The 57388-nt window shown below is 62.5% G+C and carries 51 protein-coding genes, 1 tRNA gene and 1 riboswitch (1 of these 53 cut by a window edge); of the genes, 25 read left to right on the forward strand and 27 right to left on the reverse strand.

What is annotated here, in order from left to right:
* Positions 1 to 151: 151 nt before the first annotated feature.
* Genes NKI20_RS10375 through NKI20_RS10395 form a run of 5 tightly spaced genes read left to right on the forward strand, consistent with a single transcriptional unit; the run spans position 152 to position 5352 of the window.
* Entirely contained in the window at positions 152 to 1693 is a 1542-nt protein-coding gene (locus NKI20_RS10375) for a sugar ABC transporter ATP-binding protein (RefSeq protein ID WP_352830298.1), read from the forward strand.
* Positions 1690 to 2670, forward strand: a complete 981-nt coding sequence (locus NKI20_RS10380) for an ABC transporter permease (protein ID WP_352830301.1) — start codon at positions 1690 to 1692, stop codon at positions 2668 to 2670. Before NKI20_RS10375 ends, NKI20_RS10380 begins: the two co-directional genes overlap by 4 nt.
* Entirely contained in the window at positions 2667 to 3662 is a 996-nt protein-coding gene (locus NKI20_RS10385) for an ABC transporter permease (RefSeq protein WP_352830304.1), read from the forward strand. Before NKI20_RS10380 ends, NKI20_RS10385 begins: the two co-directional genes overlap by 4 nt.
* Positions 3662 to 3979: an L-rhamnose mutarotase gene (rhaM, locus tag NKI20_RS10390; protein WP_352830306.1), complete on the forward strand. Its 318-nt coding sequence runs from the start codon at positions 3662 to 3664 to the stop codon at positions 3977 to 3979. Before NKI20_RS10385 ends, rhaM begins: the two co-directional genes overlap by 1 nt.
* Entirely contained in the window at positions 3976 to 5352 is a 1377-nt protein-coding gene (locus NKI20_RS10395; protein ID WP_352830309.1) for an FGGY-family carbohydrate kinase, read from the forward strand. The genes rhaM and NKI20_RS10395 overlap by 4 nt, the downstream gene beginning before the upstream one ends.
* Here NKI20_RS10395 and NKI20_RS10400 read toward each other — a convergent pair whose 3' ends face one another.
* From NKI20_RS10400 to galE, 3 genes are all read right to left on the reverse strand, one after another.
* A complete protein-coding gene (locus NKI20_RS10400; protein ID WP_352830311.1) occupies positions 5353 to 7179 on the reverse strand; it encodes an alanine racemase in 1827 nt (608 codons plus the stop codon). It lies immediately after the preceding gene.
* 1 nt (position 7180) lies between these two features.
* The gene (locus NKI20_RS10405; RefSeq protein ID WP_352830314.1) at positions 7181 to 8431 is read right to left on the reverse strand and encodes a D-amino acid dehydrogenase; all 1251 of its coding nucleotides are present in this window, start codon (positions 8429 to 8431) and stop codon (positions 7181 to 7183) included.
* A 104-nt stretch (positions 8432 to 8535) separates the two neighbouring features.
* Positions 8536 to 9531 carry a UDP-glucose 4-epimerase GalE gene (gene galE / locus NKI20_RS10410; protein ID WP_352601293.1) on the reverse strand — a complete coding sequence of 332 codons (996 nt, stop codon included), beginning with the start codon at positions 9529 to 9531 and terminating at the stop codon, positions 8536 to 8538.
* 267 nt (positions 9532 to 9798) lie between these two features.
* On the opposite strand from galE, the gene hemA reads away from it, so the two are divergent.
* Positions 9799 to 11076 (forward strand): 5-aminolevulinate synthase, encoded by a 1278-nt coding sequence (gene hemA / locus NKI20_RS10415; protein WP_023758017.1) that lies wholly within the window; start codon positions 9799 to 9801, stop codon positions 11074 to 11076.
* A 48-nt stretch (positions 11077 to 11124) separates the two neighbouring features.
* Here the strand turns inward: hemA and NKI20_RS10420 are convergent, their stop codons facing one another.
* Positions 11125 to 12291, reverse strand: coding sequence for a pyridoxal phosphate-dependent aminotransferase (locus NKI20_RS10420; RefSeq protein WP_352830318.1), 1167 nt, complete (start codon positions 12289 to 12291; stop codon positions 11125 to 11127).
* Between the two features lie 110 nt (positions 12292 to 12401).
* Positions 12402 to 12824 (reverse strand): large conductance mechanosensitive channel protein MscL, encoded by a 423-nt coding sequence (mscL, locus tag NKI20_RS10425; RefSeq protein WP_013533610.1) that lies wholly within the window; start codon positions 12822 to 12824, stop codon positions 12402 to 12404.
* Between the two features lie 338 nt (positions 12825 to 13162).
* Here mscL and NKI20_RS10430 point away from each other — a divergent pair, with 338 nt between their 5' ends.
* Positions 13163 to 16651, forward strand: a complete 3489-nt coding sequence (locus NKI20_RS10430; protein WP_352830321.1) for a PAS domain-containing hybrid sensor histidine kinase/response regulator — start codon at positions 13163 to 13165, stop codon at positions 16649 to 16651.
* 115 nt (positions 16652 to 16766) lie between these two features.
* Here NKI20_RS10430 and NKI20_RS10435 read toward each other — a convergent pair whose 3' ends face one another.
* Together NKI20_RS10435 and NKI20_RS10440 are read right to left on the reverse strand one after the other, a co-directional pair.
* Positions 16767 to 17426, reverse strand: a complete 660-nt coding sequence (locus NKI20_RS10435; protein ID WP_352830324.1) for a response regulator transcription factor — start codon at positions 17424 to 17426, stop codon at positions 16767 to 16769.
* A 140-nt stretch (positions 17427 to 17566) separates the two neighbouring features.
* A complete protein-coding gene (locus tag NKI20_RS10440; RefSeq protein WP_352830327.1) occupies positions 17567 to 17995 on the reverse strand; it encodes a hypothetical protein in 429 nt (142 codons plus the stop codon).
* A 107-nt stretch (positions 17996 to 18102) separates the two neighbouring features.
* Between NKI20_RS10440 and NKI20_RS10445 the strand changes: the two genes are divergently transcribed.
* Positions 18103 to 18453: a DUF952 domain-containing protein gene (locus NKI20_RS10445; RefSeq protein ID WP_352830330.1), complete on the forward strand. Its 351-nt coding sequence runs from the start codon at positions 18103 to 18105 to the stop codon at positions 18451 to 18453.
* A complete protein-coding gene (locus NKI20_RS10450) occupies positions 18450 to 19526 on the forward strand; it encodes a quinone-dependent dihydroorotate dehydrogenase (RefSeq protein WP_352830332.1) in 1077 nt (358 codons plus the stop codon). The genes NKI20_RS10445 and NKI20_RS10450 overlap by 4 nt, the downstream gene beginning before the upstream one ends.
* A gap of 87 nt (positions 19527 to 19613) precedes the next feature.
* Here the strand turns inward: NKI20_RS10450 and NKI20_RS10455 are convergent, their stop codons facing one another.
* Positions 19614 to 20129, reverse strand: coding sequence for an STM3941 family protein (locus NKI20_RS10455; protein WP_352830335.1), 516 nt, complete (start codon positions 20127 to 20129; stop codon positions 19614 to 19616).
* 84 nt (positions 20130 to 20213) lie between these two features.
* Positions 20214 to 21551 (reverse strand): MATE family efflux transporter, encoded by a 1338-nt coding sequence (locus NKI20_RS10460; protein WP_352830485.1) that lies wholly within the window; start codon positions 21549 to 21551, stop codon positions 20214 to 20216.
* Positions 21552 to 21683: 132 nt separating this feature from the next.
* Here NKI20_RS10460 and NKI20_RS10465 point away from each other — a divergent pair, with 132 nt between their 5' ends.
* On the forward strand, positions 21684 to 22589 hold the full coding sequence (locus NKI20_RS10465) for a histone deacetylase family protein (protein WP_352830337.1): 906 nt from the start codon (positions 21684 to 21686) through the stop codon (positions 22587 to 22589).
* Here NKI20_RS10465 and NKI20_RS10470 read toward each other — a convergent pair whose 3' ends face one another.
* Positions 22590 to 22853 carry a DUF6460 domain-containing protein gene (locus NKI20_RS10470; RefSeq protein WP_352601310.1) on the reverse strand — a complete coding sequence of 88 codons (264 nt, stop codon included), beginning with the start codon at positions 22851 to 22853 and terminating at the stop codon, positions 22590 to 22592.
* Between the two features lie 276 nt (positions 22854 to 23129).
* On the opposite strand from NKI20_RS10470, the gene NKI20_RS10475 reads away from it, so the two are divergent.
* The 5 genes from NKI20_RS10475 to NKI20_RS10495 all read left to right on the forward strand — a co-directional run bounded on the left by NKI20_RS10475 (position 23130) and on the right by NKI20_RS10495 (position 27436).
* The gene (locus NKI20_RS10475) at positions 23130 to 24119 is read left to right on the forward strand and encodes a glycosyltransferase family 2 protein (RefSeq protein ID WP_352601513.1); all 990 of its coding nucleotides are present in this window, start codon (positions 23130 to 23132) and stop codon (positions 24117 to 24119) included.
* A gap of 74 nt (positions 24120 to 24193) precedes the next feature.
* Entirely contained in the window at positions 24194 to 24613 is a 420-nt protein-coding gene (locus NKI20_RS10480) for a GtrA family protein (RefSeq protein WP_352830340.1), read from the forward strand.
* Positions 24610 to 26100 (forward strand): hypothetical protein, encoded by a 1491-nt coding sequence (locus tag NKI20_RS10485; RefSeq protein ID WP_352830343.1) that lies wholly within the window; start codon positions 24610 to 24612, stop codon positions 26098 to 26100. The genes NKI20_RS10480 and NKI20_RS10485 overlap by 4 nt, the downstream gene beginning before the upstream one ends.
* A 194-nt stretch (positions 26101 to 26294) precedes the next feature.
* A complete protein-coding gene (locus NKI20_RS10490) occupies positions 26295 to 27179 on the forward strand; it encodes a PDZ domain-containing protein (RefSeq protein WP_352830345.1) in 885 nt (294 codons plus the stop codon).
* Positions 27180 to 27362: 183 nt separating this feature from the next.
* Positions 27363 to 27436: transfer RNA gene (locus NKI20_RS10495), tRNA-Gly, on the forward strand.
* Between the two features lie 4 nt (positions 27437 to 27440).
* Here the strand turns inward: NKI20_RS10495 and NKI20_RS10500 are convergent.
* Entirely contained in the window at positions 27441 to 28430 is a 990-nt protein-coding gene (locus NKI20_RS10500; protein ID WP_352830348.1) for a LysR family transcriptional regulator, read from the reverse strand.
* 312 nt (positions 28431 to 28742) lie between these two features.
* Between NKI20_RS10500 and chvE the strand changes: the two genes are divergently transcribed.
* The 4 genes from chvE (at position 28743) to araD1 (ending at position 33954) form a co-directional block, all read left to right on the forward strand.
* Positions 28743 to 29813 (forward strand): multiple monosaccharide ABC transporter substrate-binding protein, encoded by a 1071-nt coding sequence (gene chvE, locus NKI20_RS10505; protein ID WP_352601320.1) that lies wholly within the window; start codon positions 28743 to 28745, stop codon positions 29811 to 29813.
* Positions 29814 to 29936: 123 nt separating this feature from the next.
* A complete protein-coding gene (gene mmsA, locus NKI20_RS10510) occupies positions 29937 to 31469 on the forward strand; it encodes a multiple monosaccharide ABC transporter ATP-binding protein (protein ID WP_352830352.1) in 1533 nt (510 codons plus the stop codon).
* Complete coding sequence (gene mmsB, locus NKI20_RS10515) at positions 31466 to 32758, forward strand: multiple monosaccharide ABC transporter permease (protein ID WP_023758038.1); 1293 nt, start codon at positions 31466 to 31468, stop codon at positions 32756 to 32758. Before mmsA ends, mmsB begins: the two co-directional genes overlap by 4 nt.
* Positions 32759 to 32961: 203 nt before the next feature.
* A complete protein-coding gene (gene araD1, locus NKI20_RS10520; protein WP_352601324.1) occupies positions 32962 to 33954 on the forward strand; it encodes an AraD1 family protein in 993 nt (330 codons plus the stop codon).
* Between the two features lie 162 nt (positions 33955 to 34116).
* On the opposite strand, the gene NKI20_RS10525 is transcribed toward araD1, so the two are convergent.
* Both NKI20_RS10525 and NKI20_RS10530 read right to left on the reverse strand, forming a co-directional pair.
* Entirely contained in the window at positions 34117 to 34890 is a 774-nt protein-coding gene (locus NKI20_RS10525) for an ABC transporter substrate-binding protein (protein ID WP_352601326.1), read from the reverse strand.
* 99 nt (positions 34891 to 34989) lie between these two features.
* Positions 34990 to 36084: a 2'-deoxycytidine 5'-triphosphate deaminase gene (locus NKI20_RS10530; protein WP_352830356.1), complete on the reverse strand. Its 1095-nt coding sequence runs from the start codon at positions 36082 to 36084 to the stop codon at positions 34990 to 34992.
* Positions 36085 to 36166: 82 nt separating this feature from the next.
* A riboswitch (SAM riboswitch) is annotated at positions 36167 to 36244 on the forward strand.
* Positions 36245 to 36301: 57 nt separating this feature from the next.
* Between NKI20_RS10530 and NKI20_RS10535 the strand changes: the two genes are divergently transcribed.
* Positions 36302 to 37489, forward strand: coding sequence for an O-succinylhomoserine sulfhydrylase (locus NKI20_RS10535; RefSeq protein WP_352830359.1), 1188 nt, complete (start codon positions 36302 to 36304; stop codon positions 37487 to 37489).
* A 14-nt stretch (positions 37490 to 37503) separates the two neighbouring features.
* Here NKI20_RS10535 and NKI20_RS10540 read toward each other — a convergent pair whose 3' ends face one another.
* On the reverse strand, positions 37504 to 38655 hold the full coding sequence (locus NKI20_RS10540; RefSeq protein ID WP_352830362.1) for a ceramide glucosyltransferase: 1152 nt from the start codon (positions 38653 to 38655) through the stop codon (positions 37504 to 37506).
* A 251-nt stretch (positions 38656 to 38906) separates the two neighbouring features.
* Between NKI20_RS10540 and apaG the strand changes: the two genes are divergently transcribed.
* A complete protein-coding gene (gene apaG / locus NKI20_RS10545; protein ID WP_352830364.1) occupies positions 38907 to 39299 on the forward strand; it encodes a Co2+/Mg2+ efflux facilitator ApaG/CorD in 393 nt (130 codons plus the stop codon).
* Positions 39300 to 39343: 44 nt separating this feature from the next.
* Here the strand turns inward: apaG and NKI20_RS10550 are convergent, their stop codons facing one another.
* From NKI20_RS10550 to NKI20_RS10560, 3 genes are all read right to left on the reverse strand, one after another.
* Positions 39344 to 40375 (reverse strand): Hsp33 family molecular chaperone, encoded by a 1032-nt coding sequence (locus NKI20_RS10550; protein ID WP_352830366.1) that lies wholly within the window; start codon positions 40373 to 40375, stop codon positions 39344 to 39346.
* A 93-nt stretch (positions 40376 to 40468) separates the two neighbouring features.
* Positions 40469 to 41380, reverse strand: a complete 912-nt coding sequence (gene argF / locus NKI20_RS10555) for an ornithine carbamoyltransferase (protein ID WP_031259776.1) — start codon at positions 41378 to 41380, stop codon at positions 40469 to 40471.
* A gap of 17 nt (positions 41381 to 41397) precedes the next feature.
* Positions 41398 to 42597: an aspartate aminotransferase family protein gene (locus NKI20_RS10560; RefSeq protein ID WP_352830369.1), complete on the reverse strand. Its 1200-nt coding sequence runs from the start codon at positions 42595 to 42597 to the stop codon at positions 41398 to 41400.
* Positions 42598 to 42955: 358 nt separating this feature from the next.
* Between NKI20_RS10560 and NKI20_RS10565 the strand changes: the two genes are divergently transcribed.
* The gene (locus NKI20_RS10565) at positions 42956 to 43474 is read left to right on the forward strand and encodes a GcrA family cell cycle regulator (RefSeq protein ID WP_023758048.1); all 519 of its coding nucleotides are present in this window, start codon (positions 42956 to 42958) and stop codon (positions 43472 to 43474) included.
* Between the two features lie 127 nt (positions 43475 to 43601).
* Here NKI20_RS10565 and NKI20_RS10570 read toward each other — a convergent pair whose 3' ends face one another.
* The 3 genes from NKI20_RS10570 to NKI20_RS10580 form a co-directional block, all read right to left on the reverse strand.
* Positions 43602 to 44612 (reverse strand): magnesium and cobalt transport protein CorA, encoded by a 1011-nt coding sequence (locus NKI20_RS10570; protein WP_023758049.1) that lies wholly within the window; start codon positions 44610 to 44612, stop codon positions 43602 to 43604.
* 91 nt (positions 44613 to 44703) lie between these two features.
* Positions 44704 to 45429 (reverse strand): phosphate signaling complex protein PhoU, encoded by a 726-nt coding sequence (gene phoU, locus NKI20_RS10575; RefSeq protein WP_023758050.1) that lies wholly within the window; start codon positions 45427 to 45429, stop codon positions 44704 to 44706.
* 111 nt (positions 45430 to 45540) lie between these two features.
* On the reverse strand, positions 45541 to 46806 hold the full coding sequence (locus NKI20_RS10580; RefSeq protein ID WP_352830373.1) for an ATP-binding protein: 1266 nt from the start codon (positions 46804 to 46806) through the stop codon (positions 45541 to 45543).
* A 220-nt stretch (positions 46807 to 47026) separates the two neighbouring features.
* Here NKI20_RS10580 and ppk2 point away from each other — a divergent pair, with 220 nt between their 5' ends.
* Positions 47027 to 47935 carry a polyphosphate kinase 2 gene (gene ppk2 / locus NKI20_RS10585; RefSeq protein ID WP_352830376.1) on the forward strand — a complete coding sequence of 303 codons (909 nt, stop codon included), beginning with the start codon at positions 47027 to 47029 and terminating at the stop codon, positions 47933 to 47935.
* Between the two features lie 154 nt (positions 47936 to 48089).
* Here ppk2 and NKI20_RS10590 read toward each other — a convergent pair whose 3' ends face one another.
* The 3 genes from NKI20_RS10590 to NKI20_RS10600 all read right to left on the reverse strand — a co-directional run bounded on the left by NKI20_RS10590 (position 48090) and on the right by NKI20_RS10600 (position 50322).
* A complete protein-coding gene (locus NKI20_RS10590) occupies positions 48090 to 48857 on the reverse strand; it encodes an enoyl-CoA hydratase-related protein (protein WP_352830378.1) in 768 nt (255 codons plus the stop codon).
* Positions 48854 to 49492 carry an acyl-homoserine-lactone synthase gene (locus NKI20_RS10595; protein ID WP_352601343.1) on the reverse strand — a complete coding sequence of 213 codons (639 nt, stop codon included), beginning with the start codon at positions 49490 to 49492 and terminating at the stop codon, positions 48854 to 48856. The genes NKI20_RS10590 and NKI20_RS10595 overlap by 4 nt, the downstream gene beginning before the upstream one ends.
* A gap of 98 nt (positions 49493 to 49590) precedes the next feature.
* A complete protein-coding gene (locus NKI20_RS10600; protein ID WP_352830381.1) occupies positions 49591 to 50322 on the reverse strand; it encodes a helix-turn-helix transcriptional regulator in 732 nt (243 codons plus the stop codon).
* Positions 50323 to 50580: 258 nt separating this feature from the next.
* Here NKI20_RS10600 and NKI20_RS10605 point away from each other — a divergent pair, with 258 nt between their 5' ends.
* The gene (locus NKI20_RS10605; protein WP_352830384.1) at positions 50581 to 51429 is read left to right on the forward strand and encodes an ABC transporter substrate-binding protein; all 849 of its coding nucleotides are present in this window, start codon (positions 50581 to 50583) and stop codon (positions 51427 to 51429) included.
* A 39-nt stretch (positions 51430 to 51468) separates the two neighbouring features.
* Here the strand turns inward: NKI20_RS10605 and NKI20_RS10610 are convergent, their stop codons facing one another.
* Complete coding sequence (locus NKI20_RS10610) at positions 51469 to 51876, reverse strand: tellurite resistance TerB family protein (RefSeq protein ID WP_023758057.1); 408 nt, start codon at positions 51874 to 51876, stop codon at positions 51469 to 51471.
* Positions 51877 to 52051: 175 nt separating this feature from the next.
* On the opposite strand from NKI20_RS10610, the gene NKI20_RS10615 reads away from it, so the two are divergent.
* Complete coding sequence (locus tag NKI20_RS10615; protein ID WP_352830388.1) at positions 52052 to 53698, forward strand: lysine--tRNA ligase; 1647 nt, start codon at positions 52052 to 52054, stop codon at positions 53696 to 53698.
* Here the strand turns inward: NKI20_RS10615 and NKI20_RS10620 are convergent.
* From NKI20_RS10620 to NKI20_RS10630, 3 genes are all read right to left on the reverse strand, one after another.
* Positions 53664 to 54515 (reverse strand): thermonuclease family protein, encoded by an 852-nt coding sequence (locus NKI20_RS10620; RefSeq protein WP_352830487.1) that lies wholly within the window; start codon positions 54513 to 54515, stop codon positions 53664 to 53666. The two genes, NKI20_RS10615 and NKI20_RS10620, sit on opposite strands and share 35 nt — an antisense overlap.
* Before the next feature lie 8 nt (positions 54516 to 54523).
* Positions 54524 to 55174, reverse strand: a complete 651-nt coding sequence (locus NKI20_RS10625; protein WP_023758060.1) for a S24 family peptidase — start codon at positions 55172 to 55174, stop codon at positions 54524 to 54526.
* 82 nt (positions 55175 to 55256) lie between these two features.
* A protein-coding gene (locus NKI20_RS10630) for a 3-hydroxyacyl-CoA dehydrogenase NAD-binding domain-containing protein (RefSeq protein WP_352830390.1) crosses the window boundary here: on the reverse strand, positions 55257 to 57388 show its 3' portion. It continues 88 nt past the right edge of the window; 2132 of the gene's 2220 nt are visible here — the last part of the coding sequence; the start codon falls outside the window, past its right edge; the stop codon is at positions 55257 to 55259.

Below are 57388 nucleotides of genomic sequence, written 5' to 3' on the forward strand. Positions count from 1 at the left end.
GGGCTTGGGCCCCCCCCTACCTTTTCAAATAGAAAAAAATCTTTATTTTCACAATAATATTTTGACCGGGGGCGCTATACAACTGGGGGGGGGGCCCACAAACCCCCCCCCGCGACTTCAAACGGACCTTGTTTCAGGGCTTGATACGACTATGGACGCGACAGCCCAACACAGCGCGGCAACCGAGCGGCCTCCGGCCTTGGCTCCACGCCTGACGCTGTCCGGCATCTCCAAGAGCTTTCCCGGCGTGCGCGCGCTGCACAATGTCAGCCTGTCGCTCTATCCGGGGCAGGTGACCGCGCTGATCGGTGAGAACGGCGCCGGCAAGTCGACCCTGGTCAAGATCATGACCGGCATCTACCAGCCCGACACGGGCACAATCAGCATCGACGGCGAGGCCGTCACCCTGCCCAGCGCGCATGCCGCCTTCGGCTATGGCGTCACGGCCATCCACCAGGAAACCGTGCTGTTCGACGATTTGACCGTTGCCGAAAACATCTTTCTCGGCCACGCGCCACGCACGCGTTTCGGCACCATCGACTGGCGCACGATGCGCAAGAATGCGCGCGAAGTGCTCGACATCATGCATGCCGGCCATATCGACGCCGACGCGCGATTGAAGGATCTCGGCATTGCCAACAAGCATCTGGTTGCCGTGGCGCGGGCCATGTCGATCGATGCGCAGATCGTCATCATGGACGAGCCGACCGCCGCCCTTTCGATGAAGGAGATCGAGGAGCTTTTCCTGCTGATCGAATTCCTCAAAAGCGAAGGCAAGGCGATCCTGTTCATCAGCCACAAGTTCGACGAGATCTACCGCATCGCCGACCGCTACACGGTGTTCCGCGACGGCGAGATGGTCGGCGAAGGTCTGATCAGGGATGCGGGCCAAAGCCAGATCGTGCGCCTGATGGTCGGCCGCGCCGTCGACCACATCTTCCCGCAGCGCAAGGCCGAGATCGGCGCGCCGGTGCTCTCCGTTTCCGGCCTGTCGCACCCGACCGAATTCAACGACATCGGCTTCGAATTGCACAAGGGCGAGATCCTCGGCTTCTACGGCCTTGTCGGCGCCGGGCGCAGCGAGGTGATGCAGGCGATATCGGGCATCACCCGCACGTCGGGCGGCACGATCACGCTGGAAGGCAAGGTGATCGCGCCGAGATCGGCGGCGGATTCGATCGATGCCGGCATCGTCTACGTGCCCGAGGAACGCGGCAAGCAAGGCGTAGTGATCGGCCTGCCGATCTTCCAGAACATCTCGCTGCCTTCGCTCAAGCGCACCTCCAGATCCGGCCTGCTGCGGCTGTCGGAAGAATTCGAACTCGCCCGCTCCTTTACCGAGCGGCTCGACCTGCGCGCCTCCTCGCTCAGCCAGGATGTCGGCACGCTGTCGGGCGGCAACCAGCAGAAGATCGTCATCGCCAAATGGCTGGCGACGGCGCCCAAGGTGATCATCCTGGACGAGCCGACCAAGGGCATCGACATCGGCTCCAAGGCCGCCGTGCACGGCTTCATGGCCGAGTTGGTGGCGCAGGGCCTGTCGGTGATCATGGTGTCGTCGGAACTGCCGGAAATCCTTGGCATGTCCGACCGCATCGTGGTCATGCGCGAGGGTCTCGTTGCTGCTGTCTTCGACAACAAGGGCCTGGACGCCGAGACGCTGGTCAGGACGGCAGCAGGGATCGCCGCATGAAGGCATTTTTCAAATATCGTGAAATCTGGTTGCTTGCCGCCATCGTCGTGCTGATCGGGCTGATATCGACGCGCTTCCCGGCCTTTGCCGATCCCGGCAATTTGCGCCAGGTGTTCAACGACACCTCGATCCTGATGATCCTGGCGCTTGGCCAGATGGTTGTGATCCTGACCCGGTCGATCGACCTGTCGATGGCGTCCAATCTCTGCTTCACCGGCATGGTGGTGGCAATGCTGAACGCCGCGCATCCGGCAATCCCGATCCCGCTGCTGATTGGCATCGCCCTGGTCGTCGGCCTGGTGCTCGGCGCCATCAACGGCCTTTTGGTCTGGCGGCTGAACATCCCTTCGATCGTGGTGACATTGGGCACGCTCACCATCTATCGCGGCGCCACCTTCGTCCTGTCAGGCGGCGCCTGGGTCAATGCCGACAAGATGAGCCCGGACTTCATCGGCTTTCAGCGGGCGGCGTTCCTCGGCATTCCGGTGCTGTCCTGGATCGCCATCCTGGTCATCGTGCTGTTCTTCGTCCTGATGACGCGCACCGCGCTCGGCCGCTCGATCTATGCCATCGGCGTCAACCCGACGGCTTCGGTCTATGCCGGCATCGATGTCGGCCGGACGAAATTCATCGTCTTCTGCATCTCCGGCATGATCGGCGGCCTCTCGGGATATCTCTGGATCTCCCGCTATGTGATTGCCTCGGTCGAGGTCGCCAACGGCTATGAACTCAACATCATCGCCGCCTGCGTTATCGGCGGCATCTCGATCGCCGGCGGCATCGGCTCGGTCGGCGGCGCAGTGCTCGGTGCGCTGTTCCTCGGCATCATCTCCAACGCACTGCCGGTCATCAACATCTCGCCCTTCTGGCAGATGGCGATCTCGGGCAGCGCCATCATTCTGGCCGTCGTGCTCAACGCGCGCGGCGAACGCCGGCAGGGCCGCATCATCCTGCGAAAAGTGGAGGCGGTGACATGACCGACATCCCTGCCCCGCGCCATATTCCCGACCGGCTCGACAAGCCGCTGCGTTCGGCGATCTTTTCCTGGGAAGCGCTGCTGGTCGTGGTGGCGATGGCGATCTTCGCCATCAACAGCTTTGCCTCGCCGTATTTCCTCGACCCGTACTCGCTGTCCGATCTCACCTTCAATTTCACCGAGAAGGGTCTGATCGCCTTCGCCATGGCACTGCTGATCATTTCGGGCGAGATCGACCTGTCGGTGGCCGCGATCATCGCGCTGGCGTCGACCATGATGGGCATGGCGGTGCAGGCCGGGGCCGGCATGCCGGTGCTGGTGCTGATCGGCATCGTCGTCGGGCTCGGCTGCGGCGCCTTTAACGGCCTGCTGGTGACAAGGCTCGGCCTGCCCTCCATCGTCGTCACCATCGGCACGATGAGCCTGTTTCGCGGCATCGCCTTCATCATCCTCGGCGACCAGGCTTACAAGGGCTATCCCGAAAGCTTCGCCTTCTTCGGCCAGGGCTATGTCTGGTGGGTGGTGTCGTTCGAACTGGTGCTCTTCCTGATCGCAGCCGTCGTTTACTGGTTCCTGTTGCACCGCACGAGTTTCGGCCGTCGTGTCTTTGCCATCGGCAACAACCCGGTCGCAGCACAATTTTCCGGCGTGCGCGTCGGCCGCACCAAGTTCATCCTGTTCTGCCTGACCGGGCTGATGTCGGGCATCGCCTCGGTGCTGATCACCTCGCGCCTCGGTTCGACCCGACCCTCGATCGCGCAGGGCTATGAACTGGAAGTCATCACCATGGTGGTGCTCGGCGGCGTCAGCATTCTCGGCGGCGCCGGCAGCATTCTGGGCGTCGTGCTGGCCGCCTTCATCATGGGGCTGGTGACCTTCGGGCTTGGCCTGCTCAACGTGCCCGGCATCGTCATGTCGATCTTCATCGGCCTGCTCCTGATCATCGTCATCGCTCTGCCGATCGTCTGGCGGCGGCTGCGCGGAGGACGTTGATGCCGCAGAAATACGCGTTCAAGATGAAGCTGAAACCCGGCATGAAGACCGAATACAAGAAGCGCCACGACGAGATCTGGCCGTCGCTGGTCGCGCTCCTGAAGCAGGCCGGCGTTTCCGATTATTCCATCCATCTCGATGATGAGACCAACATCCTGTTCGGCGTGCTGTGGCGCCGAGACGACCACGGCATGGACGACCTGCCTAGGCATCCGGAGATGCAGCGCTGGTGGGCACACATGGCCGACGTCATGGAGACGAGGCCGGACAACGAACCGGTGGCCGTGCCGCTGGAAACCGTGTTCCACATGGAATGAGCACGATACGCCACATCGCCGTCATCGACATCGGCAAGACCAACGCCAAGGTGGCACTGGTCGACCTCGCGACGCTGAGCGAGATAGCATTGCGCCGCATGGCGAATGCACCGGTGCGGCAGGCGCCCTACCCGCATCATGATGTCGAGGCCTTGTGGACATTCATCCTCGACAGCCTTGCCGGCCTCAACCGCGAACAGCGCATCGACGCCATATCGATCACCACACATGGCGCGACGGGCGCGCTGGTCGACGCTTCGGGCGAACTGGTGCTGCCGGTGCTCGACTATGAATTCGATGGCCCCGACAGGCTCGCCGTGGACTATGACACGATCCGTCCGCCCTTCGCCGAGACCGGCACGCCGCGCCTGCCGCTCGGCCTCAATCTGGGCGCGCAATTCTTCTGGCAGCAGAAAAGCTTTCCGGCGGAATTCGCCAAGGCCGCCGCGATGCTGATGTACCCGCAATACTGGGCCCTGCGCCTGAGCGGTGTCACAGCCAACGAGGTGACATCGCTCGGCTGCCACACCGATCTGTGGAACCCGTGGACGGCCGATTTTTCATCATTGGTCGACAGCCGGGAATGGCGCGGCTTGATGGCGCCGGTGAGGCCAGCCAGGGACCGCCTCGGCCCGATCCTGCCCAGTGTCGCGGTGCGAACCGGCCTTGACCCGCAAACGCCGGTCTTCTGCGGCCTGCATGATTCCAACGCCTCGCTGCTGCCGCATCTTCTCTCCGACAAGCCGCCCTTCTCCGTCGTCTCGACCGGCACCTGGGTGGTGTCGATGGCGGTCGGCGGCAAACAGATTGCGCTGGATGCGGCACGTGACACGCTGGTCAATGTCAACGCACTCGGCAATCCCGTTCCCTCGGCGCGCTTCATGGGCGGGCGCGAATTTTCCGTGCTGACAAAGGACCGGCCAGAGCAGTGGAGCGAAGATGATGTCGGCGCCGTGTTGGCGCGAAAAGTGCTGTTGCTGCCGTCGACCCAGCAAGGATCGGGGCCGTTCCCGCATCAGGCCGCGACATGGCTCAACGCCGACGACATGAACAATGGCCAGCGCTTTGCGGTCATCTCGTTCTATCTGGCGCTGATGACGGCGACCTGCCTCGACCTGATCGGCGCCGACGGCCCGACCATCGTCGAAGGCCCTTTTGCCCGCAACCGGCTCTTTGTTGGCATGCTGGCGGCAGCGACGGGGCGCACCGTGGTCGCATCCGAGGCTGCTACCGGCACCAGCATCGGCGCCGCGCTGCTGGCAACCGATCAACTGACGGCTCAGGGCAAAGGCGAAAGAATAGAGCCGCCGGCTGACTCTGCCTGGGCGGACTACGTCAGTGCCTGGCGCGCTGCGGTCGAAGCGCAGAGCTGACTACAAAATCCGCTTGCCGAAAGCCGACATGACGAAGTTGACCACGTCGGTGCCGATCCGAGGCTCCAGATCCGAGATCAGTCCGGAAACGTCCATCGACAGCAGTCCGCCGGAGAGCGCGATCGCCTCCATCGCCTGATGCGTTTCGCGCACGGTGAGGCCGCCGGAGCCCGCAGCCCAGCCGGCGAATTCGGTCACTGTGGGCGAATAGCTGACGTGAAAACCTTGCGTGCCTGATGTAGCGATACGGATCGCTTCGTGCATCAAGTCGCGCATGCCCATGGCGTCGATGTCGGTCATGGTGAAGGCCGACACGCGCGAATCCTTCAGCACCCGCGCTTCGGCCGGATCGGCATGGCGCAAGCCGACGATGACGACATTCTCCGGCGACAGCTGCGGCTGCAACGCGCCGGCCTTGTGGTCGAGGCCAAGCGCGCGCGCCAGCACCGAGCCTTCCGCCAGGTCGATGCCGTCCTCTTCCTCGGGCATCAGGGCGGCGATGGAATCGATCCAGATCAGGCCGAAGGAATGCGTCGCGCGCGCCGTTGCGGTCAGCGCCTTGTGCGCGATGCGACGGTCGGCGCCGGCAGTCAGCCGGATCAGTCCCGATGGCGGCCGCTCGACATCGGCCAGTTCCACCACATCGAAATTCATCGCTTCCAGCCGCGCGCCGGTGCCTTCACGGGCCAGGATGCCGGCAGCCCCTTGCTCGGCGGTGATCTGCACCATCTTGCGGCCGAAAAAGTCCTCGACATCGTGCATCGGGGCCTTCTCGACATATTCCGAGGTCATCGCCAGCAGCATGGCGCCATAGCTCATGCGGAAGGCGACGCGGTCGCCAACGGTCAGCGGCGGATCGGCATCGGCAACATCCAGCAACAGGTGGTCGCTGGAGGCGCCGAGCACTCTTATCCCCTTGGCAATCGGCGTCAGGCCCTCGACCAGCACATCCTCGCGGCCGATATTGGCAATGGCGCGCAGCCTGTCGCCCTCGTCGGGGAAGACCGGCTGGTTGCCGAAGGCGTCGAAGCCGGATTGGCCGATCGGCCGTGACGGCTTGAGCTTGACCTCGATGATATCGCTGGTCAGCCGGCAGGCATCAGGTTCGAGTTCGGCCCATGGCGTGTCGCGGAAGGTCTCGACGCCGCCTTGCAGGATCGCCTCGCCGACCCGCAGATTGTTGATGCCGGCTGGCAGTCTGCCCTCGAGCAGCAGTGGCAGCGACGACGAGGCGCCGCCGGAAATCACGTCGAGGCTTTTGCCGGACAGGCGTTCGGTCTTGTAGGCGTGGGCGACGAGCTGGCCGAGATTTTCCGGCGTCGGCATGATGGCGCCGAAGCAGCCGAGATTGGTGCCGATGCCAGCAATGCGCACGCCTTTGTATTGCAGGATCTGCTCGACCGTCGGGATCAGGTCATTCGGCCAGATGCCTTCGCGGAGATCGCCGAGGTCGATCATCAGCATGATGTCGTGGACACGGCCCATGCGGTCGGCGATGCGCGAAATCTCGCGGATGGTGGCGAGTTCCGACTGCAGGCTGATGTCAACGGTGCGCACCACCTCCTCGACACGCGCCATCGGTGGGCTGCGCAACAGCATGATCGGCACGTTGATGCCGCTGTCGCGCAGCCGGCGGATGTTTTCGAAGCGAGATTCGGCGATGCCGGCGACACCGCCGCGCAGCATGGCGCGCGCCACTTGCGGCATGCCGCAAGTGCCCTTGGTGACGCCGAACACCTTGATGCCCGAGAGCGCGCAGCGCTCGACGATGGTGCGCGCATTGCGCTCGATGCGGCCAAGGTCGATGGCGACTTGCGGTCCCGACATCCTAGCCCCCGTAGACCAGCCCTTGCGGGTCGATTTCCGGCTTGCGGCCGGCGACGAGGTCGGCAAGGAATTTTCCCGAGCCGCAGGCCATGGTCCAGCCGACATGGCCGTGGCCGGTGTCGAGATAAAGATTCCTATAGCGCGCCCGGCCGATGACCGGCACCGAGTTCGGCATCATCGGCCGCAGGCCTGCCCACAGCTCCGCCTTCTTCTCGTCGAAGGCACCGGGAAACAGGTCCTTGCCGGTCCTGAACATGGCGGCGAAGTCGCTGGGCTTATGGCTGCGGTCAAAGCCGGTGAATTCGGCGGTCGAGGCGAGCCGCAGCCGGTTGCCAAGCCTGGAATAGGCGATCAGCTGGTCCTCGTCGGCGCCGCCCGTGGTCGGCCCTTTGCTCTCGTCTTCCAGCGGAATGGTCGCGGTATAACCCTTCACCGGATAGACAGGCAGGTCGATGCCGTAGCGGCGGCCGAGCAGGCCGCTTTCCGGTCCCATCGAGATGACCACGGCATCCCCGGTGACCGGTCCGGCCGAAGTCATCACCGCACTCACCCGGTCGCCCTCGATGGCGAGGCCCTCGACCGTCGTTCCGCAGAGGAAGTTCACGCCAAGTTTTTCGGCTGAATAGGCCGCGAGTTTTTCCACGAACTGCCGGGAATCGCCGGTCTGGTCGATCGGCGAATAGACGCCGCCGGCGATCTTTTCCTTCACGCCGGCAAGACCCGGTTCAAGCTCGACCAGCCGCTCGCGGCCGACGATCTCGATCGGCAGGCCATGCTCGGCCAGATAGCGATAATTGTCGGTGCCGGTGTCGAGACTGTGCTGCGAGCGGAAGAAGTAAAGGATGCCCTTCTTGCGCTCGTCATAGCGAATTCCGGTATCGGCGCAGATGGCGTTGATGCAATCGCGCGAATAGAGCGCCAGGCGCAACTTGACCCGGCTGTTGGCGCGCAGGCGCTCTTTCGTGCACTGGCGCAGGAAGCGCAAGCTCCAGGCGAGGAAATAGGGATCGAAGCGCAGCCGGACCTTGATGCCGAGATCATGATTGTAGAGCGCGCGCAGGAATGTCTTCAGGGCCGCCGGCGAAGCCCAGGCGGTAGCATCCCCCGGAGACACCAGGCCGGCGTTCGACTGGCTGGTGCCACGCGCTGGCGCCGGATGGCGCTCGATCACGGTGACCTCATGGCCGTCGCTGGCCAGATAGAAGGCGGCCGCCGTACCGACGACACCGGCCCCGAGCACCGTTATTTTCATGCCATCCCCCAAAGCGCCTCGCGGCACGGCGCCTCAATGCCGTGCCGCGAATGCCTTCAATAGCGCTTCACTGCCCGCCTTGCGAGCCCTTGCGAGAACCTGGCTCAGCCCCGAGCGGAGTTCTTGCCGGTCAGGATGCGCTCCCAGGCGAGCGCGTCGGCAACGATCTGGTCGAGGTCGTCGCGTTGCGGCTCCCAGCCGAGTTCGGCGCGGGCGAGATCCGAATTGGCAACCACCGCTGCGGCGTCGCCGGGACGGCGATCGCCCATCTTCACTTCGAAATCATGGCCGAAGGCACGCCGCACGCTGTCGATGACCTCGAGCACCGAGTAGCCATGGCTATAGCCGCAATTGGCGACGAGGCTTTGCCCGCCGGCGCGCAGCCGCTGCAGGGCCAAGCGGTGCGCCGCCGCCAGATCGCTGACGTGGATGTAGTCGCGCATGCAGGTGCCGTCCGGCGTCGGGTAATCGGTGCCGAACACCTGCATGAACGGCCGCTTGCCGAGCGCCGTCTCGCAGGCGACCTTGATCAGATGAGTGGCGCCCGGCGTCGACTGCCCGGTGCGGCCCTTCGGGTCGGCGCCGGCGACGTTGAAATAGCGCAGCGCGGTATAGCGCAGGCCGTGCGCGATCCCCGCATCGCGCAGCATCCATTCGCTCATCAGCTTGGACAGGCCATAGGGCGATTCCGGCGCCAGGCGGGCATCCTCGCGCACCGGCTCCAGTCCGGCGCCGCCATAGACGGCCGCGGTCGAGGAAAAGATGAAATTGGGCACGCCTTCGCGCACCGCGGTCTCGATCAGCGTGCGCGTCTTGCAGGTGTTGTTCTCGTAATAGCCAAGCGGATCGGCGACCGATTCCGGGACCACGATGGAACCGGCGAAATGGATGATCGCGTCGACCTTGTTTTCCCTGATGATCGAGCCGACCAATTCCCTGTCGGCGACATCGCCAACCACCAGCTTTGCCTCCGGCGCTACCGCCCATTCGAAGCCGGTCGAAAGACGGTCGAGAACGACCACGCTCTCGCCGGCATCCAGCAGCTCCCAGACCATATGGCTGCCGATATAGCCGGCGCCGCCTGTTACCAAAACTGTCATCCGCGGCCTCGCATCTCAAGATTTATCGGAAACTGTCTCAACCCCCGCCTTACTGGAAAGCCTGCCTGGTGGCCATTAGAACTCATGGTAACCAGCATTGTCTGCACGTGGCATCGTCCTGAAACAAAATTGATCCACATCAAGGGAATAGGCCACGATCCGTGGTCGATAGGAACAGGTCCGGGGCGTGGCATTTTGACCAGAAAGGCCTGGTGGACGACCAATAGGGCAATGATTATGATCCCGCGCAAAAATTGGGAAGCCGACATGAACTACCAGCGATTCTTCGAGGAAGCGATCGACCAGCTCCATGCTGAGCGTCGCTACCGCGTTTTCGCCGACCTCGAGCGAATCGCGGGCAAGTTTCCGCGCGCCATCTGGCGTTCCAACGGCCGCGCCGAGGAAATCACCGTCTGGTGCTCCAACGATTATCTCGGCATGGGCCAGCATCCCGATGTCATCGCCGCGTTCCAGGATGCAGCCGGCAGGATGGGCTCGGGCGCCGGCGGCACCCGCAACATTTCCGGCACCAGCAACCCGCTGGTAGAGCTCGAACTGGAGCTTGCCGACCTGCACGAAAAGGAAGCGGCACTCGTCTTCACCTCCGGCTTCGTTTCCAACGAAGCCTCGATCTCGACCATCGCGCGGCTTTTGCCCAATTGCCTGATCATCTCGGACGAACTGAACCATGCCTCGATGATCGAAGGCGTACGGCGCTCGGGCGCCGAGAAGAAGATCTTCCGTCACAATGACGTCGCGCACCTGGAAAGCCTGTTGCAGGCGGCGGGCCGCGAACGCGCCAAGCTGATTATCTTCGAAAGCGTCTATTCGATGGATGGCGACATCGCGCCAATCAAGCAGATCGTCGAGCTCGCCGAGCGCTACAACGCCATGACCTATATCGACGAAGTGCATGCCGTCGGCATGTATGGACCACGCGGCGGCGGCATCACCGAGCGCGAAGGCCTGGCCGACCGCATCGACATCATCGAAGGCACGCTGGCCAAGGCATTCGGCACGCTAGGCGGCTACATCGCCGGCACCAGTGCAGTGATCGACGCCGTACGCTCCTATGCGCCGGGCTTCATCTTCACCACCGCGCTGCCGCCGGCGATCGCTGCTGCCGCGACCGCGTCGATCCGCCATCTCAAGCGCTCGCAGGCCGAGCGCGATGCCCAGCAGCAGCAGGCCGCGAGGACCAAGCAGATACTCTCTGCCGCCGGCCTGCCGGTGATGGACTCGCCGACCCACATCGTGCCGGTCCTGGTTGGCGATCCGGAACTTTGCAAGATGGCCAGCGACCGCCTGCTCGGCGTTCACGGCCTTTACATCCAGCCGATCAACTACCCGACCGTGCCGCGCGGCACGGAGCGGCTTCGCATCACGCCGACGCCGTTCCACTCCGATGCACTGATCGCCGAACTGCAGGACGCGCTGGTCGAGACCTGGGACGCGCTCGGCATTCCCTATGGCTCCGCCGGTCGGCCGTCCGTGGCCAAGAGCGACCGGATCATTCCGCTGCTGGTGCCCAAGTCAGGCGGCTGAAAAACTCTCCTCCGGCGGCCATCTGACGCGGGTTTCTGCGTCAGCGGCTCAAACAGTCTTCATCCAATTCGCCAGACGATGTGCCGCTTCCTCGATCTGGTCGAGGCGGCGGTGAAAGCACAGCCTGAGGAAGGCTTCGCCGCCGGGGCCGAAGGCCGTGCCTGGAGCCAGCCCGACATTGGCTTTGTCGACGATGTCGAAGGCAGCCGCGCGCGAATCTGTGATGCCGTCGACCGTGAAGAAAAGATAGAACGCACCTTGCGGCACGGTGAATCGGGCACGGCCGGCGGCGCCGAGAATGCCGCAGACCAGATCGCGCGCCTTGCGCGCCCGCTCTACCTGTTCGGCAACAAAGGCATCGCCTTCATCAAGGGCCGCAACCGCGCCGCGCTGCATGAACTGGGCAACGCCGGAATTCGAATACTGGATCAGGTTCTCGAACACCTGCTGCAGGGACGGATGTGTCTTGATCCAGCCGACACGCCAGCCGGTCATCGCCCAGTTCTTGGAAAAACTGTTGACATACAGGATCCGATCCTCCGCCGTCGCGATGTCGAGGAAAGACGGCGCGCGGCCGTGGCTATAGTGGAACAGCGAATAGATCTCGTCGGCGATGATCCAGAGATTCTTGGCGCGCGCGAGATCGAGGATTGACCGCAAGGTCTCGTGATCGGCGGTCCAGCCGGTGGGATTGGACGGCGTGTTGATGAACAGTGCCTTTGTGCGCGGCGTGATCGCCGCTGCGATCTTCTCGACGTCGCAGGACCAGCCATTGCCGGAATGGTCCAGCGTGACCGCAACAGGAATTGCTCCCGCTATCGCCGCGGCGGCGTCGAAATTCGGCCAGGCCGGTGACAAATAAACCACCTCGTCGCCGGCGCCGGCAAGCGCGTCGAGTGCCAGCTGGATGGCGTGCATGCCGGATCCGGTGACGATAAATTGTTCCTCTGGGAAGGTCTTTGCGAAATGCCTGGCATAGTAGCGGGAAAGCGCCTGTCTGAGATCGGGGATGCCTTTCTGCCAGGTGTAGAACGTTTCGCCGCCGGCTAGCGCCTTCGACGCGGCATCGGTGATGAACGAAGGCGTCGGCAGGTCGCCCTCACCGGCCCAGAGCGGGATCATGCCCTCGCGCAGGCGGCCGTAATTGACCACGGCGACAATGCCGCTTTCGGGCGCGGCGCGGGCTTCGGCGCGAAGGCTGTCGATCAGGGTCATGGGCGGGTCCGTTCCGATCTCGGGCGTTGATCGGCGCTCCTTAGCAGATGCGAAAACAGAAAACCCCGGCCGCGAACGACCGGGGTTTTGGTCCAGAAGAGCTGATCCGTCTATCTCCTGGCGAGCAAGTCGCGAATTTCGGTGAGCAGCGCGACATCGGCGGGCGGCGGAGCGGCCGGCGCGGCAGGCTTCTCGCGCTCAAGCCGCTTGCGCATGTTGTTCACCGCCTTGACCATCAGGAAGATGATGAAAGCGAGGATAAGGAAGTTCAACGCCACGGTTATGAAGCTGCCATACGCGAAAACAGCGCCTTGCTTCTTAGCGTCTGCCAGCGAGGTGGCGTTGACGGCCGAGGAGAGCCCAAGGAAATAGTTGTTGAAATCCAGGCCGCCGAAAATCGCGCCGACGATCGGCATGATGATGTCGTTGACGAGGGAATCGACGATCTTGCCAAAGGCCGCGCCGATGATGACGCCGACCGCAAGGTCCATCACATTGCCCTTGGAAATGAATTCCTGGAACTCTTTCAGCATTCGACCCTCCTTGTCATGACCGGCCGAGCTGCCGTTTCCCGTCCTCAGGCATCGACCCGAGGACAAACATAACAAAAACCTCCGGTTGCAACATCGGCAAAAAGCAGGAAGCAACCGGTTTCTCCTTCCCCGACGGCCGCCCGGTAAAGCGCGTCACGCCGTGCTTTGGGCCGCTTGTTCTTGCGCATGCCGTTGCCCAAAACTGCCGCGCTCCTTGGTCGACATGCATCGGAAATCACAGCCTTCATGCATCCAAAGCCGTGATGGACTCAGAAGCCAAGCTGTGATTGCGTCTGGGCAAGCCGGGTTGAAATCGGCACAAGGAGGATATTGCCGGCGTGCAGGGCTTGTTCATCGTCATCATCGCGATCGCCTATGTGACGCTGCTGTTCGCCATCGCCAGCCTGGGCGACCGCCGCTCGGCCATTTCCGAGCCAAGCCGGGCCCGCCCCTTCATCTATGCGCTCAGTCTGGCGATCTACTGCACGTCATGGACGTTCTTCGGCTCGGTCGGCCTCTCCTCCGAACGCGGCCTCGAATTCCTCGGCATCTATACCGGCCCGGTGCTGGTGTTCGTGTTCGGCTTTCCGCTGCTCAACCGCATCGTCCGGCTGGCCAAGACCGAGAAGATCACCTCGATCGCCGACTTCCTCGGCGCCCGCTACGGCAAGAGCTTCACTGTCGCGGCGATCGCCACGCTGATCGCCACCATCGGCGCGGTGCCCTATATCGCGCTGCAGTTGAAGGCGATCTCCGGTTCGGTCAGCCTGATGGTCGAGCACTATACGGGATCGCCGCCCTCCTTCGATCCCTTCGTCAGCGACATCTCGCTGGTCGTCGCCATGCTGCTGGCGCTGTTTGCGGTGTTGTTCGGCACACGCCACGCCGACGCCACCGAACACCAGGACGGGCTGGTGCTGGCGGTTGCGGTGGAAACCGTGGTCAAGCTTGCCGCTTTCCTGGCGATCGGCCTGATGGTCACCTTCCTGATCTTCGGCGGCCCGGGCGATATGTTCGACAAGCTTGCCCAGAATGCGCAGGTTCGGCAGGCGATGAGCTACAACACCTCGCTGGCCACCTGGCTGGTGCTGACTTGCCTGAGCGGCTTTGCCATCGTGATGCTGCCGCGGCAGTTCTACGTCACCATCGTCGAGAACCGTGGCGAGGCCGAATTGCGCACCGCGACATGGGTGTTTCCGCTCTACCTCGTAGCGATCAATCTGTTCGTGCTGCCGATCGCCTTTGCCGGCCTGTCGCTGGTCGGCACGGGGACCAGCAGCGATCTCTACGTGCTGTCGCTGCCCTTGTTCAGCGGTCATGACGTGCTGGCGATGGCGGCCTTTATCGGCGGGCTGTCGGCGGCAACCGCCATGGTGATCGTCGAGAGCGTGGCGCTGTCGATCATGATTTCCAACGACCTCGTCATTCCGCTGTTCGTGCGCCGCCTGCTCAAGACATCGACCTCCGAGAACGAAGATTGGTCGACGCTCATCCTCAACGTGCGGCGCGGGGCGATCTTCATCCTGCTGTTCATCGCCTTCCTCTACTATCGCGAGAGCACCAACAGCGTGCGCCTGTCGTCGATCGGCCTGATGTCGTTCGCGGCCATCGCCCAATTCGCGCCGGCGCTGATCGGCGGGCTGATCTGGCGCGGCGCCAATGGCCGGGGTGCGGCGCTGGGCATGGTCGCCGGCATTCTCGTCTGGGGCTACACGCTGCTGTTTCCATCGCTTGCCGCATCCGATACCGGCGTCATCGTGCACGGGCTGTTTGGCTTCGAGGCGTTACGGCCGCAGGCCCTGTTCGGCACCGTCGCCGAACCGCTGAACCACGGCGTGTTGTGGAGCCTGTCGATCAACGCGGTGTTCTTCGTGCTGGGTTCCCTCTCGCGCGCTTCGGTTCCGCTGGAACGCATCCAGGCGTCGATCTTCGTGCCTCGCGATGCCGGTCCGATGCCCAGCCTGCGCCGCTTCCGCACCGCCATCACCGTCAACGACCTCAAGGATACGATCGGACGCTACCTCGGCGTCGAGCGCACCGAGCGCTCGTTCCAGTCGTTCGAAAGGACCAACGGCACTTCGCTGCACGGCAACGAGCAGGCGAGCATGGACGTCATCCGCTTTTCCGAGCAACTGCTGGCCAGCGCCGTGGGTTCCTCCTCGGCACGGCTGATCCTGTCGCTGCTGTTTCGACGCCACGACCGCGAATCCAGGGATGCCTTTCGCTTGCTCGACGACGCCACCGAGGCGCTGCAGCACAACCGCGACCTGCTTCAGATCGCGCTCGACCAGATGGAGCAAGGCATCACAGTCTTCGATCGCGACTTCCGCCTGATCTGCTGGAACCGCCAGTACCGGGCGCTGTTCGACCTGCCCGACGAGATGGGCCAGGTCGGCGTCTCGCTCGACCGCATCCTGCGCCATCTCTCGGAGCGCGGCGACATCCCTGCCGACCAGCGCGTGGCCATGCTCAACCGGCTGACCAGTTTCGTCAGCCCATGGCAGATGGAACTGAAGACCAGCGGCCGCATCCTGGAGCTGCGTTCCAACCCGATGCCGGACGGCGGCATCGTCGCCACCTATGCAGACATTTCCGGACGCGTCGAGCAGGATCTGGCGCTGAAACGGGCCAATGAATCGCTGGAGCAGCGCGTCAAGACCCGCACCATGGAGCTGACGCGGGTCAACGAGGAGCTGGCGCAGGCGCAGATGCTGGCCGAGGAGGCCAATCTCGGCAAGACGCGCTTCCTCGCCGCCGCTGGCCACGACATCCTGCAGCCATTGAACGCCGCACGGCTCTATTGCTCATCGCTGATCGAGAAAGCCGGCAAGGGGCCTGCCGGCAAGGCGGCGGTCAACATCGAATCCTCGCTGGAATCGGTCGAGACCATCCTTGGCGCCGTGCTCGACATCTCCCGCCTCGACGCCGGCGCGATGAGGCCGGACGATACCGCCTTCAACCTCGACGGATTGCTGCGCCAGATCGGCAACGACTTTCGGCCGCTCGCAGCCGAAAAGAAGCTCGAGTTGACGATCATGCCGTCATCGCTGACCGTGACGACGGACCGCAATTTGTTGCGCCGCCTGATCCAGAACCTCGTCTCCAACGCCATCAAATACACGCGCCACGGCCGTGTGCTGGTTGGCGTCAGGCGGCGCGGCGAACTGGCCGAGATCCAGGTGGTCGACACCGGCATCGGCATCGCCGGCGACAAGCTGAACACCGTCTTTCGCGAATTCACCCGGCTCGACGAAGGCGCGCGGGAAGCCGAGGGCCTCGGTCTCGGCCTCTCCATCGTCGACCGCATCGCCCGGGTGTTGCGCCTGGAGATCCGGATCTTTTCCAATCCCGGCAAGGGCACGCGCTTTTCCGTCATCCTGCCCGTGGCGGCCGTGCAGGAGCCGCGACGCGAAATCGAAACCAGGGCTCCTGCCCGCGCGACGGCTTCGCTGGCCGGGTTGCACGTGCTGTGCATCGATAACGACGCCCGCATCCTCGACGGCATGCGGCTCCTGCTCGAAGGCTGGGGCTGCAATGTCGATACGGTATCCGGCTCAAAGGATCTGGAGAGTTCTGCGATGCCCCGCCCGGACATCGTCCTTGCTGACTACCATCTCGACGGCGAAACCGGTCTCGATATCATCGCCAGACTGCGCGCGATCCATGGCGATGACCTGACGGCCGTGCTGGTCACCGCCGACCGTTCCAACGAGGTGCGCACGGCCGCGGGCGGGCTTGAGATTCCGGTGATCAACAAACCGCTCAAACCGGCGGTGCTGCGCTCGATGATGGCCAGGGTCAGGCCGCTGGCATCGGCGGCCGAATAGCGTCAAAAGGCGGCCCGCCATCAGTTCCGCGAGCTCCAACGCGCGACCGATCGGGCGGACCGAGGTTCAGTACTTTGATTGAATTGTATTCTGATCGAACAGGGCGCCCTGGCGATCAGCTCGTCGGCTGCAGCGGGTCGCTGCCGATCTTGGACAGGAGGATCACCGCCTGGGTGCGGCTGTCGACGCCGAGCTTCTGCAGGATGGCGGAGACATGCGCCTTGATGGTGGCCTCGGAGACGCCGAGTTCGTAGGCGATCTGCTTGTTGAGCAGGCCCTCGGCCAGCATGCCGAGCACGCGGGTCTGCTGCGGCGTCAGCGCCTGCAGGCGCTTGATCAGGTCGGATATTTCGGGATCGCGCTCGACGCCGAGATCGACGCCGACGGGTGCTGCAATATCGCCGGCAAGCACTGACTGTACGGCGCTACGAATCTCTTCCATGCTGGCCGATTTGGAGATGAAGCCGGAGGCGCCGAGATCGAGCGCCCGCCTGATGGTCGCCGGATCGTCATGCGCCGACACCACCACCAGGGGCACCGCCGGATGGATGCCACGCAGCGAGATCAGGCCGGAGAGGCCGCTGGCGCCCGGCATCGACAGGTCGAGCAGCACCAGATCGACATCCTCGTTGGCTACGACCAGCGCCTTGGCGCTCTCGAAATCGCCGGCCTCGTGGATGGCGGAGACATTGCCGATGCCGGCGAGCGCTTCGCGCAGCGCACCGCGAAACAGTGGGTGATCGTCGGCGATGACGAAAGAATAGCCTGACGGCAAATGTCCCTCCCCGAATCCCACGATGATTTTTAGCTTTTCCGGGATCAGTTGGACGATTATGAGGGGCGGCGCGCTGTTTTCAAGCGGCAAAGCCAGCGCGCCGCGTTTTCCCTGCTGAAATCAAAATGCTACAGCGACGCTCAGGTCTTCTGCGAATTGAGCTGGGTGCCGTTGTCCTTGTCCATATCCTTGACGATGCCCATGAAGCCGCGCAGGAAGCGTTCCATGTAGCTCATCGTCTTGTTGAAATCCTCCTCGCTCGGCAGTTTCGATTCGAGGCGGGCGGCGAGCGAATTCTCGAGCTTGGTGACGCGCTCGTCCATTGCCTTCATCGAGGTCTGCAAGCGGTCGACCTCGTCCTGGAAAGCGGCACGTTCGTCGGCCGCCATCTTGCAGACGAGCTGGCCGGAGCGTTCCTCGCAGATCGACATGGCGCCGGTCTGCGTATCCATCCGGACATAGCCGTTATCAGACTTTTCCAGCCGGTAGCGGTCGGTTTCTTCCGAATAAGCTGAAGCCGCGACCAGCGAAACGAGCGCGGCGGGGATCAAGATGTGCTGCAGACGCATGTTGTCCTCCATGGCCAAGGCCTGAAATATCGCATGTTTGCGCCGGAAATGGGGAAGACCCTTGGCGTGGCCTTTCCCGCGTGGCTGGTTCGGACTATAGCGCAACCATGTCTCAGATTATCTACAAGATAACCCCGCGAGCGCCTTGGCGCGAGGCCGAAACAAACGGCCGCTTCACCGGCGCGCCGATCGATGTCGCCGACGGCTTCATCCATTTTTCCACGGCAGCGCAGGTCAAGGAAACGGCGGCAAGGCACTTTGCCGGCCAGACCGACCTTCTGCTGGTCGCCATCGACGGCGCTAGCCTGGGTGCTGCTTTGAAATACGAGGTCTCGCGCGGAGGCGCGCTGTTTCCGCATCTTTATGGTCCGCTCGACCTCAACGCCGTGCTGTGGGTGCGACCGCTGCCGCTTGGCGCAGACGGCGTGCACCAGTTCCCGGCACTGGAGGGGCAATGAGCATGCTCGACCGGCTCGGCCAGAGGCTGCTGTTCGCCTTCGATCCGGAAACCGCGCATGGCCTGTCAATCACGGCGCTGCGATGCGGCCTGCCGGTCGGGGGACGGACGACACGCGATGCGCGGCTGACGGTCAGCCTTTGCGGCCTCGATTTTCCCAACCCGCTTGGCATGGCCGCCGGCTACGACAAGAACGCCGAAGTACCCGACGCGCTGCTTGGCCTCGGCTTCGGCTTTGCCGAGGTCGGCACGATCACGCCACTGCCGCAGGCCGGCAATCCGAAGCCGCGCATTTTCCGACTGACGGCCGACGAAGCGGTGATCAACCGGCTGGGCTTCAACAATGAAGGCCATGCAGCGGCTGAAAAACGCCTTGCCGCACGCAAGGGGCGTGGCGGCATCGTCGGCGTCAACATCGGCGCCAACAAGGACAGCACTGAGCGCATCGGCGACTACGAGCGCGGTGTATCGCGGTTTGCGCCCTATGCTAGCTATCTCACCGTTAATATCTCCTCGCCCAACACGCCGGGCCTGCGCAACATGCAGGCGCGCGAGCAGCTTGGTGAGCTCTTGTCGCGGGTCATGGCAGCGCGCGCCGCGGCAACAGCCCAGCCGCCGGTGTTCCTCAAGATCGCCCCGGATCTGCTCGAGGCGGAGTTGGAGGACATCGCCGCCGAGGTCACCGAGAAACGGATCGACGGTGTCATCGTCTCCAACACCACAATCTCCCGGCCGGCGCTGCGCAGCGGCAACGCCGCGCGTGAGACCGGCGGGCTCTCGGGCAAGCCCCTGTTCGATCGCTCGACCATCGTTCTGGCCAGGATGCGCAAACTGCTCGGGCCGGAGCTTGCCATCATCGGTGTCGGCGGCGTCGATTCCACCGACACGGCACTGGAAAAGATCCGGGCTGGCGCCGATCTCGTCCAGCTCTACACCAGCATGATCTACGCCGGGCCGGCACTGCCGGGCCGGATCGTCGCCGGGATGGTCCGTTTCGTCGAAAAAGAACGGCTGAAGTCGATTTGCGAGTTGCGCGACAGTCATGTCGAGCGATGGGTGTCAAAGCCCCTCTAAAGAGTTGCTCCAAAGGTGACCGGTCCTGGTTTGAATCCTTCGGCTCGCGAGCTTCCTGAAACTATCTCAACTCCGCGTTCCGGCCAATCATCCAAGTCCACTCAACCGAGCGTGTTCGGCTTGTCGTGCCAAGGCTTGCACCCGGTAGGCATTCAGAATCTCTACCATCTTGTCGGGTGAGAATTGCCAACCACCGGGAAGGCAGCCCTCGGCTCCAAGCCTTCTGTTAATTCGCATGAGCGAGGTGTCCTTCCTGGCACCAGGTTCGAAGTTGTAACCGATCAGCTTGCTGCGGTTACGCGGCCTCCAGACGTGGAACCCCTTTATATCTTGCCATGCAACTTTCTTCGGACCGGCATCTATCATGAAGCCGCTATCGTCCAAGGTCAAAGTGTGAGGGCGGATGAGCGACCGGATCAGGAATGGCACGCTCAACCCAGAGAAAAATATCCCGATCCATCCGACTACATGCCCGCCAGTTGGGCTCCGCACCGTCCCAATTCCGGCCAAGAAGAAAAGCGGGCATGCTAGAAGCAACAGGAATGTTTTACCTCGTGATCCTCTTATGATCCTTGGCTTGACTGGTTCGACCATGTTTCCCATTGCCCCCCAATATATTAGTCGCCCTCAATTCCTAAAGGTAAAACAGTCTAGGTCCATTTTCCACCTTGCTGAAAAAATCAGGCACTAGAACGCCGTCCGCATCCGCAATTGCAGGATCGTCAGCAGGCTGAGGCCGCGTGCGAGCAGGAAAACGTGCAACGCCGCCCAAAGTCCATTGTTGCCGAAGGTAGGCGCGAGCGTCAGCAGCGCGGCCGCGAAAACGAGGAACGACAGCAGCATCATGTTGCGCATGTCGCGCGACCAGGTCGCGCCAATGAACACGCCATCCATCTGGAACGCCAGCACACCGCTCAGCGCGGTGAATGCCGCCCACGGCAGGTAGATGTCGGCCATCGAACGGACTTCCTCCGATGTCGTCACAAGAGCAACCAGACCGGCGCCGCCAAACAGCAGCACCAGCGTCGCGGCACCCGCCAGCCCGAACCCCCAGAACAGGGTCAGCCGCACCGCTTGGCGGAAGGGCGCAGCGGCACGCGCGCCGACGGCACGACCGGCCAGCTGTTCGGCGGCGGTGGCAAAGCCATCGAGAAAGTAGCCGGCAACGAGAAAGAAATTCATCAGTACGGCGTTGGCGGCCAGCGTCACCGTACCGAACTGCGCGCCTTGGCGGGTGAACAGCGCGAAGGCGGCGAGCAGCGAGAACGAGCGGATCATGATGTCGCGGTTGAGCGACAGCATGCGCACAAAGGCAGCCATGTCGAGCAGGCGATGGCGCGGCAAGGGCGAGCCCGCCCGGAACCGGCGGATGACGATCGCCAGGCCGAGCAGCATGGCAAGAAACTCACCGGTCACAGTCGCCCAGGCGACGCCGACGACGCCCCAGCCGAGTTCCAGGCCGAGCAGGAAGCAGAGCGCGATGTTGATGCCGTTCAGCACCAATTGCAGCATCAAACCGAGTCCGCCCTCGCCGCGCCCCAGCACATAACCGAGAACGGCATAGTTGATCAGCGAGAAGGGTGCGGCGAGCAGCCTGATCCTGATGTAGACGCCCATCGCCTCGCTGACGCGCGGCTCGGCGCCCATGAATTTCTGCCCGGCGATGGCGACCAGGGGCGCAAGTGCCGCGAGCACGATGCCGGCGACAACCGCGATCAGCACGGCGCGCCAGAACACGGCCTGTTCCTCCAGGGCGTCTCCGCGACCGAACGCCTGGGCGACGAGGCCGGTGGTGCCCGAGCGCAGGAAATTGAAAGTGGTGAAGACGACGTCGAAGATGAGCGCGCCGGCCGCCAGGCCGCCGAGCAAGGCGGCGTCGCCGAACTGTCCGACGACAGCCGTGTCGACCAGGCCGAGCATCGGCGTCGTCAGATAGGCAAGCGTCATCGGCACCGCGATGGCCAGCACGGAACGGTTGGTGACGACAAAGTATCTGGCGTCGGCTGGGGTTACACCCTTGTCCAAGGATTGCTGCCTTGCTGATTGCGGCTTGATCGAACCGCCGATGTGCCCCATTTTCCCGCCACCGCGCAATCACTCTTCCCGCGAAGGCCAACCGAATTACCCGGTCTGGCGCGAGCCCGCCGGATCCAGTTCATGCCTTTGCAGATCGTCCATCACCCCGACTACGACGCCGGCTTCGCGGTCAACCATCGCTTTCCGATGAGCAAATACCCGCTGCTGATGGATACCTTGCGCGCACGCGGACTGGCCGGGCCCGACGCGCTCAACTCCGCGGAACCCGCGCCGGCGTCATGGCTGAAGCTTGCTCATGCGGCCGACTATGTCGACCAGGTCATCAGTTGCTCCGTGCCCGAGAAGATCGAGCGCGAGATCGGTTTCCCGGTGACCCCGCGTGTCTCGCTGCGCGCGCAGCTTGCCACCGGCGGCACGGTGCTGGCGGCGCGGCTCGCCCTGCGCCACGGCATCGCCTGCAACACCGCCGGCGGCAGTCATCATGCGCGGCATGCGCAAGGTGCGGGCTTTTGCACCTTCAACGATGTCGCCGTCGCATCGCTGGTCTTGCTCGCCGAAGGCGCCGCCACAAACATCCTGGTGGTCGATCTCGACGTGCATCAGGGTGACGGCACTGCGGATATTCTCGCTAATGATCCGCGCGTGTTCACCTTTTCCATGCATGGCGATCGCAACTACCCTGTGCGCAAGGTCGCCTCCGACCTCGATGTCGCGCTGCCCGATGGCATGGGTGACGCCGCTTACATGGAAAGGCTCGCCGCCACCCTGCCGGAGCTGTCCGCCAAAGCGCATTGGGACATCGTCTTCTACAATGCTGGCGTCGACGTCCATGCCGAAGACCGGCTTGGCAGGCTGTCGCTATCGGATGACGGGCTGCGCACGCGCGACGATATGGTCATCCGCCATTTTCGCGCGCAGGGCATTCCCGTTTGCGGCGTCATCGGCGGCGGCTATTCCATGGACGTGCCCGCACTGGCGGCAAGGCACGCCATGCTGTTCGAGGTGGCGTCGGACTATGCCCGGTAGCTACTTCCGATAGTTGGCAAGCCTCAGCAGGATGAAGGCCGGCACGACGACCGCCGCACCGAGCAGGATGTAGCCGAAGAAGCGGTCGATGGCGTGGAAGCCAAGATTCCACAGGTCGATGAAGAACTTCCGGATGCCGTAGAACACATCCATCGGCGACCAGCCGAAGGCATTCATGACCAGGCCGACGAGGAACGACACGACCAGCAGTTTCAGGATCACCTTGAGCGGCGAGTCGCCGAGAAAGCGTGTCAGTGCGGACAAGGCCCGTCTCCAGATTGAGGTACCCAGACTCGAGGGCGTCGGCCAGACATACGCACTTGGCTTGCCGGCTTCAAGCCGGCAGTTTTGCGGGATGGCGAACACCTCGAGCGAAGCATTGATGTGGCCGCAAGCAGTGCCAAGGCGTGGCAGCCGGCCGACGCCGTGTCCGATCCTGCTGGCTTATCTGTTTTCTAACCAATTGCCGCTATTCCCAATCGAATAGCGGGAGCAAGGCCTTTGGTGGAGACGCAGAAAAACACCGCGCGACGCGGCGTCATGCTGTCGGTGGTCGTCCCATGCTACAATGAGCTGGACGGGGTGGCCGAACTGCATCGACGGGTGACGGCGGCATGCCTGGAACAGGGCTCCTCGTATGAGATCGTCCTTGTCATCGATGGCGCCACCGACGGCTCGCGAGACGCTATTTTCAAGCTGGCCGAAAAGGACGATCACGTCGTCGCCATCGACCTTGCCCGGAACTACGGCCACCAGATCGCGTTGAGCGCGGGGCTCGAATTCTGCCGCGGCCAGCGCATTCTCATTCTCGATGCCGACCTGCAGGATCCGCCTGAGCTGCTCGGCGCGATGATGGCGAAGATGAACGAAGGCTTCGATGTCGTTTACGGCCAGAGGCTGAGCCGTGACGGGGAAAGCTGGTTCAAGCTCACCTCCGCTTCGATATTCTATCGCTTGCTGCGCCGCATGGTCGACGTCGACATAGCCCCGAATTCCGGGGATTTCCGGCTGATGAGCCGCCGCGCGCTCGACCATCTGAACGCGATGCCCGAGCGCTACAGGTTCATTCGCGGCATGGTGAGCTGGATCGGGCTGAAACAGGTGGCTTTCCCCTATGAGCGGCACCGGCGCTTTGCCGGCACCACCCACTATCCCCTGAAGAAAATGGTTCTTCTGGCGATCGACGCGATGACCAGCTTTTCCATCGCGCCCCTGCGGTTCGCCTCGCTTCTCGGAATGATGTTCGGGCTTCTGGGTCTGTTCGTGCTCGGCTACACGCTGTTGGAATGGTCGGTCGGAAACGTGCTGCCCGGCTGGACCAGCCTTGCCGCGATCATGCTGATCCTCGGCAGCGTCCAGCTCATGGTGCTTGGCATCTTCGGCGAGTATCTCGGGCGCATGTACATGGAGACAAAGCGGAGGCCGCTCTACTTCGTCAACGAGGTCGTTTCGCGCAGCCAGGCAGCCGAGGACGGGGAACTGCCCGTCCATCGCTTGCAGGAGATGGCAAAGAGGGCCGCACGTGCTTGAGGCGGAGTTCGACCGGGCGCAGCGGGAACGGCATGGGCAGGATGCGATCGGCTTTTCCGTGTGATTTCTCGCGGATGCTGCGATTTGGTGCCATCGGGCTCCTTAACACGGCGCTCGGATATACGCTCATCCTGGCTGGGCTGGCGCTCGGCTTCGGCGATGTCGCCTCCAACGCGGCGGGCTATGCCGCCGGCCTCATCATCGGTTTCTTCCTCAACCGCCAATGGACATTCAGCCGTGCTGGCGGCTTTCGCCCTGGCGCGGTCGTGCGATACGCGATCACCTTCTTTGTCGCCTACGGTGCTAACCTGGGAATCGTGGTCACCGCCATGTCTGCCGGCTACATCGAAAACCCGTTGGTCCATCTGGCGGGAAACTGCCTTTACTCGGTCATCTTCTATGTCGGCTCGGCCCGTTTCGTGTTCGTCGGCAGCGCGGATGATCCCGATCCCTCGACCGGAAAGAACGCAAAATGGCCTGGAGCTGCGACATGAACCAGACCAAGGCAATCTTGCTGGCCACGCCGTCACTCGAGGACGCACAGCGGAACAGGCTGATCTTCTGCCTGTTAGCGGCCTGGGCGATGGCAGCGGCACTGGCTGCCCAAGCCGGTGCCACCCTTCAGGATCCCGATAGCTGGTGGCAAGTGAAGGTCGGGCTGGATTTCCTGGCAAACCGGACATTTCCGACAGTCGACTCCTATTCCCACACTTTTGCCGGCCAGCCATGGATTGCCAAGGAATGGCTGGGGCAGATCCTGTTGGCCCTTGCCTACCGGGCAGGAGGCTGGAACGGGGTGGTCACCCTGATCATCGCCTCGATTTCGCTGACGGTTTTCCTGATGGGGTGGTTTCTCAGCGCGTGGCTGAAGCCGATCCTGGCGATTACGCTCGCCTTCGCCGCAATGTTCCTGATCAACCCGATCTTTACGGCGCGTCCGCATGTCCTCACCTTCCCGATCATCGTCATTTGGACGGCGGTGCTCTTTGGTGCGGCAAGGGAAGAACGGGCGCCGCCCTGGTGGTCGCTTGTGCTGGTCGTGTTGTGGGCGAACCTGCACGCCACCTTCACCTTGAGCTTCGTCATCGCAGCGTTCGCCGGTCTCGATCTGCTGGCGCGCACGGGCCTGTCAAAACCCGCCCTCCTGGCGAAATGGATCGCATTCGGCCTGCTTTGCCCGCTGGTCAGCCTGATGCATCCCTACGGCGTGAAAGCCATCCTAGCCACGCTCACCGTCGCCTACGGCAACGAGGCGGTGCCGCTGATCATGGAATGGAAACCGTTCAGCCAGCCGGACAGCCCCGTCCAGGAAGTTGCGATGCTGTTGGCGCTTTTCGGGCTTCTGGTGTCACGGTTGCGGATTGGCTGGGCCAAGGCGTTGTTCGTCGTCTTCACCTTGCATGTCTATCTCGCCCATGTGCGTTTCATGTATCTGTTCTTCCTGCTGGTTCCCCTGGTGATCGCGGTCGATGTCGCACAGCAATTTCCCTCTCTTTCAGCCACCGCATGGCTGGCGGACAAGCGCGACAGACTGGAAAAATTCCTCGCAAGGCGGTTCTACGCGATCTGCGGCGCGGCTGCTGTCTTGCTGATCGGCGCGGTCGCCGTGCTCGGCAGCGCCTACCAGGTCACGCCGAGCCCGAAGACGTCGGCCAGCGGGGCGCTGGCCTTCGCAGAAAGCCATCATCTGTCCGGCAATGTGCTGAATTCCTACGATTTCGGCGGCACGCTGATTTTCCACGGGATCAAGACCTATATCGACGGACGGACGGACCAACTGTTCCTGGGCGGTTTCACAAAAGCCGATGACGAAACGGGACACAGCGACGGCAAGCCGCTCCTCGAAGCTCGGCTGAAGAAATATGCGATAGGCTGGGCGCTGCTGTCGACCGGCGACAGCCGCATCCCTTTCTTCGACCAGTTGGGCTGGAAGCGGGCCTATGCGGACGATTACGCGGTGATCTATCTGCCGGGCGCCTGACCCTGCCGCGTGCCGGCGCGAACCGGCTTCGCCAGCATTCGAACCTTGGCATCCGGCCTGCACTGATCGTCAGAAAAATCAGAGAAATAGTCCGGGAAAGTCGTCGACGTTAACTTCATGCCAGGCTAATTCATGCTATCGCTGCCGGCTGGTGATGCCGGAGGGCTGGCATCCCACAGGGGATGACGTCAATTATGTTTATGTTAAAGCGACGGGCCGGAAAATTTTCCAAGGCCGTTTTCAGCCTGGCCTGGGCGCTGCATCTGGCAGCAATTCCGATTTCCTATTCGACAAACGCATACGCGCTCAACGGCGATGTCAAGCTGCCCAAGCCTTATATTTCCAGGGCGATCGAAGCGGTCCTGCTGCCAATCAATGGCACTGTACGCAAGGAGTTCAAACTCAAGCCACACGCCCACGGCGTCCTTGTGCTGTCGGTGAAGCCTGGTGGCACCGGCGAAAAGCAAGGCATCAAGCCGGGCGATGTGATTGCCAAGGTCCACGGCCACAAGATCTACAAGCCGATCGATGTCGATACGGTGGTCTACCATTGGGCCAAAGCAGGCAAATCCGACTTCCGATTCGACTGCTATCGCGATGGCAAGTCCTACAACTCCAACGGCACGATTACGCTTAGCAGCTACGAAACCGCCGTCGATGTCGTCACTGTCGCGACGTGGACGAGTTGGTCCGTCGCAACTGCCTTCAGCTATTCGGAGTTCTACAGCGAATATAGCCAGGAGATGACTGCCACCTACGAATCATCCGAGACGACGGTGGAGGCGACCGCCTCTTCCGAGGAATTCACCTCCGAGGCCAACAGCGAGGCTACCGACGAAAGCGCGGACAGCAAAGCGGACGCGACAACTGACGGCGCGAGCGATTCGGCGACGGAGCCGAGCGATCAGGCAGAGGCTTCCGGAACCGACGACACCGATGCTCCCGCCGCGGAAGACAATTCTGACGGCGGCGACGATGGCGATGCCGCCGACGACAGTTCCGGCGACGATGATTCCGGTGGCGGGGACGACGGCGGTGGGGATGACGGCGGTGGCGACGATAGCGGTGGCGACGAGTAATCCGCCAGCCTGCCGACTACCGGATCGGCAGAGATATTCAGATGTTGGGTTCGAGCGCACGGCAATCGCTTCGGGCTAATTTTTCACCTTGCCGATGTCGACACTCAGTCTGACGCGATTGGCTTGGGTTCGGTCGGCTTTGCGGTTGCCCGAGCCTGTGCCGTCATGATAACCAGAACGCGCGCGGGTATGATGTAATGGTAGCTTGTCAGCTTCCCAAGCTGAACGCGCGGGTTCGATTCCCGCTACCCGCTCCAGCTGTCATCCCACCTCTCTCAGAATGAAATCGTGCAGCATCTTGGCGGCTGGCGACAGCGCGCGGTTCCTCACAGTGATCAGACTGTAGGGCCTGACCTCAATGTCGAATTCGGTCTGGACGACATCGATGGCGCCGGCCAGCCCGTCGGGATTCTGGATGAACTTCGCCACCTGGATCGATACCGGCGCAATGGCATCGGACTGCGCAACCATGACCAGGGTCAAGAGCAGTGAGCTGGTGTTGAGGATGCGATCCGGCAAGGCGATGTTGCGGTTGAGGAAATTGCTCTCCATCGCTTGGCGCAAGGGCGAGCCGCCCGACTGGAAAACCCAATCATAGGCGGCGGTGTCTTCCAGCCGCACCGGCTCGCCCTTGGTGAGCGGATGGCCGCGGCGCACGATCAGGCAAGCCTTCTCGACGCCGATGACGCGCGACTCGAACAGCCGCGGGTTGAGATCATCGGGGATGCGCGCGATGATGAAATCATGGCGCGTGGCGATCAGCTCGCGCGCCAGCACGTTGGAGGTTTCGACCTGCATGGTGATCTCGATGCGCGGATAGATGCGGCGGATTTCGCGGATTGCCGGCACCGCCAGTTCGATCGCCGGCGCCGTAACGGCACCTAGGAACACCGCCCCTCCTTTGCCCGCCTTGAGCTCGGAAATCTCACGATCGACCTCGCGCATCTCCAGCAGGATCGACCGCGCGCGCCTGGCCAAAGCTTTGCCGTAGGGCGTCAAAGTTATGCCGCGCGGCAGTCTCTCGCACAACTTGACCTCCAGCACCGCTTCCATCTCGCTGATCATGCGCGAGGCCGCCGGCTGCGAAATGTTCATCACCTGGGCCGCCGCGCTGACCCGGCCATGATCGTCGAGCGCGACGATCATTCGCATGTGACGTAGACTGAGACCGCTGCGCAGCAAGGTTTCGCCATCGCCCGGTTTTTCTTTGTAACGGTTTGAACCTGAACCAGAATTCCGCAGCGCAGGCATTGCGTTTCCCCTACTTGCCCTTACCGTCGCCAGAGAACGCGCCGGTCGATCTCGCCTCTTAGTGCATACCAAATGTGATATAGCAACCATCAAAGATCGCATTTGACAGTTATGGCAAAGGATCACACCCTTCGCGCGTTCCGAGACGTGACGGTCGATGACGAGAAAAATCGTATCGATTGAAATCAGCGCCTCGGGGCCATGGGAGGATACCGGAGATCCATATGACGGCAGCAGTGCTTTGGCACTTCTGCACGATTGCGCGGCCCGCGACCCCCGGGGTGCCGCGTCCATCAACCAGGGAGAGTTATAGTGAAAATCATCAAGACACTGGCCGCCGTCGCGGCCCTTGGCATCGCTGCCATGACCTACTCGGCGCATGCAGCCGATAAAGGTCTTGTCGGCGTGCTGATGCCGACCAAGACCTCGCAGCGCTGGATCAATGACGGCGACGCCGTCAAGTCCCAGCTCGAGGCTCTCGGCTACACTGTCGACCTGCAGTACGCGCAGGACGATATCCCCAACCAGCTCAGCCAGTTGGAAAACGAGATCACCAAGGGCCCGAAGGCGCTGATCATCGCCTCGATCGACGGCACCACCCTGTCGGATGCGCTGCAGAAGGCCGCCGATGCGGGTGTCGTCGTCGTTGCCTATGACCGCCTGATCAAGAAGACCGGCAATGTCGACTACTACACCACCTTCGACAATTTCGGCGTCGGCGTCATCCAGGCGAATTCGCTGGTCAAGGGCCTCAAGGAGCGTTTCCCGAACACCAAGCCGTGGAACGTCGAACTGTTCGGCGGCTCGCCGGACGATAACAATGCCTTCTTCTTCTACAACGGTGCGATATCCGTCCTGCAGCCGCTGATCGACGATGGTTCGATCAAGATCAAGTCCGGCCAGACCGGCATGGACAAGGTCGGCACGCTGCGCTGGCTCGCCGCCACCGCCCAGGCGCGCATGGACAATCTGCTGTCGGCCAACTATTCGGACGGCAGCCGCGTCGATGGCGTTCTGTCGCCCTATGACGGCCTGTCGCGCGGCATCACCGCCTCGCTGCGCGCTGTCGGCTACGGCACGGACGCACAGCCCTGGCCTGTTGTGACCGGTCAGGATGCCGAGACCGCCTCGGTCAAGCTGATCATCTCGGGCGAGCAGTACTCGACCGTGTTCAAGGACACCCGTGAACTGGCCAAGGCCACCGTCCAGCTCGTCGACAAGGTGCTCTCGGGCGGCAAGCCGGACGGGCTTGATGAAAAGACCTACAACAACGACGTCAAGGTCGTCCCCTCGATCCTCTTGACGCCGCATGACGTCGACAAGTCGAACTACCAGGCACTGGTCGTCGACTCCGGCTACATCAAGGCCGACGAACTGAAGTAACCCCGGTTACAAAGTCAGGGGTCCTGCGCAACGCAGGGCCCCTTTTCGTTAACCAGCGAGCCCGGTATTGTTCACCGACCTCGCCGGCAGTGTTTGCCGACCTCTCAAGGAGCGGTAGTCCCCATGGTCTCGACGATTTTGGAGATGCGCGACATCACCAAGACGTTCCCCGGCGTGAAGGCGTTGTCGAATGTCAACCTCAGCGTCGAGGAAGGCGAAATCCACGCCGTGGTCGGCGAGAACGGCGCCGGCAAGTCGACGCTGATGAAGGTGCTGTCGGGCGTCTATCCCACAGGCACCTATGACGGCCAGATCATCTTCAACGCCCAGGAATGCCACTTCAAAGGCATCCATGACAGTGAACACAAGGGCATCGTCATCATCCACCAGGAGCTTGCCCTGGTGCCGATGCTGTCGATCGCCGAAAACATTTTCCTCGGCAACGAGCACGCCAGATACGGCGTCATCGACTGGAATGCCAACGAGGCGCGCACCAGCGCCCTGTTGAAGAAAGTGGGCCTCAAGGAGGACCCCAAGACGCTGATCACCAATATCGGTGTCGGCAAGCAGCAGCTGGTCGAGATCGCCAAGGCGCTGAGCAAGGAAGTCAAGCTGCTGATCCTCGACGAGCCGACGGCATCGCTCAGCGAAAAGGATAGCCAGGCGCTGCTTGACCTTCTGCTCGAATTCAAACGGCAAGGCATGACCTCGATCCTGATCTCGCACAAGCTCAACGAGGTGAACCGGGTCGCCGACAAGGTCACCGTCATCCGCGACGGGCGTACCATCGAGACGCTGGCCAAGAAGGACATCTCGGAAGACCGCATCATCACCTCGATGGTCGGCCGCTCGCTCGACGACCGCTATCCGCCGCGCGAGCCTGACATCGGCGAGGTCGTGTTCGAAGTGAAAAACTGGTCGGTCTATCATCCGCTCCACGCCGAGCGGCAGGTGATCAAGGGCATCGACATCAATGTGCGCAAGGGCGAAGTGGTCGGCATTGCCGGATTGATGGGCGCCGGCCGCACTGAATTCGCGATGAGCTTGTTCGGCCGCTCCTATGGCCGCCATATCACTGGCGAAGTTCTGCTCAAGGGCAAGCCGATCGATGTTTCCTCGGTGAGCAGGGCAGTCGAACACGGCATTGCCTACGTCACCGAGGACCGCAAGACCTACGGTCTCAACCTCATCGACCATATCAAGCACAACATCACGCTGGCCAATCTCGGCGGCGTGTCGCGCCATGGCGTGATCGATGACCTGGGCGAGCTCTCCGTCGCCAACGACTACCGCGGGAAGACCAATATCCGCGCTTCCAGCGTCTATCAGATGACCGGCAATCTTTCCGGCGGCAACCAGCAGAAGGTGGTCCTGTCGAAATGGCTGTTCGCCGACCCGGATGTGCTGATCCTCGACGAGCCGACGCGCGGCATCGATGTCGGCGCCAAATATGAAATCTACACGATCATCGCCCGCCTCGCCGCTGAAGGTAAGGCGATCGTGGTCATCTCGTCGGAAATGCCAGAACTGCTCGGCATCACCGACCGCATCTACGTCATGAATGAAGGCCGCATCGTCGGCGAAATGCCCGCGGTGGACGCCAGCCAAGAAAAAATAATGCGCGCCATCGTTCGGGGAGAAGGAAAAGCAGCATGAGTACAGAAAGCGCCCCCGCCCCGCAGAGCAGCGTTGCCGAAGACGTGCAGCAGCGCCCCCGTATCGCCGTCTCGGCGCTGACGACGAACCTGCGCGAATACGGCCTGATACTGGCGCTGATCGCCATCATGGTGTTCTTCCAGTTCACCACCTCCGGAACGCTGTTCAAGCCGGTGAACCTCAGCAATCTGGTGCAGCAGAACTCGTTCATCATCGTGATGGCGCTGGGCATGCTGCTGGTGATCGTCTCCGGCCACATCGATCTCAGCGTCGGCTCCGTCGCCGGCTTCATCGGCGCACTGGCAGCGATGATGATGGTCATCTGGCCGCTCGGCCCATTGAGCAATCCGCTGGTGGTGTCGATCATCTGCCTCATCGTGGGTGGCGCGATCGGCGCGGCGCAAGGCTACTGGATCGCCTATCACCGAATACCGAGCTTTATCGTCACGCTGGCCGGCATGCTGATCTTCCGCGGCATCTGCCAGGCGCTGCTGGGCGGCGGATCCTCGGTGGGACCGCTTCCCGACGGCTTCAAGGCGCTCAGCTCCGGCTTTATCCCGGATGTCATCGGGCCACTGACGCTTATCCCGCCGACGGTGAACGCGGCCGGCAAGACCATCATAGGCAGCGGACTGACGCTGCACATGACGACGATCGTGCTAGGCCTGATCGCTGTGCTGGCCTACGCCTATTTCGGGCTGAGCACACGACGCAAACGCGAACGCCATGGCTATGAGGCCGAGCCCTTTCCCCTGTTCGTCATCAAGACGCTGGTTGGCAGCGCGCTGGCACTGTTCCTGGTCTACCAGTTCGCCAGCTACAGGGGCCTGCCGGTGGTGCTGCTCGTCATGGGCGTGCTGATCTCGCTGTTCGTCTTCGTCACCAAGCGCATGACCATCGGCCGCCGCATCTATGCAATGGGCGGCAACGCCAAGGCGGCGCAGCTGTCGGGTATCAAGACAGAGCGGCTCACGCTGATGGTGTTCGTCAATATGGGCGTGCTGTCTGCGCTTGGCGGCCTGATCATAGCGGCGCGGCTGGGACAAGCTGTGCCGGCGGCCGGCCTCGGCAGCGAGCTCGACGTGATTGCGGCCGTGTTCATCGGCGGCGCCTCGGCGATGGGCGGTGTCGGTCAGGTCATCGGCGCGGTTGTCGGCGGTTTCATCATGGGCGTGATGAACAACGGCATGTCGATCATGGGCGTCAATGTCGACTGGCAGCAGGTGGTCAAAGGCCTGGTGCTGCTCGGCGCCGTGATCTTCGACGTCTACAACAAGAACAAGGCTTGAACAGGTTTTAGGCGAGGCAAGCAGGAGGCAAACGATCGCGGCGCTGCTGGTAAACCTGCCGGCGTAAAGAAGTCCTTCAAGGACCAGGCCCGCGAGCGCAATCCGGACGAAGAGTTCAACCCGTGGCGCGGCGAGATCCGAGCCGCGCAGGTTAAGGTTTGCCAAATGGCAACCGGGCCAAGACAAATGAGAGAGGATCCATCATGCTGATCTCCCAGATTCTCGATGACGCCGAGACAATCCGTGTCGTTGCCCGCAACGGCGGCAAGACCCGGATCATCAATGGCGCCCGCAGCGTGTACTCGCTGGCGATGGAGGCCGCCCGCACCGGCGTCGGCCTCGTCGCGCTGATCGAGCGCAAGGGGCTTGGCGAAACGGTCGATCTCGAGGCCGCCTATAAGAAGGGCCGGCTGCTGTCGCCGATCAACCATCCAGACCCGGCGCATCTGCACCTGACCGGCACCGGGCTAACGCATCTGGGTTCGGCCGCGACACGCGATTCCATGCACAAGAAGCTCAGCGCCGACGGCGAGGAGCAGCTGACCGATTCCATGAAGATGTTTCGCATGGGGCTGGACGGCGGCAAGCCCGCGAAAGGCCAGATCGGCGTGCAGCCGGAATGGTTCTACAAGGGCAACGGCACGATGGCGGTGGCGCCAGGCGCGGCGCTCCTGTCACCGGCCTTCGCCAACGACGCCGGCGAAGAGCCTGAGGTGGCCGGCATCTACGTCATCGGCGATGATGGCGCGCCCTTCCGCGTCGGCTTCACGCTGTCGAACGAGTTTTCCGACCACGTCACCGAGCGCGTGAACTATCTCTTTCTCGCCCATTCCAAGCTGCGCAACGCTTCGTTCGGCCCGGAGATCCTGATCGGCGACCTGCCGGCTGACATCCGCGGCACCTCGCGCATCGTGCGCGACACCGAGGTGCTGTGGGAAAAGCCGTTCCTGTCCGGCGAAGCGAACATGTCCCACACCATCGCCAATCTCGAGCATCACCACTTCAAATATGCCGCCTTCCGCCAACCAGGCGACGTGCATGTGCACATGTTCGGCACGGCGACACTGTCCTTCGCCGACGGCATCAAGACCGAGCCAGGCGACGTGTTCGAGATCGAGGCCAGTGATTTCGGCCTGCCGCTGCGCAATCCGCTCGAGATCGAACAGCCGGTGAAGGTGGCGGTAAAGGCGCTTTGAAAGGGTGATCTCCCCCTCGTGGGGAGATGTCGCCAAAGGCGACAGAGGGGGGTGCCTCGCGTAAAGCGCCAACCTCCATCTGTCGCAAGAAGGTTGCATCCGGTCGAGCCGACCCCCTCTGGCCTGCCGGCCATCTCCCCCTCAAGTGGGGAGATTGCTGCTTCAATAGATATCGAAGTCGAAATACTTGGCCTGGATCTTCTTGTAGGTGCCATCGGCGACAATCGCGTCGATGGCAGCATTGAGCTTGTCGCGCAGTGCCGTGTCTTCCAGGCGGACGGCAATGCCGGCTTGTGTCTCCGTGCCCTTGACGTCGCCGACCAGCTTGCAGCAGCCCTCGCTTGCCTTCTTCAGCCAGTCCATCAGCACGAACTTGTCCGAGATCACGGCGTCAAGCCGGCCGTTGGTCAGGTCGGTGATCGCTTCTTCCTGGGTCGGGTAGAGTTTGGCCTCGGCGCCCGCTTTGCCATAGGTATTCTGGGCATAGTCGGCCTGCGTGGTCGAGGCCTGGGCGCCGACTGTCTTGCCTGCAAGGGCCGCCGGTTCGGTCGAGGTGAGGTCGCTGTCCTTCGGCGCCACCAGGGCGAGCGGCGTCGTGTAGTATTTGTTGGTGAAGGAGACCTGCTTCTTGCGCTCCTCGGTGATGCTCATCGAGGCGATAATGGCGTCGAACTTCTTCGCTTGCAGGGCTGGAATGATGCCATCCCAGTCCTGAGTGACGATTTCGCACTCGACCTTCATCTGCGCACACAGCGCGTTGGCGATGTCGATATCGAAGCCTTCGACTTTGCCATCCGAGGTGATGGTGTTGAATGGCGGATAGGCGCCCTCGGTGCCGATCTTGATTTTCTCAGCTGCCTGCACCGACAGAGAGCCAGCCGCCATCACCAGCATGGCAGCGCCTGCTGCCGATATGATCCATTTCGAAATCTGCATTTTCTTGGTTCCCCTTGAACGCCGCCAGCTTGACGACCAGAAAGGCAGCCAAGCATGGCGAGGCAGCGCAGGCAAGTATTTTGCCTGGGGGTAATGGGTTCAGCGCGCGGGGCGGAAATGCTTGGACAGCTTCAAACCCTGCGCCTGGTAGTTGGAGCCGAGATCGGTGCCATAGAGCGCCTGCGGCCGCTTCAGCATGTGCTCGTAGACCAGCCGGCCGACGATCTGGCCATGGTCGAGGATGAACGGCACTTCGTGGCTGCGCACTTCGAGCACCGCCCGGCTGCCGGTGCCACCGGACGCCGAATGGCCGAAGCCCGGATCGAAGAAGCCGGCGTAGTGGACGCGGAATTCGCCGACCAGCGGATCGAAGGGCGTCATCTCGGCGGCGTAGAGCGGTGGCACATGCACCGCTTCCTGGCTCACAAGAATGTAGAATTCATCGGGGTCGAGCACCAGTTCGCCAGCGCCGCTCTTGTGGATCGGCTCCCAGAAGTCGACGACTTCCTGCGCAGCGCGCTTGTCGACATCGATGAGACCGGTGTGATGCTTGCCGCGATAGCCGACCAGACCGCTTTGATCGCCGTTCAGGTCGATCGACAGCGCGATGCCGCCGCCGGAAATGTTGGGCGGCTCCGTCGCGACCAATATCTGCGCGCGATGCAACTGATGCAGTTCGGCTTCCGACAGCAGCGCATTGCCGGTGCGGAAACGGATCTGCGACAGTCGCGAACCGGTGCGCGCGACGATCGGGAAGGTGCGCGGGCTGACCTCGAGAAAGAGCGGGCCATGATAGCCGGCGGCGATCTTGTCGAACTCGTGGCCGCGATCAGTCATGACACGGGTAAAGATGTCGAGCCGCCCGGTCGAGCTCTTGGGATTGGCCGAGGCCGAAATGTTGGCTGGCAATGCCAGGCTTTCGAGCAAGGGCACGATATAGACGCAGCCGGTCTCCAGCACCGCGCCCTCGGTCAGATTGATCTCATGCAGCTTCAGCCGGTCGAGCTTTTCCGAAACCTTGTGGTTGGGACCTGGCAGGAAGGAGGCACGCACCCGCCAGGCCTTGTCGCCGAGCCGGAGATCAAGACTGGCCGGCTGGATCTGGTCGGCATCGAGCGCACGCGCCGACTTCAGCGCGCCGGACTGGAAGAGCGCCGAAATGTCCTGATCGGGAAGAATGCCTGTTTGCCGCAAAGCTGACTCCGCTGCAACGCCGCTGGTACAAACCTCTTAATCAAGCCGGCAATTGACGCAAGCGTGGCGCGGGTCTAAAGGGTCGTTATCCCGTGGTGATTTGGCCGGTCGGCTTGCAGCCACGTTAAACAAGTCGCTAAAGGACCGTCGGGCCGCAAGGCCGTATGGACCGGTTGCGACTTTCGCGGCCGGTTTTTTTGTGTCTGGAAGAAGAGCGATGAGCACCAACAAGCGCAACTGGAAGCCTCAAACGGCACTCGTTCACAGCGGAACGCTGCGTTCCGGTTTCGGCGAAACGTCGGAAGCGATTTACCTCACCCAGGGCTACGTCTATCAAACGGCGCAGGCCGCCGAAGCCCGTTTCAAGGGCGAGGAGCCGGGCTTCATCTATTCGCGCTACGCCAATCCGACCGTCGACATGTTCGAAAAGCGCATGTGCGCGCTCGAGGGTGCCGAGGACGCCCGAGCTACCGCCTCCGGTATGGCTGCGGTAACGGCAGCGCTTCTGTGCAGCGCCAAGGCCGGCGACCATATCGTGGCGGCCCGTGCCCTGTTCGGCTCCTGCCGCTGGGTGGTCGAGACGCTGGCGCCAAGATACGGCATCGAGGCGACGCTGGTCGACGGCACCGACATCGCCAATTGGGAAAAGGCGGTCAAGCCGAACACCAAGCTGTTCTTTCTGGAAAGCCCGACCAACCCGACGCTGGAAGTGATCGACATCGCCGCGGTTGCCTCGCTCGCCAATTCGATCGGCGCCAGGCTGATCGTCGACAACGTCTTTGCCACGCCCCTGCAACAGAAGCCCTTGCAACTCGGCGCCCACATCGTCGTCTATTCGGCGACCAAGCACATTGACGGCCAGGGGCGCTGTCTCGGCGGCGTCATCCTGTCGGACAAGAAGTGGATCGACGAGAACCTGCATGACTATTTCCGCCACACCGGGCCCAGCCTGTCGCCCTTCAACGCCTGGACGCTGCTAAAGGGCCTGGAGACGCTACCGCTGCGCGTGCGCCAGCAGACGGAAAGCGCCGGCAAGATCGCGGATTTCCTGGCCGAGCGGCCGGAAATCGCCCGAGTCATCTATCCCGGCCGCGCCGATCACCCACAGGCTGATGTCGTAAAGAAGCAGATGTCGGGTGGCTCGACGCTGATCTGCCTGGATGTCAAAGGCGGCAAGCAGGCGGCCTTCGCCTTGCAGAACGCGCTCGACATCGTGCTGATCTCCAACAATCTCGGCGATGCCAAGAGCCTGATCACCCATCCGGCGACGACAACTCACAAGAACCTGAGCGATGAGGCGCGCGCCGAACTCGGCATCGGGCCGGGCACGCTCAGACTGTCGGTTGGCCTGGAAGACACCGAAGATCTGCTTGAGGATATCGCGCAGGCGCTGAAGGCCAAATAGCAAGCCTTTGGCTTTCAGGCGCCGGATGGCGTCTCTTCCAGCTTGGCCGCCTTGGTGCCGATGGTCATCGCGTTGCCGCGCCACTCGACGGCACCGCCGAGCCAGCCGCGCGCCCACATCGCAGGCAGGATCAGGTCGCGCGTTACCATCGCCGCGACCATGCGTGGCGACAGGCACCAGCCCTTTGACCAGGCCAGGACGCACTCGGGAAGGTAGAAGGCCGCCAGCACGGCAATGGCGGTTGCCCAGGGGCTGATGCCGGCGCTTGCCGCCGCAATCTGCGCCAGCACCAGCGGCACCACCGCGCCAGTCAGGATTTCAGGCGCGAAGAACAGCGGAAAGGTGACGCGGCGCAGGCGCGCCCAACGGGCTTGGCGCGACCAGATCTCGCCAAATGTGCGCCGGCCGAGCGGCTGCTCGAAGGGCGCGGCGACGAGATTGACGCGCAGGCCGAGGCCATTGACCAGCTTGGTCGCGGCGGCATCCTCGGCGATCTCGGCGGCCAGCGCGCGAATGCCGCCATTGGCATCGAGGATCGGCTTGTTCCAGAGCATGCTCTTGCCTTGGGCAAAGCCAAGTCCAAGCGCCTCGCCCGCGTATTGCCAGCGCGCCTGCAGCGTGTTGAGGAAAGCGCATTCGACTTCAGCCCAGAAGCCGGCCGGTCGCGAGCCGATTGGCGTCGAGCAGACAAGGCCAGTATTGGGTCGCCATGCAGCCATCAGGTGCTGGACGTAGTCTTTCGGCATCAGCACGTTGGAATCGGCCAGGACAACCCAATCGTGCCGCGCCGCTTCCCAGCCCTTGACGCAATTGTTGAGCTTCGGATTGGCGCTGATACGGTCGTCGCCGACCAGCAGCCGGGCCGGCACCTTGGGAAACCGGGCAATCGCCCTGTTTATCAGCCTGACTACTGGATCGTCGGCATGGGCAACACAGAAGATCAGCTCGTAACGCGGCCAGTTGAGCGAGAAGGCGCGCTCCAGCGTCTCGAGCGTGAACGGCTCAACGCCACGCGACGGCACGACGATCGACACCGGCCGCGGCTTGCCGGCCGGCGGCGCCATAGCGTGGCGACGTTTCAGACGCGAAGCCGCAAGCACGATGCTGGCGAGATTTGAGAGGATGAGAGCAATTGAAAGCGTGGCGACTACGAGAGTGAGTTCCATCGAGATCCGGTAACTCCAGAAAACCGGCCCGCCAGAACAATCTAGCCGGCATGACGACTGATCTCAACAGTTCGACAGAGCGCCCGAGTCGCGCGGCATTGATCGGCGCACACCATCATTGATCATTGTCATGTGTCACTTAAATGACATTCTTTGCCGGCACCTGCCCTTCAGACCGCGACGATAGGACGCGCACCGTTGACCGGCCACCACGGAGCGCCGAAAGTTACCGGATTGTATTGGAGCCGCTTATGTACAGCGCCGTCACGCGCAACATCGAAGTGCAGGTCAGGCCGTTCTATCTGGAGGATCGCTCGGATCCGTCCGAGAACCGCTATGTCTGGGGCTATCAGATAACGATCGACAATCAGTCGGACGATTCCGTCCAGTTGTTGTCGCGCTATTGGCACATCACCGATGGCACTGGCCGGGTCGAAGAGGTACGCGGCCCTGGCGTCGTCGGCGACCAGCCCGAACTCAATCCCGGCGACAGCTACCAGTACACGTCCGGTTGCCCGCTCTCAACACCGTCCGGCATCATGGTTGGGCACTACACGATGCGCAACAAGCGGGGCGAGACGTTCGACATCGCCATCCCCGCATTTTCACTCGACCTGCCGGGGATGCGGCGGACGGTGAATTAATTTGCCTCACCGGCCGCAAGGCAGCCGGCGAGGCGTGTTTTTCTCTACTGCGCCGCAAACTCCGCCGGGTCGAAGTCATATTGCTTCGAGCAGAATTCGCAGGCGACGTGGATGCCGCCGTCCTCTGTGCTGTCCTTGATCTCCTGGGCGGAAAAACCCTCGAGGATGCCGCGGATCTTGTCCCGGGAGCACGAGCACAGGTCGGCGACCGGTACGCCGCCGAAAACGCGCACGCCGTGCTCGTGGAACAACCTGTAGAGCAGCCGCTCGGCGCCGATCGTCGGATCGATCAGTTCGGTCGGCTCGATGGTGCCGAGCAGCGCCAGCAACTCGTGCCAGGAATTGTCGGCCGGATCGTGGATCTCCTCGCGCGGATCGCCATCGCCGCCCGGCAGATCCGGCACGCGCATGCGCTCGGGCGACTGCGGCAGGAACTGCGCCAGGATGCCACCGGCGCGCCACTGCTCGCGGGTGCCGCCCAGGCCGGGCGTCAATAGCTTGGCCACCGACAGCCTGAGATCGGTCGGAATCTGCTCCGACTGACGGAAATAGGTGCGCGCCGCATCTTCCAGCGTCTCGCCGTCGAGTTGGACGATACCCTGATAGCGCTGCGTGTGGGCGCCCTGATCGATGGTCAGCGCCAGCACGCCCGTGCCGAGCATAGTCTGCTGGGACGTTTCGCCCGCCGCGACCAGCGCCTCCAGCCGGTCGGCATCGAAACGCGCATAGGCGCGCAGCGCCGAGGGCGTGGAAAAATCCGCGACCAGCATGTCGACAGGCCCGTCGGTGCGGGTCTGCAGGATGAACTTGCCCTCGAATTTGAGCGAGGTGCCGAGCAGCACCGTCAGCACGCACGCCTCCGCCAGCAGCCGCGCGACCGGCTCGGGATAATCGTGGCGACTGAGGATGGCATCGAGCATCGGCCCGAGTTGGACGGTGCGGCCGCGCACGTCGAGCGGGCCGACTTCGAAGGGCACGACATGATCGTCGCCGGCGTAGCCGAATTCGCCGAGTTTGGGGTGATGTTCAGTCACTCGATAGGTTTCCAACATAACAAAGCTCCAGGGCGCGGCCATGCCGCCCTCTCGGGAGCATGCGTCGAAACGCGCTTGATTTGCGTGATGCGGCGCAAATAGGCATCACGCGCCCGGAGATCAAGCTCCCAGAGATCAAGCGCCGAGGCACCAGGCGAGCACGGCCTTCTGGGCATGGAGCCGGTTCTCCGCCTCGTCGAAGACCACCGAGTGTGGCCCGTCGATGACCTCGTCGGTCACCTCCTCGCCGCGATGCGCCGGCAGGCAGTGCATGAACAGCGCGTCCGGCTTGGCCCTGGCCATCAGCTTGGCATTGACCTGGTAGGGCGAGAACACGTTGTGGCCACGGGCGCGATGCTCCTGGCCCATCGACACCCAGCAATCGGTGACGATGCAGTCGGCCTGGTCGACGGCTTCCTCGGGCGAGCGGGTGAAGTGCAGCTTGCCGCCATGCGCCTGCGACCAGTCGATATGCTTTTGTGCCGGTTCGCTGCCCTCGGGGACGGCGACGTTGAGATTGAAGCGGAAGCGCGCAGAGGCCTCGAGCAGCGAATGCAGCACATTGTTGCCGTCGCCGGTCCAGGCGATGGTCTTGCCGGCGACCGGACCGCGATGTTCCTCGAAGGTCATGATATCGGCCATCAGCTGGCAGGGATGGGTATCGTCGGTCAGTCCGTTGATCACCGGAACGGTAGCGTTCTCGGTCAGCTCCAGCAGCCGCTCATGCGACGTGGTGCGGATCATGATCGCGTCGACATAACGCGACAACACCTTGGCGGTGTCGGCAATGGTCTCGGAACGGCCGAGCTGCATCTCGGTGCCGGTCAGCATGATGGTCTCGCCGCCAAGCTGGCGCATGCCGACGTCGAAGGAGACGCGCGTGCGCGTCGACGGCTTGTCGAAGATCATCGCCAGCACCTTGCCTTCGAGCGGCTTGGTGCGCTCGCCAGCCTTGAGGCGGGCCTTTCGCACCACCGCATCGTCCAGCATCAGGCGCAGATCGCCTTCTGAGACAGCGGAAAGATCGGTGAAATGGCGAACTGACATCAGCAATGGTTCCGGGATTACTTCGCGGCGGCGGCGGCGATCGCCTCCGCCAGGCCCTTGGCGCCGGCGCGGATGCGGTTGAGCGCGTCGTGAATCTCGGCGTCGGTGACGGTTAGCGGCGGCAACAGGCGAATGACGTTGTCACCGGCCGGAACCGCCAGCAGGTGCTGGTCACGCAATGCCATGTTCACCTTGGTGTTGGGCATGGCGCATTTGAGGCCGAGCATCAGCCCGGTACCCCTGATGTCCTCGATGACCTCGGGAAACTCGTCGGCGACCGACGCGAGCCCCTGCTTCATCAGCAGCGCCTTGCGCTGGACGTCCTCGAGGAAGCCCTCTTCCAGCACCACGTCGAGCACGGCGTTGCCGACCGCCATGGCCAGTGGATTGCCGCCGAACGTGGTGCCATGCACGCCTGCGGTCATGCCGACGGCCGCTTCGTCGGTTGCAAGGCAGGCGCCCATCGGGAAGCCACCGCCAATGCCCTTGGCGATCGCCATGATATCGGGGGTGACACCGGCCCATTCATGCGCGAACAGCTTGCCGGTACGGCCAATGCCGCACTGGACCTCGTCGAAGATCAAGAGCAGCCCGTGCTGCTCGCACAATTGCCGCAGCCGCTTCAGCGATTGCGTCGGCACCTGCCTGATTCCGCCCTCGCCCTGCACCGGTTCGATCAGGATCGCCGCCGTCTCTGGCGTGATCGCCTTTTCGGCGGCGTCGATGTCATCGAAGCCGACCTGGTCGAAGCCTTCGACCTTGGGTCCGAAACCTTCGAGGTACTTGTATTGACCACCCGCCGCAATGGTCGCCAGCGTGCGGCCATGGAACGCGCCTTCGAAGGTGATGACGCGAAAGCGCTCGGGATGTCCGTTGACGAAATGGTAGCGTCGCGCCGTCTTGATCGCGCATTCGAGCGCCTCGGCGCCGGAATTGGTGAAGAACACCTTGTCGGCGAAGGTGGCGTCGACCAGCCGCTCGCCCAGCCGGCTCTGCCCCGGAATCTCATAGAGGTTGGAGACATGCCACAGCTTGGCTGCTTGTTCGGTGAGTGCGGCGACCAGATGCGGATGGCTGTGGCCCAGCGAATTGACGGCGATGCCGCCAGCGAAATCGAGATATCGCTCGCCCTTGTCGGTAACCAGCCAAGTGCCTTCCCCATGGTCGAAGGCCAGGGGTGCTCGAGCAAAGGTCTCGTAAAGCGCCGAACCGCTCATTATATGCGTCTCCGGTACCGGAAAATCAAAAAAGCCGCCAAGGCGGCGGCTTGTGCGGCTTATCGTGTTTTTCGGCCATGAAGTCAACGAAAACGTCGCGTAGTGGCGCGCGGCAAGCCCTCTGACGAGACGCCGGCTCATAAGCGACCGGGCAAGTTGGGGAAAACCGAAAAAACCGATTCGTGTTGCACTTGGGACTCTTGTCACCGAGTCAGCGCATAAGGTAATTGTAGTCGAGAAATAACTAGATTTCGTGCGGCGGACCTAATCACCAGATATATGTGGTGTCTGCCCCGGTAAATGTTGCCGGGTCGGGAGTGGATTCCGATTGCCGCACGCTTAGCAGGAGCGCGGTCTCATGAACTGGACTGACGAGCGGGTAGAACTTCTCAGGAAATTGTGGTCGGAGGGTCTGAGCGCAAGCCAGATTGCCGCGCAGCTTGGAGGGGTCAGCCGCAACGCGGTCATCGGCAAGGTGCACCGGCTGAAACTGTCGGGCCGCGGCCGTTCGACCGCCACGCCGGCACGCCAAAAGAAGGCGACGCAAGGGGCGACCGTTCAGAAATCGGTATCGCGCGCAGCAACTGCTGTGCGTCACGTCACGACGTCGATCGGCGCGACGGCCCTGCAGACGCAGTTCGACGCCGAACCGGTGGCACGCCACTACATCCGCCCGGTCGAGAATGTCGTGTTGCCGATCTCGCGGCATCTACAACTCGTCGAGTTGACCGAGCGGACCTGCAAATGGCCGAACGGCGATCCGCTTTCGGAGGACTTCCATTTCTGCGGCAACGAGGCCGCCGAAACCGGTCCCTACTGCAAGTACCACGCCCGCGTGGCGTTCCAGCCGGCATCGGAGCGGCGGCGGAGCCGCTGAGCGAATAGCGAATAGCGAATAGCGAATAGCGAATAGCGAATAGCGAATAGAAACGGCTGGCTTCTGTGACAGGAAGCAAGCCGTCTTTTGTGCCACACCCTATTCGCTATTCGCTATTCGCCCTCTTTCACAGCCACCCATTCTTGCGAAATCGCCAGTAGAGGAACGTGCAGATCAGCGCGATCGTGGCCAGCACCATCGGGTAGCCGTATTCCATCTTCAGTTCCGGCATATCGCTGAAATTCATGCCGTAGATGCCGGCGAATGCCGTCGGCACCGCCAGGATGGCTGCCCAGGAGGCGAGCTTCTTGGAGATCGCCGTTTCCTGGCTCTGGCCGACCAGCAGGCTGGCTTCGAAGGCGAACGCCAGCACCTCGCGCAGGCTGTCGATCTTCTCTTGAACGGTGCGAATGTGATCGGTGACGTCGCGAAACAGCGGGTGCATGGCTGTATGAATCTGTGGCAGCTCGGCACTGGTCAACCGACGGCAGACTTCGACCAGCGGCAGCGCTGCGTTGCGCAGGCGCAAAAGGTCGCGGCGCAGCATATAGAGCCGCTCGATGTCGGGACCGGTCATCGGCTTCAGCAAAACCCTGTCCTCGATCACCTCGACCTCGTCCTCGATCTGCTCGAGCACCGGCATGTAATTGTCGACGATGAAATCGAGAATGGCGTAGAGGACGAAATCCTCCCCCTTGGCCAGCGAATGCGGGCAGCTTTCCCAGTGCTGACGAACGGCGGCATAGGACGTCGAGGGGCCGTGCCTGACGCTGACAATATAGCCGCTGCCGACGAACAAATGGGTCTCGCCGAAGGTGACCCGACCGTCGATCAGCTGCGCGGTGCGGGCGACGATGAACAAGGCATCGCCATATTGCTCGATCTTCGGCCGCTGGTGCGGGTGCTCGGCATCCTCGATCGCCAGCTCATGCAGGTGAAATTGCGCCTGGACGCGCAGCAGCAGGTTGCGGTCGGGCTCGAGCAGGCCAATCCAGACGACATGACCGGATTTCTTTGCCCATTCGCCGGCTTCCTCGATGGGGATGTCGGCAATGCGACGTCCGGCCGTGTAGACGCCGCAAGCGATGATGCCGGAAGCCGACGCAGCCTCCGGGATCAGGTTCCGAACGTTTTCCATCACGACCTCCCGAAGCAAATCCGCGGACGAGGATAGAGGCAAAGCCCGGAAAGCTTAGCTTAATTCGTGCGCCGGTTCGAGAGGCGGCCGTTCACTTCCCCGGCAGCGTCTCGGAAAGGCCTATCTTGTCGGTCTTGTCGCCCTTGGGCCGCTCAGCCGGCAACTGCTCGCCTGTGACGGTATAGTAGATGGTCTCGGCGATGTTGGTGGCGTGATCACCGATACGCTCGATGTTCTTGGCGCAGAACAGCAGATGCGTGCAGGGCGTGATGTTGCGCGGGTCTTCCATCATGTAGGTGAGCAACTCACGAAACAGCGACGTGTACATAGCGTCGATCTGGTCGTCGCGGTCGCGAACGAAGCCAATTTTCTCCACGGACCGCGATGCGTAGACATCGAGCACTTCCTTGAGCTGGGCCAGCGCAAGGTTGGCCAGGGCCTCAAGGCCGCGGAACAGGCTGGTCGGCTGGCGTCCGTCGGTGACGGCGACCACCCGCTTGGCGACGTTCTTGGCGAGGTCGCCAACCCGTTCGAGGTCGGCGGAGATGCGAATGGTCCCGACGATCTCGCGCAAATCCGTCGCCATCGGCTGACGCCTGGCAATGATGATGATCGCCTTATCGTCAATTTCGCGTTGCCCTTCATCCAGCACGGCATCGTCGCGGATAACCTTCTCGGCCAGGCTAGGATCGGCATTGACCAACGCGGCGATCGCTTGCTCGACCATGCGCTCGGCATGGCCGCCCATCGCAGCGATGCGCTTCGACAGATATTTCAGCTCGTCGTCATAGGCGCTGACGATGTGCACGGACTGCATGGCAATATGCCTTCCCACGGGGTGTCTTTTGAGTCGTTTCCTCGAATCCCCGCTGATACGCTAGCCGGATGACAGAAAAAAGAAACCGTCCCCTCGAAAACTAGGGCGATATCAATGCGTCGGCAAATGAACCGTGAAGGCGGCGCCCTTGCCGACCTCGGACTTGATCGAAAGCCTGGCGTTGTGGCGCGTCAGGATATGCTTGACGATCGATAGGCCGAGGCCGGTGCCCTTATGGGTCCGGCTGGTCTCGACATCGACGCGATAGAAGCGTTCGGTGATGCGCGGAATGTGCTCCTCGGGAATGCCGGGGCCAAAATCCCTGATGGTCACGTCGATGCCGGGCTCCGAGCCGGCATCGACGTGCGTGATCGACACCATCACGCGCCCGCCCGACTGCCCGTATTTACAAGCGTTTTCCAGGAGGTTCTCGAAAACCTGGAAGAGTTCGTCGCGATCGCCGGGTACATCCAGCGGCCCATCGGCATAGTCCCGCTCGATGGCAACGCCGTTTTCCTTGGCCAGCGGTCCGAGCGAATCGATGACGCTGTCGACTGTCTCGCGCAGATCGACCTCGGTCCCAGGCTTCAAATAGGGCTTCATTTCGAGCCGCGACAGCGACAACAAATCGTCGATCAGACGCGCCATGCGACCGGTCTGGCTCTGCATGATCTGCAGGAACTGATCGCGCGCCGCCGGGTCGTTGCGGGCCGGTCCGCGCAGCGTTTCGATGAAGCCGGCGATGGAGGCGAGCGGCGTGCGCAGTTCGTGGCTGGCGTTGGCGATGAAGTCGGCGCGCATGCGGTCTATCCTGCGCGTTTCGCTCTGGTCCTTGAACACCAGCACGTAGAGATCAGTGGCGTGACCGACCGAGGATGCGCTCACCCGGTAAGCCCGTTCGACCGGCAGCTTCTCCGTGTAGTCGACGACATCGGAGGCGACATCACCCGACAGCACGCCATCCAGCAGAGCCTGCATTTCCGGCGCCCGGAACTTCAACGACAGCGACATGCCCGGCGCGATCCCGCCGAAGGCGGCGAAGGCGGCGGCATTGGCATGGACGATGGTGGCGGTCCGGTCGGAGATGATCAGCGGATCGGCGACGGCGGCCGCCAGATATTCACCGGAGAGCCGCTGCAAGCCGGTGGCCTCGATGGCGGAGCCGCTCTCGGTGGACCGGCGCGTGCCGGCGGGCGGCAGCATTGCCGCAGCAAGCAGCATGAGCAGTGCCGCGAGGACGACATAGGCTGAAATCGCGGCCAAGGCATAAACAGCGACAACCGCAACGACACCGGCCGCAAGCGGCCAACGGCCGTTCCACAGCCGGGTGGCTACGGTCTGCGCGATGCTTCTCTGCTCTGCGTCCAGGTCAGCCATTTCTCGCGCGCCCGCACCCCATGCCTTCGCCCCTCGGTTGTAGGGCGACGGAACCTTCCGCTGGACCGGTCCAGCACATGACCCAAAATCGGAGATCGATTTTCTGAAAGGATCATGCGCAAATCAAAAGTGCTACAGCGTCCTTTGCCCGTCCAAGGCGGGCGCGGCGCTGCAGCACTCCCAATAGCATGAGTCCGGAAGCTGGAAAGGGTTCGTCTCGATGAAAAAAACCAAGGAAGTTTCAGCTGCACCGACTTCGGGGCCGCTGAAGATCAGGGTCGATGGCAAGGAACGGGAGTTCGACATCGAAAACCCCACGCTTCCCGACTGGGTTGAAGACAACAAGCTCACCGCCGGCGGCTATCCCTACGACAAGAAGATGAACAGCGAGGAGTATGACGAGACGCTCGAGAAGTTGCAGATCGAGCTGGTCAAGGCGCAGGCGTGGCTGCAGTCGACCGGCAAACGGGTGATGGCGCTGTTCGAGGGCCGCGACGCCGCAGGCAAGGGCGGCACGATCTTCGTGGTGCGCCAGTACCTCAACCCCCGCACTGCACGCAACGTGGCGCTGACCAAGCCTACCCCGACCGAGATGGGGCAATGGTACTTCCAGCGCTATGTCGATCATTTCCCGACATCTGGTGAATTCGTCACCTTCGATCGATCCTGGTACAACCGCGCGGGCGTGGAGCCGGTGATGGGTTTCTGTACGCCGCAGCAGCACGAGCAGTTTCTCGACGAGACGCCGCATTTCGAACGAATGATCTCCAACGAGGGCATCCACTTCTTCAAGTTCTGGCTCAACATCGGCCGGGAAACGCAGCTCGAGCGCTTCCACGATCGTCGCTTCAGCCCACTGAAGAGCTGGAAGTTTTCACCGATCGACGTTGCCGGCATCACCAAGTGGGACGATTACACCGAGGTGCGCGATACCATGTTCGAGCGCACCCACAAGGAGTTCGCGCCGTGGATCATCGTGCGGGCCAATGACAAGCGGCGCGCGCGGCTGGCGGTCATGCGGCGCATTCTGATGTCGCTGCCCTATGACGGGCGCGACCTCGACGTGATCGGCAAGGAAGACAAGAAGATCATCGGTGAGGGGCCGTCGTTCCTGGGCAAACAGGACTGATGCCCTTGCGCCGCGCAGCCAAGGCCGCGCGGCGATTTTCGCTCGTTTCTCTTAAAGCGCATCGCGTCGAAGCGGATTCATGCGCCGCGCTTTAGATCTTTGTTTCCATGCACGTCGTTGTCTCAAAACCTGGGGCACTTTTGAGCGACATGCACTAAGCCGCCAGCCGGGCGATGCGCTGCAATCGCCGCAGCGTGGCGTCGTCCTGCAGCGCCTGCTGGAAAAGCGAAATCTCCTGGTCGATACGGTCGCATAGTAGCTGCGTGTTCCCCTTCAGCAGGCCGCGCGTCTGCAGCAGGGCGGCGACCGGCTTCTTGACAAGCTGCCTTGCCCGGCCGAGCGCCGCTTCCTCGACGCTGCCGCCCGGCACGATCTCCGCGACGAGGCCGAGCGCCTTGGCATCTTGAGCGCGAAGCGTATCGCCGAGGCAGAAGAAGCGAAAAGCACCGGCGTAGCCAAGCTTCTGCGGCGCCAGAATGCTGGTCGCCGCATCCGGAACCAGGCCAAAATCGACGAATGGCACCCGGAACGTGCTTTCATCAGACGCGATCACCATGTCGCAATGAAACAGGATGGTGCAGCCGACCCCGACGGCATCGCCGTCGACGCAGGCAAGGAGGGGCTTTGGAAATGTCGCCAGCGTGCGGAACAGATCGGTGACGGCGGCGATCAGTTTCCGGTGTTTGCTGGCGTCGAGGAATTCGGAGAAGTCGCCGCCGAGACAGAAGCAACCTGCCAGGCCACGCAGCACGACGACGCGCACCTCCTCATTGTCGGCGGCTTCATGGAAAGTCTTTGCCAGGCTCTCATAGGCTCTTCTGTCCAGCACCGGCCGGCTGTCACTTGATGACACGGTGACCACCAGCGCGTGGTTGCGAAGTTCAGGTTGCGGATGTGTGCTCACGACTGTCTCCGATCTCATGACGCACGCCTTTGCCCGAGCATGTCGGGGTACCCTCTGGTCAGCACCGGAGCAAAATGATTGCGGCGCGAACGCACCACATCGAGCGTGTGCGCGTTGAAGGTCAGCAAGGTGGCTACGACCTGCTGGTTGCCATAAGTGCGCTGATAGCCCAGCGGGGTTGCCAGGAAATGCAGTTGCAATGCGCGCAGCACCCACATCGGCTCGAACTCGATGATCACCTTGTCGACGCCGCGCTTCAGCCCCCACTCGACGAAGCCGGCGATCAATTCGGTGCCGACGGTTGAAACGCCGCGGCGGCCATCGCGGAAACCGGGAGCCACCGCATAGCGGGTCAATTCCCAGATGTTTGGGCCCGATGGCGGCGTTCCCTCGGAAAGGTCGGTCAAAACCTCGGTCAACAGATGTGGCCGCGTGGTTGGCAACATCCTTTGATAGCCTGCGACTTCGTTACCTCTGACGACGATCTGATGGACGGCCTCGTCATGATCGAACTGGTCGCGTTCGAGTCCGTCGGGGCGCCTGAGATCATCCCACCCCATCTCTTCGACGAATATCTTGTAGCGCAGCCGATGAACGGCCTCCCAAAGTTCGGGACGTTCCATCAATTCCTGGGTTGTAAGGGAAAAAAGCATTTCCGCCGTCTCCTGTGTTCAGAGGAAGATACGGCCGTGCTTCGATGAGAAAATTGCGTGATCGCGTAGGCAAGGATTTCCAGGCCGGCACGGCCGACCTAGCTAATATAGCCGCGCCTTATCGCTTCCGCGACGGCCTGGACCCGGTTGACGGCACCGAGTTTGCTTTTGGCGTTAAGAAGGTGTTTCTCCGAGGTGTGCTCGGAGATGCCGAGGATTTGCGAAATCTCCCATTCGGACTTGCCGACGGCGGCCCATTGCAGGCATTCGCGCTCGCGCGGCGTCAGCACGATATGATCGACGGTCTTGCTCGCCATGGTGTGGAGTTGCATGGCGCGGCCAACCGCGTAGGTCGACACCAGCGACACCTGGCCAAACTCGGCAGCGGACAATTCCACGGCCTCGCCGCCCAGCGACACCATGACGATCTGGCCGTCGAGCGTGATCAGCGGGAAGGCCAGTCCATCGCGCAGTTTGAAGGCACCGGCATCGCCCATCACCTCGCCGCTGCTCTTGTTTATCTGAATGCTCTGCGAGGCGTCGCGCCACTGGAAGGGCGCCTGCAACTGTTTCATATGGCTGACGACCGGGTCGTGATCGACATAGTTGCGCGCGACGTAGCGCTCCAGCCACTCGCCAGGCCAATCGCAGAGAAGCACATGCTGCTTTTGCTGGCCGGCAGGCGTGCCCGGCTGCGGGACGGTTCCCGCCATCAGTGCGGTGAGACCGAAATCCGACGTTATACCCAGCAGCGTTTCACAGACTGCTGCCGCCGTTGCGGCGTGCTGCAGTTGGTCTATGAATTCCAGCGTGCGATCGAACTGACCCATCGCAACATCAACCCCATGTTGCCTCATGCATTGCAGCCGATGATGCGTGCCTGATTTACACTTTGCCACCGACCACGGATTGCAACCGCTGCTTATTCTGTGGTTTCGACCCTGATCTTCTCACCAAGGCGGCCAAAGCTGATTTGCAAACCGGCTAATTCATATCCTGAAATCGGCGTGTTCAAAATCAAAAACCATTGTGCCTGTACCATTTTCATACGAAAACCGGTGTGAGCACGACCGTGGCGGAGTTTTATCTTGGCGTTCCAGTGGAGGTCCTTCGCCCTTGCGATGATGATCGGATTGCTGTCGTTCGCCGTTGGCGCGCGCGCCGCGGCGCCTCAAGTTCCGGTGCTGTGGGATGCCAAGGAGCGACTGCCCAAGCCAGACCTTTCGGCGCTGCCCCGGCTGAGATTCCTGACGACCACGGATTTCCCGCCCTTCAATTTCCTCGATGGCTCGGGAAAGCTGTCCGGGTTCCACATCGATCTGGCACGCGCCATCTGCGCCGAGCTTGGCATTGTCGAGAAATGCCAGATCCAGGCCTTGCCCTGGGCCGAACTGGAAGGCGCACTGCAGAAGGGTGAAGGCGAGGCAATCATCGCCGGCATCGCCGCAACGCCGGAATCGCGCGCGACCTATGCCTTCTCGCGCTCCTATCTACAGTTTCCGGCGCGCTTCATCATGCCGAAGGGCAAGGCACTGGCCGAACCGATCTTTACCAAATTGCGCGACAAGCGTGTCGGCGTGGTCGCCGGCTCAGCGCATGAGCGCATGCTGCGCGACTATTTCAACACCGTTCAGATCGTCCCCTTCGACAGCCCGGAAGACCTCTATGCCGACCTCAAGACCGGCAAGCTCGACGCCGCCTTCGGCGACGGCATGCGCCTGGCTTTCTGGCTGGGCGGCTCGGATGCGGCGGGCTGCTGCCGCTTTGCCGGCGGCCCCTACCTGGCGCCCGAATATCTGGGCTCGGGCATGGCCATCGCCACCCGGGCGGACGATCCAGCGTTGGCCGCCGCGCTCGACTACGCGCTGCAGGAGATTTCGATGAAAGGCACGTTCGCGGAATTTTATTTGCGCTATTTCCCGGTCAGTTTTTTCTAATCCGGTCCCCGTCAGATTTTGCTAGGGCGCAGCTGATATTCAGGTCAGCGTGCGCAGCCGCGCCTTGGCCGCGCGGCCGATGGCAGCCACCGTCAGCGTGTCGAGATCGAGCTCACGCCGGATCAGCTGCAGCACCCGCACCTCTTCCATGCGCATTTCAAGATCGACGGCGGCCACCTCGAAAGCAGCAGCATAGGCAGTGTCGCGCAAGCGCTCGGGCAGGGCCTCGGCGACTTCTGCCAGAACGCCTTCCAGCCCATCCTTTTCGTGCAGGCGCTTCTGGCAGGCCTGGGCGACACTGACCAGCCGGTCGTGATTGAAATCCTCGAATACCGGCCAGGAGCGGACAACGTCGCCGATCCTGGCCAGTTCGACATCGGTCATGTCACGATCGGAGGCCGAGGTGATGACCATCAGGTAGATCAGGGCTTCATGCGGCGTCGGCAATTTTTTCTCCTTCAACCGGGACTCGAACGTAGGAATGCACAATCTGCATCGCAAGGAAAAAGCGCCGCACGCGTTGACGCTCCGGCAATGCACGCCTAGAGACCGGATTGAACAACCCCTGCTCCGGCCCCCGCCTTAAATGACTTGGGCCGGTGGACAATTTGGATAAAGTGACATGGCGGGATCAAACATCATCGATCTCAATCCCGAGGTGCTGGCGGCCGCGACCGAGAGCAAGGCGTGGCCGTTCGAGGAAGCCAAAAAGATAATCGGACGTTACAAAGACGCCGACTTTCCCCAAACGATCCTGTTTGAGACAGGCTACGGACCGTCCGGCCTGCCGCATATCGGCACATTCGGCGAGGTGGCGCGGACGTCGATGGTGCGCCATGCCTTCCGTGTCCTGACGCAGGATAAGGTTGCGACCAAGTTGCTGTGCTTTTCAGACGATATGGACGGCATGCGCAAGATACCCGACAGCGTGCCGGACCGCGCCGCACTCGAGCCGCATCTGCACAAGCCGCTGTCGTCGGTTCCCAATCCGTTCGGCGGCGACTATGCCAGCTTCGCCGACCACAACAACGCGATGCTTTGCCGCTTCCTCGACACGTTCGGCTTCGACTACGAGTTCGCCAGCGCGACGCAATATTACAAGTCCGGACGTTTCGACGCGATGCTGCTGCGCGCCGCCGAACGCTATGACCAGATCATGGCGGTGATGCTGCCGACGCTCGGCCCTGAGCGTCAGGCGACCTACAGCCCGTTCCTGCCGATTTCACCGAAGAGCGGCCGCGTGCTTTACGTGCAGATGAAGCATGTCGACGCCAAGGCCGGCACCATAACCTTTGACGACGAAGGCACCGAGACCACGCTTTCGATCACCGGCGGCCGCGTGAAGCTGCAGTGGAAGCCGGATTTCGGCATGCGCTGGGCAGCGCTTGGCGTCGATTTCGAGATGTTCGGCAAGGACCACCAGACCAATGCGGTGGTGTACGACCGCATCTGCAACATACTGGGCGGACGGGCGCCGGAGCACTTCGTCTACGAACTCTTCCTCGACGAGAACGGCCAGAAGATCTCGAAATCGAAGGGCAACGGGCTGACCATCGACGATTGGCTGACCTATGCGCCGACCGAAAGCCTCGGACTCTACATGTACCAGCGGCCGCGACAGGCCAAGAAACTGTATTTCGATGTCATCCCGCGTGCCGTGGACGAGTACTACACCTTCCTTGCCGCGTATCCCCGGCAGGACTGGAAGGAGCGGCTGGGCAACCCTGTCTGGCATATGCATGACGGCAACCCGCCCGCCATCGACATGCCGGTGCCGTTCTCGCTGCTGCTCAACCTGGTCAGCGCCTCCAACGCGCAGAACAAGGATGTGCTGTGGGGCTTCATTTTACGCCACACGCAAGGCGTGACGCCGGAGACGCATCCCGAGCTCGACCAGCTGGTCGGCCACGCGATCCGCTATTTCGACGACTTCGTGAAGCCGACGAAAACCTTCCGTCCGGCCGACGAGGTCGAGCGCGAGGCATTGCAAGCTCTCGACGCGGCGCTCGGCGCGCTGCCGGATGACGCCAATGGCGAAGCGATCCAGAACGCATCGCTCAACGTCGCACGCAGGATCGAACGCTATCAGGATCATTCCAAGCAGAGTCCGGAAGGCGGCCCCGGCGTCTCGGGTGCCTTCTTCCAGATGATCTACCAGGTGCTGATCGGCCAGGAGCGCGGCCCGCGCTTCGGATCGTTCGCAGCGCTCTATGGCATTGCCGAAACGCGGGCGCTTATTGAGCGGGCGCTGGCTGGTCAGCTGGCTTGAGAACGCCATCCACCTCTTCCAGGATCGAACTCGGCGCCTGAGGCGCCGGGCTTGGCGCGGCCGGCATTGCCGGCATTCCGGACAGATCAGGAGCCGATCCGAAAATGCCCTTCTTCGCCGTGCGTGCCTTGTCGCCGGCCTCGACATAGGGTCCACCCCTGGCGGCGCGCGCCCAGCCGTTTTCGACCAGCCATCGACCGACATCCTGCTTGCCGATCCGGCATTCGGCGGCGATAAGGTCGCGACCACCCTCGGGCGGTACGCTGCAAACCACCGCACGGCCGCGCAGGAAGGCACGGAACGCAGTCCGCGCCCGGACGCCGCATGGCCAGGATTTGCCGTCATCACTGCAAACCTCGTCCTGACTGACGATGTCGATGCCGGAAACCGCGATGGAGTAACCCTTCGCTTCGATCAGGCCGGCGGCCGGCGCGACCGGCTGGAACAGCTTTGTGCCGTTCCAGTCGTCGGGCATTTTCGGCTTGGGCGGCACCGCCAGCGCCAGCTTGCTCAGCGGCTCGCGCGGCTCGACCCGTTCCAGTTCCTCGGCGGCACGCTGAGGCGGTGCAACGAGCTCGGGATCGATCGCCCTCGAATGCGGCGTAAGCTTCGGCGGCCGTGGATCTGAAATGGCCGAAGTGGCCGGCTCGTCGGGCACCGTCTCGACGCCTTGCTGTGAAATCGTGTCGGCGCCCGGATCGAGCTGGTCCAGCGCGACGACGCTGTCGCTTCCTTTCAGCGTGCGGCCACCCGTGACGACCATGGCCGCCATCACCGGGACCATCAGAACCGAAAGGGCAACATGAAGGAGACGCACCAGCCGACCTACTGGCTTGCCCATACGATCCGCGCCACCCATTCGACATCGCGCATGGGAATATCGCGGTCGGGATGATCGGGATTGAGCGAGACCAGCGCAATCGACTTGACGGTCTGGCGCTCCAGCACCTTGGCCATGACCTCGCCGGCAGTGGTCTTGACGACGACGCGATCGCCCTTGCGGGTGATGGCGCCCGGTTCGACGATGAGGACATCGCCATTGCGGTAGAGCGGCAGCATGGAATCGCCCTGCACCTGCAGCGCATAGGAGTTCTCGGTGGATTGCGCCGGCAGTTCGACCAGATCCCAGCCCTGCCCGGCCGGAAAACCGGCATCGTCAAAATAGCCGCCGGCGCCCGCCTGGGCAAAACCGAGCAACGGCACGGAGCGTGTGCGGGCAAGGGCGGCGGCATGGCTGGTCGCGGCTCGGCCTTCGATCAGGCCGGTGAATTCATCGAGCGAAGCGCCCGTCGCCTCGATGATCTTGGCCAGCGATTCGGTCGAAGGCCAGCGCGGCCGGCCGTCCGACGACAGACGCTTCGACTTGTTGAACGCAGTGGAATCGAGCCCCGCGCGCTTGGCCAAACCCGAGGCCGAAAGCGAATAGCGCTCGGCAAGAGCATCGATGGCGGCCCAGACACGGTCATGCGAGAGCATTCTTGCTCTCCTTCAAACAGGAAAAAATACCTTTTTCGCTTCTAACCCGGAGCCATCCTCTTGTCCACAGTGCAAGGCTGCCTCACGCCGCCTTTCTGGTCTCGCCCTTCGTATAGGGGTCGAAGCGCTCGTAGAAGCTTTCGCCCTTCTCGGCCATGTCGAGCAGCAGTTTGGGCGCCTTGAACTCGGCGCCGTATTTCTTCTGCAAGCCCTTGGCGATCTTGACGAATGCCTTGGCACCGATGCCGTCGATGTATGACAGCGCGCCGCCGGTGTAGGGCGCGAAACCGAACGCCAGGATCGACCCGACATCGGCCTCGCGCGGGTCGGTGACGATACCCTCTTCCATCACCCGGGCCGCTTCCAGCGCTATGGTGACCAGCAGCCGCTGCTGCAGTTCCTCATAATCGACCTTCTCCGGCGCGAGCTGCGGATAGAGCTCCTTGAGTCCCGGCCACAGCTTCTTCTTGGCCGGCTTGGCGGGATAATCGTAAAAACCTTTGCCGTTCTTGCGGCCAAAGCGGCCGTGATCGTCGACCATGGTGTTGATCAGCGCCATCTGCTTCGGATCGACCGCCTTGTCGCCGAGATCCCGGATGGTCTGCTTCATGATCTTCTGGGCAAGGTCGATGGCCGTCTCGTCGGTCAGCGCCAGGGGTCCGACCGGCATGCCGGCGGCCTTCGCGGCATTCTCGATCATCGGCGCCGGAACGCCTTCGATCAGCATCTTGTAGGCTTCCGACATGTAGCGCAGCACGCAGCGGTTGACGTAGAAGCCGCGCGTGTCGTTGACGACGATCGGCGTCTTCTTGATGGCACGGACGAAATCGATCGCGGTGGCCAGCGCCTTGTCGCCGGTCTTCTTGCCCAAAATGATCTCGACCAGCATCATCTTGTCGACAGGGGAGAAGAAGTGGATGCCGATGAAATTCTTTGGCCGCGCCGAATTCTTGGCCAGCGCCGAGATCGGGATGGTGGAGGTGTTCGACGCAAAGATCGCCGATGGCTTCAACACGGCCTCCGCCTGTTCGGTGGCGCTCTTCTTGACACCTGAATCCTCGAAGACCGCCTCGACCACCAGGTCGCAGCCGGCAAGGTCGGCATAGTCGGCGGTCGGCGCGATCAGCGACAGCAACTTGTCCTTCTCCTCGGGCTTGGCGCGGCCATTCTTCAGTTGATCCGAGATCAGGCTGTCGGAATGTGCCTTGCCCTTGGCAGCCGACTCCATGTCACGGTCGAGCAGCACCACCGGGATGCCGGCCTTGGCGGTGACATAGGCGATGCCGGCGCCCATGAAACCGGCGCCGAGAATGCCGATCTTCTTGAACTTGGTTTCTGGCACGCCGGCCGGGCGGCGGGCGCCCTTGTTCAGTTCCTGCAGCGAGACGAACAGCGAGCGGATCATCGCCGCCGCTTCCCTGGTCTGCATGATCTCGGTGAAATAGCGCTGCTCGATACGCAAGGCGGTGTCGAACGGCACCAGCAGGCCTTCATAGACGCATTTGAGGATCGCGGCAGCAGCCGGATAGTTGCCATGGGTCTCGCGACGCAAGATGGCGATGGCCGGCGGCCACAGATTGAAGCCGGCGGGCGAATAGATCTGGCCACCGGGCAGTTTGAAGCCCTTCTCGTCCCAAGGCGCCACCGGCTTCAAGCCATTCCTGATCATCGCCTTGGCGGCATCGACCAGCTTGGCCGGCTCGGCGATCTCATGGATCAGGCCCATCGACTTGGCCTTTTGCGGCGACAGCGTCTGGCCGGAGGTCAGCATTTGCAGCGCCTGCTGCTGGTCGGTCAGGCGCGGCACGCGCTGGGTGCCGCCGGCGCCCGGGAAGATGCCGATCTTCACCTCGGGAAGCGCCATCTTGACCTTGTCGCTGTCGGCGGCAACGCGACCGTGACAGGCCAGCGACATCTCGAAGGCACCGCCCATGCAGGTGCCGTTGATCGCCGACACCCATGGCTTGCCGCAAGTTTCCAGCTTGCGGAACAGGCCGGTCATCATGCCGGCATTGTCGAACAGCGCCTTGGTGGCCTTTTCGGCGTCCTTATCCTTTTCAGCGGCGAACGTGGTCAGCATCTTCTGCAGCAGTGTGATGTCGGCGCCGCCGGAGAAGGTATCCTTGCCGGAGGTGATCACCGCGCCCTTGATGGCGGCGTCACCCGTCACGTGATCGACGATGGCGTTCAGTTCCCGCATGGCTTCTTCGGTGA

Origin of the sequence: Mesorhizobium sp. M0830 (genome assembly GCF_040319965.1) — a bacterium.
In the GTDB taxonomy this organism is placed as follows: Bacteria; Pseudomonadota; Alphaproteobacteria; order Rhizobiales; family Rhizobiaceae; genus Mesorhizobium.

Excerpts from the sequence above, each read along its gene's own strand:
- NKI20_RS10375 (WP_352830298.1), top strand. The coding sequence starts at position 152 with ATGGACGCGACAGCCCAACACAGCGCGGCAACCGAGCGGCCTCCGGCC.
- NKI20_RS10380 (WP_352830301.1), top strand. The coding sequence starts at position 1,690 with ATGAAGGCATTTTTCAAATATCGTGAAATCTGGTTGCTTGCCGCCATC.
- NKI20_RS10385 (WP_352830304.1), top strand. The coding sequence starts at position 2,667 with ATGACCGACATCCCTGCCCCGCGCCATATTCCCGACCGGCTCGACAAG.
- rhaM (WP_352830306.1), top strand. The coding sequence starts at position 3,662 with ATGCCGCAGAAATACGCGTTCAAGATGAAGCTGAAACCCGGCATGAAG.
- NKI20_RS10395 (WP_352830309.1), top strand. The coding sequence starts at position 3,976 with ATGAGCACGATACGCCACATCGCCGTCATCGACATCGGCAAGACCAAC.
- NKI20_RS10400 (WP_352830311.1), bottom strand. The coding sequence starts at position 7,179 with ATGTCGGGACCGCAAGTCGCCATCGACCTTGGCCGCATCGAGCGCAAT.
- NKI20_RS10405 (WP_352830314.1), bottom strand. The coding sequence starts at position 8,431 with ATGAAAATAACGGTGCTCGGGGCCGGTGTCGTCGGTACGGCGGCCGCC.
- galE (WP_352601293.1), bottom strand. The coding sequence starts at position 9,531 with ATGACAGTTTTGGTAACAGGCGGCGCCGGCTATATCGGCAGCCATATG.
- hemA (WP_023758017.1), top strand. The coding sequence starts at position 9,799 with ATGAACTACCAGCGATTCTTCGAGGAAGCGATCGACCAGCTCCATGCT.
- NKI20_RS10420 (WP_352830318.1), bottom strand. The coding sequence starts at position 12,291 with ATGACCCTGATCGACAGCCTTCGCGCCGAAGCCCGCGCCGCGCCCGAA.
- mscL (WP_013533610.1), bottom strand. The coding sequence starts at position 12,824 with ATGCTGAAAGAGTTCCAGGAATTCATTTCCAAGGGCAATGTGATGGAC.
- NKI20_RS10440 (WP_352830327.1), bottom strand. The coding sequence starts at position 17,995 with ATGCGTCTGCAGCACATCTTGATCCCCGCCGCGCTCGTTTCGCTGGTC.
- NKI20_RS10445 (WP_352830330.1), top strand. The coding sequence starts at position 18,103 with ATGTCTCAGATTATCTACAAGATAACCCCGCGAGCGCCTTGGCGCGAG.
- NKI20_RS10450 (WP_352830332.1), top strand. The coding sequence starts at position 18,450 with ATGAGCATGCTCGACCGGCTCGGCCAGAGGCTGCTGTTCGCCTTCGAT.
- NKI20_RS10455 (WP_352830335.1), bottom strand. The coding sequence starts at position 20,129 with ATGGGAAACATGGTCGAACCAGTCAAGCCAAGGATCATAAGAGGATCA.
- NKI20_RS10465 (WP_352830337.1), top strand. The coding sequence starts at position 21,684 with ATGCCTTTGCAGATCGTCCATCACCCCGACTACGACGCCGGCTTCGCG.
- NKI20_RS10475 (WP_352601513.1), top strand. The coding sequence starts at position 23,130 with ATGCTGTCGGTGGTCGTCCCATGCTACAATGAGCTGGACGGGGTGGCC.
- NKI20_RS10480 (WP_352830340.1), top strand. The coding sequence starts at position 24,194 with ATGCTGCGATTTGGTGCCATCGGGCTCCTTAACACGGCGCTCGGATAT.
- NKI20_RS10485 (WP_352830343.1), top strand. The coding sequence starts at position 24,610 with ATGAACCAGACCAAGGCAATCTTGCTGGCCACGCCGTCACTCGAGGAC.
- NKI20_RS10490 (WP_352830345.1), top strand. The coding sequence starts at position 26,295 with ATGTTTATGTTAAAGCGACGGGCCGGAAAATTTTCCAAGGCCGTTTTC.
- NKI20_RS10500 (WP_352830348.1), bottom strand. The coding sequence starts at position 28,430 with ATGCCTGCGCTGCGGAATTCTGGTTCAGGTTCAAACCGTTACAAAGAA.
- mmsA (WP_352830352.1), top strand. The coding sequence starts at position 29,937 with ATGGTCTCGACGATTTTGGAGATGCGCGACATCACCAAGACGTTCCCC.
- mmsB (WP_023758038.1), top strand. The coding sequence starts at position 31,466 with ATGAGTACAGAAAGCGCCCCCGCCCCGCAGAGCAGCGTTGCCGAAGAC.
- araD1 (WP_352601324.1), top strand. The coding sequence starts at position 32,962 with ATGCTGATCTCCCAGATTCTCGATGACGCCGAGACAATCCGTGTCGTT.
- NKI20_RS10525 (WP_352601326.1), bottom strand. The coding sequence starts at position 34,890 with ATGCAGATTTCGAAATGGATCATATCGGCAGCAGGCGCTGCCATGCTG.
- NKI20_RS10535 (WP_352830359.1), top strand. The coding sequence starts at position 36,302 with ATGAGCACCAACAAGCGCAACTGGAAGCCTCAAACGGCACTCGTTCAC.
- NKI20_RS10540 (WP_352830362.1), bottom strand. The coding sequence starts at position 38,655 with ATGGAACTCACTCTCGTAGTCGCCACGCTTTCAATTGCTCTCATCCTC.
- apaG (WP_352830364.1), top strand. The coding sequence starts at position 38,907 with ATGTACAGCGCCGTCACGCGCAACATCGAAGTGCAGGTCAGGCCGTTC.
- NKI20_RS10550 (WP_352830366.1), bottom strand. The coding sequence starts at position 40,375 with ATGGCCGCGCCCTGGAGCTTTGTTATGTTGGAAACCTATCGAGTGACT.
- argF (WP_031259776.1), bottom strand. The coding sequence starts at position 41,380 with ATGTCAGTTCGCCATTTCACCGATCTTTCCGCTGTCTCAGAAGGCGAT.
- NKI20_RS10560 (WP_352830369.1), bottom strand. The coding sequence starts at position 42,597 with ATGAGCGGTTCGGCGCTTTACGAGACCTTTGCTCGAGCACCCCTGGCC.
- NKI20_RS10565 (WP_023758048.1), top strand. The coding sequence starts at position 42,956 with ATGAACTGGACTGACGAGCGGGTAGAACTTCTCAGGAAATTGTGGTCG.
- NKI20_RS10570 (WP_023758049.1), bottom strand. The coding sequence starts at position 44,612 with ATGGAAAACGTTCGGAACCTGATCCCGGAGGCTGCGTCGGCTTCCGGC.
- phoU (WP_023758050.1), bottom strand. The coding sequence starts at position 45,429 with ATGCAGTCCGTGCACATCGTCAGCGCCTATGACGACGAGCTGAAATAT.
- NKI20_RS10580 (WP_352830373.1), bottom strand. The coding sequence starts at position 46,806 with ATGGCTGACCTGGACGCAGAGCAGAGAAGCATCGCGCAGACCGTAGCC.
- ppk2 (WP_352830376.1), top strand. The coding sequence starts at position 47,027 with ATGAAAAAAACCAAGGAAGTTTCAGCTGCACCGACTTCGGGGCCGCTG.
- NKI20_RS10590 (WP_352830378.1), bottom strand. The coding sequence starts at position 48,857 with ATGAGATCGGAGACAGTCGTGAGCACACATCCGCAACCTGAACTTCGC.
- NKI20_RS10595 (WP_352601343.1), bottom strand. The coding sequence starts at position 49,492 with ATGCTTTTTTCCCTTACAACCCAGGAATTGATGGAACGTCCCGAACTT.
- NKI20_RS10600 (WP_352830381.1), bottom strand. The coding sequence starts at position 50,322 with ATGGGTCAGTTCGATCGCACGCTGGAATTCATAGACCAACTGCAGCAC.
- NKI20_RS10615 (WP_352830388.1), top strand. The coding sequence starts at position 52,052 with ATGGCGGGATCAAACATCATCGATCTCAATCCCGAGGTGCTGGCGGCC.
- NKI20_RS10625 (WP_023758060.1), bottom strand. The coding sequence starts at position 55,174 with ATGCTCTCGCATGACCGTGTCTGGGCCGCCATCGATGCTCTTGCCGAG.